Origin of the sequence: Cronobacter sp. EKM101R (assembly GCF_963888145.1) — a bacterium.
Classification (GTDB): Bacteria; Pseudomonadota; Gammaproteobacteria; order Enterobacterales; family Enterobacteriaceae; genus Cronobacter; species Cronobacter turicensis.
In genome coordinates, this window is record NZ_CAWPHW010000023.1 from 171,534 (window position 1) to 213,731 (window position 42,198).

Consider the following 42,198-nt stretch of genomic DNA (forward strand, 5'->3'; position numbering starts at 1 on the left):
CCGCCGCCAGTGCCTGGTGTGCCATGAACGTTTCACAACCTTTGAAGTGGCGGAACTGGTCATGCCGCGCGTGGTGAAAAGCAACGATGTGCGCGAGCCTTTCAATGAAGACAAACTGCGCAGCGGCATGCAGAAAGCGCTGGAAAAACGCCCGGTCAGCTCCGATGACGTGGAGATGGCTATCAACCATATCAAGTCTCATCTGCGTGCGACCGGCGAGCGTGAAGTGCCGAGCAAACTTATCGGCAACCTGGTGATGGAGCAGCTCAAAAAGCTCGATAAAGTCGCCTACATCCGTTTTGCGTCGGTCTACCGCAGCTTCGAAGATATCCGCGAATTCGGCGAAGAAATCGCCCGCTTACAGGATTAACTGATGTCTGACGAATTTTACATGGCGCGCGCGCTTAAGCTCGCGAGCCAGGGACGCTTTACCACGCATCCGAACCCGCGCGTGGGCTGTGTGATTGTGAAAGACGGCGTTATCGTCGGCGAAGGCTTTCACCTGCGCGCCGGCGAGCCGCATGCCGAAGTCCATGCGTTGCGTATGGCGGGCGATAAGTCGCGCGGCGCGACCGCCTATGTCACGCTTGAGCCCTGCAGCCACCACGGGCGCACGCCGCCGTGCTGCGATGCGTTGATTAACGCCGGTGTCGCGCGCGTCGTCGCAGCGATGCAGGATCCGAATCCGCAAGTCGCGGGCCGCGGTCTGTACCGCCTTCAGCAGGCGGGTATTGAGGTCAGCCACGGCCTGATGATGAGCGAGGCCGAAGCGCTCAATAAAGGCTTTCTCAAGCGTATGCGCACCGGTTTCCCGTTTATTCAGCTCAAGCTTGGGGCGTCCCTTGACGGACGCACGGCGATGGCGAGCGGCGAAAGCCAGTGGATAACCTCTCCGCAGGCGCGGCGCGACGTGCAGCGTCTGCGCGCGGAAAGCCATGCTATCCTCACTACCAGCGCCACGGTGCTGGCCGATGATCCATCGATGACGGTGCGCTGGGACGAACTCGGCGAAGCGACGCAGGCGATTTACCCTCGTGAAACCCTGCGCCAGCCGCTGCGGATCGTACTCGATCGCCAGAATCAGGTGACGCCTGCGCACAAGATTGTTAATCAGCCCGGCGAAACCTGGCTTGCGCGCGCCTGCCCGGACGACGCCGTCTGGCCCGAGGGCGTGGAACAACTGCCGACGCCCGTGCACAACGGCAAGCTCGATGTAGTGTTGCTGATGATGCAGCTTGGCAAACGCCAGGTGAACAGCCTGTGGGTGGAGGCGGGGCCGCAGCTCGCCGGCGCGCTGCTCCAGGCGGGGCTGGTGGATGAACTGATCGTTTATATGGCGCCGAAGCTGCTCGGCAGCGAGGCCCGCGGGCTTTTCGCGCTGCCAGGACTTGAGCGGCTCGCCGATGCGCCGCGTCTGGAATTTCGCGATGCCGTGCAGGTCGGCCCCGATTTGCGCCTGCGCCTGACGCTCGCCTGACGGCGGGACGTAAAACGTAAGCAGTGCGCGAAAGAGTATGATAAAATCCGCCCCCCTGCGGGGGCTACATAACCCTAAGGTAAGAGTATGAACATTATTGAAGCTACCGTTGCTGCCCCGGACGCTCGCGTCGCCATCGCCATTGCGCGTTTCAACAACTTCATCAACGACAGTCTGCTGGAAGGCGCGATCGACGCCCTGAAACGCATTGGTCAGGTAAAAGATGAAAATATCACCGTCGTGTGGGTGCCGGGCGCTTACGAGCTGCCGCTGGCGGCTCAGGCGCTGGCGAAAACCGCAAAATATGACGCGGTGATTGCGCTCGGTACGGTGATTCGCGGCGGCACCGCGCATTTCGAATACGTTGCCGGCGGCGCCAGCAACGGTCTGGCCCACGTGGCGCAGCAGAGCGAAATCCCGGTAGCTTTTGGCGTACTCACCACTGAAAGTATTGAACAAGCCATCGAACGCGCTGGCACTAAAGCCGGGAACAAGGGCGCCGAAGCGGCGCTGACCGCGCTTGAAATGATTAACGTCCTGAAGGCTATCCAGGCCTGATTTTTTTGTAAGGGGAATTCCGTGAAACCTGCTGCTCGTCGCCGCGCCCGTGAGTGTGCCGTCCAGGCGCTTTACTCCTGGCAGTTGTCCCACAATGACATCGCCGATGTTGAATACCAGTTCCTGGCGGAACAGGATGTCAAAGATGTGGACGTGATGTATTTCCGCGAACTGCTCTCCGGGGTGGCGACCAACAGCGGCTATCTCGACGGCCTGATGAAGCCGTACCTGTCCCGTCAGCTCGAAGAGCTGGGCCAGGTAGAGAAAGCGGTGCTGCGCATTGCGCTGTTCGAACTCTCAAAACGTGACGATGTGCCGTACAAAGTGGCTATCAACGAAGCGATTGAGCTGGCGAAAGTCTTCGGCGCTGAAGACAGCCACAAGTTCGTGAACGGCGTGCTTGATAAAGCAGCGCCGCATATCCGCCCCAACAAAAAGTAATCGCCGCCTGCCATCGGCAGGCGAGACCTGATGCTCGTTTTCTTTTACCGTTCTGTGCTCAGAGCAGGCGAAAAGCTGGCGATTGTCTACTATGGTCATCAACACGAAGAAACCTGCTGTTCTTCGTCTGCTGTCTGAGGCCGGGATCCCGGCCTTTTCTTCTTCTCATCTGTTGAGGCTTAACCTTATGTCATGCGGCGAGTTTTCCCTGATTGCACGTTATTTCGATCGGGTCAGAAGCTCTCGTCTTGATGTCGAGACCGGCATTGGCGACGACTGCGCGCTGTTGACCGTGCCGGAGAAGCAAACTCTGGCGATCAGCACCGACACGCTGGTGTCGGGCATTCACTTTTTACCGGATATCGATCCGCGCGATCTCGGTTACAAGGCGCTGGCGGTGAATGTGAGCGATCTGGCGGCCATGGGCGCCGATCCGGCGTGGCTGACGCTGGCGCTGACGCTGCCGGAGGTTAACGAACCCTGGCTTGAAGCCTTCAGCGACAGCCTGTTTGAACAACTCAACTACTACGATATGCAGCTTATCGGCGGCGACACCACGCGCGGTCCGCTCTCCATGACGCTCGGCATTCACGGCTTTGTTCCCGCCGGACGGGCGCTGAAGCGCTCCGGCGCGCGCCCTGGCGACTGGGTCTTTATCACCGGCACGCCGGGCGACAGCGCGGCCGGGCTTGCGATTTTGCAAAAGCGTCTTGACGTCGATAATGAAAGCGACGCCGAGTATCTGGTGAAACGCCATCTGCGCCCCACGCCGCGCGTGCTGCATGGGCAGGCGCTGCGCGGGCTCGCCAGCGCCGCTATCGATCTCTCCGACGGGCTGATTTCCGATCTCGGGCACATCCTGAAGGCGAGCGACTGCGGCGCGCGCATTGAGCTGAACGATCTGCCGTATTCTGAGGCGCTTTCCCGCCATGTTGAGCCGGAGCAGGCGCTGCGCTGGGCGCTGTCGGGCGGTGAAGATTATGAGCTCTGTTTTACGGTGTCGGAAATCAATCGCGGTGCGCTGGAAGTCGCGGTAAACCATCTTGGCGTGCCCGTTACCTGCATCGGCCAGCTGACCACGGCGTCGGAAGGCATGGTATTTTTACGCGATGGCGCGCCGGTAACGCTCGACTGGAAAGGATATGACCACTTCGAAACGCACGTTTAATAAGGATGTCGCCAAAAGCCGGCTGAATTTACGCAACCCCTGGCATCTGCTCGCCACCGGCTTTGGCAGCGGCTTAAGCCCGTGGGTGCCGGGTACGATGGGGTCGCTTGCGGCCATCCCGTTCTGGTATCTGATGACCTTTTTGCCCTGGCAGCTTTACTCGCTGGTGGTGATGTTTGGGATCAGCCTTGGCGTCTATCTCTGTCACCAGACCGCCAAAGATATGGGCGTGCATGACCACGGCAGCATCGTCTGGGATGAGTTTATCGGCATGTGGATAACGCTGATGGCGCTGCCGACGCACGACTGGCAGTGGGTCGCCGCCGGGTTTGTGATTTTCCGCATTTTGGATATGTGGAAACCCTGGCCTATCCGCTGGTTTGACCGCAACGTTCACGGCGGCATGGGGATCATGGTGGATGATATCGTGGCGGGGATTATCTCGGCGGGGCTTCTCTACTGGATTGGCCATCACTGGCCCATCGGCCTGATTTAAACAAAACAGCCCTCGTCGCAGAGGGCTGTTTTTTTATCTTCGTTTATTTAAAGCCCACCACCGGGTGCGCTTTGTAAGGCGTCTCCAGCTCGGCCATCTCTTCACTGGTGAGCGTCACATCGACCGCGTCAATCAGCTCCTGCAACTGCTCCTCGCGCGAGGCGCCGATAATCGGCGCGACAACGCCCGGCTTGCTTAAAAGCCAGGCCAGCGCCACCTGCGCGCGGCTCACGCCTTTATCCTGCGCGATAAACGCCAGGCGTTCAGCGATTTTCGCGTCGTTCTCTTCGGTTTCGCTGTAGAGCGTCTTGCCGAATTCGTCGGAGACCAGGCGCGCCGTGGTTTCGCCCCACGGGCGGGTCAGACGTCCGCGCGCCAGCGGGCTCCACGGAATAACGGCCACGCCCTCGCGATAGCAGAGCGGCAGCATCTCTTGCTCTTCTTCGCGATAAATCAGGTTGTAGTGGTTCTGCATGGTGACGAACGGCGCCCAGCCGTTCTCTTTTTGCAGCCGCAGCGCCTGTTCAAACTGGTGCGGATGCATGGACGACGCGCCGATGTAGCGCGCTTTACCCGCTTTCACCACGTCGTTCAGCGCTTCCAGCGTCTCTTCTATCGGCGTGTCGTAGTCCCAGCGATGGATTTGCAGCAGATCGACATAGTCCATGCCGAGGCGGCGCAGGCTGTCGTCAATGGAGCGCAGGATCAGCGGGCGGGAGAGCCCCTGCGGCAGGTCGCCGACCTGGTGATAAACTTTAGTGGCGACGACGACATCTTCACGACGCGCGAAATCGCGCAGCGCGCGGCCGACAATCTCTTCGCTGCTGCCGTCGGAATAGCTGTTGGCGGTGTCGAAAAAGTTAATGCCGCCGTCGATGGCGTGTTTGATGATAAGGCGGCTGCTTTCTTCGGGAAGCGTCCAGGCGTGGTTACCGCGATCCGGCTCGCCAAAGGTCATACAGCCCAGGCACAGACGGGAAACCTGAAGGTCGGTTTTTCCTAATTGTTTGTATTGCATGGTTCCGCTCCTGCTTTAGGGTTACAAAGGTCACCGTTAAGCATAGCAGGAGCGGAAGCGGAGCAGGGGTCAGGCGAGCCAGTCTCGCACGCGTTGTTCGATACCCGCAGCGGTCAGGCCGATATCCGCGCGGGCTTCATCCTGGGTGCCCTGAGGAATAAATTGATCCGGCAGGCCGATATTCAGCACCGGCACCGGTTTGCGCTTCGCCATCAGCACTTCGTTTACGCCGCTACCGGCGCCGCCCATCACGGCGTTTTCTTCGATAGTGACCAGCGAGCCATGGCGCTCGGCGAGCTCCATGATCAGCGCTTCATCGAGCGGTTTTACAAAGCGCATATCCACAAGCGTGGCGTTAAGGGCTTCGGCGGCCTGCGTGGCTTCCGGCAGCAGCGTACCAAAGTTAAGCAGCGCCACTTTTTCGCCGTGGCGTTTCACCACGCCTTTACCGATCGGCAGCTTCTGGAGCGGCTCCAGCGTCACGCCCAGCGCGTTGCCGCGCGGGTAGCGAACGGCGCTCGGGCCGTCGTTGTAGTGATAGCCGGTGAACAGCATCTGGCGACACTCGTTTTCATCGCTCGGGGTCATGATGACCATATCCGGGATGCAGCGCAGGAATGAGAGATCGAACGCGCCCTGATGCGTCTGGCCGTCGGCGCCGACGATGCCCGCGCGATCGATAGCGAACAGCACCGGCAGCTTCTGGATGGCGACGTCGTGGATAACCTGGTCATAGGCGCGTTGCAGGAACGTAGAGTAAATCGCGACCACCGGCTTATAGCCGCCAATAGCGAGCCCTGCTGCGAAGGTCACCGCGTGCTGCTCGGCGATCGCCACATCGAAATATTGCCCCGGATACTGACGCGAGAACTCGACCATGCCGGAGCCTTCGCGCATGGCGGGGGTGATCGCCATCAGCTTGTCATCTTTCGCCGCGGTTTCGCACAGCCAGTCGCCGAAGATTTTCGAATAGCTCGGCTGGCCGCCGCTACTTTTCGGCAGCGTGCCGCTTTCCGGATCGAATTTCGGCACCGCGTGGAAGGTGATCGGATCTTTTTCCGCCGGCTCATAACCACGGCCTTTCTTGGTCATGATATGCAGGAACTGTGGGCCTTTCAGGTCACGCATGTTTTTGAGCGTATGCACCAGGCCCAGCACGTCGTGGCCATCCACCGGGCCGATATAGTTAAAGCCCAGCTCTTCAAACAGCGTGCCCGGCACGACCATGCCTTTGATGTGCTCCTCGGTACGCTTGAGCAGCTCTTTGATGGGCGGAACGTTAGAGAACACGCGTTTGCCGCCTTCGCGAAGCGTTGAATAGAGCTTGCCGGAAAGCAGCTGCGCCAGATGGTTATTGAGCGCGCCAACGTTCTCGGAAATCGACATTTCGTTGTCGTTCAGGATAACCAGCATATCCGGGCGAATATCGCCCGCGTGGTTCATCGCCTCAAACGCCATGCCCGCGGTAATCGCGCCATCGCCAATCACGCAGACGGTGCGGCGGTTTTTCTCTTCACGCGCCGCCGCGACGGCAATACCGATGCCAGCGCTTATCGACGTGGACGAGTGGCCGACGCTTAATACGTCATATTCGCTCTCGCCGCGCCACGGAAATGGGTGCAGGCCGCCTTTCTGGCGGATGGTGCCGATGCGGTCACGGCGTCCGGTGAGGATTTTGTGCGGGTAGGCCTGGTGGCCGACGTCCCAGACAAGCTGGTCGAACGGCGTGTTGTAGACGTAATGCAACGCCACGGTAAGCTCGACCGTGCCAAGCCCGGAGGCGAAGTGTCCGCTGGAGCGGCTCACGCTGTCGAGCAGGTAACGACGCAGTTCGTCGCACAGCTTCGGCAAACTCTCTTTTGGCAACAGGCGCAGCTCCGCTGTGGAGTCCACCAGCGCCAGGGTCGGGTATTTGGCAGTATCAAAACTCATCAGAGACTCATCGTGGTGTTATACGTTTATTTATCACGTTGGATTATGAAATTCGCTAACGCTTCCAGTGTCGCGGTATCCAGCGCTTGTGCTTTCAGCGGCGCCAGCGCCGCCAGAGCGTCGTCGCACAGACTGCGCGCTTTCGCCTGGGCTTGCTCAAGACCCAGCAGGGCGGGGTAGGTGCTTTTGCCAAGTTGCTGATCGGCCCCCTGACGTTTTCCAAGGGTTGCAGTATCACCCACCACATCCAGAATGTCATCCTGTACCTGGAAGGCGAGGCCGATGCTTTCTGCATAGCTATCAAGGTAAACCAGCGCGTCGCGGCCTTTATCGCCCGCGCACAACGCGCCCATACGCACCGCGGCGCGGATAAGCGCGCCCGTCTTGTGACGATGGATACGCTCCAGCGCGTCGAGATCCACCTGCTGGCCTTCGGCCTCGAGATCGAGCGCCTGGCCGCCGCACATGCCCGCCACACCGCTGGCTTTCGCGAGTTCTGAGACCATCGCGAGCCGGTCGCGCAGCGCCACGTTTTCCATCGGCGCGTCGCTTAAAATAGAGAACGCCAGCGTTTGCAGGGCGTCGCCCGCAAGAATGGCGCTCGCTTCGCCAAAGCGAATATGGCAGGTCGGCTGTCCGCGGCGCAGATCGTCATCGTCCATAGCGGGCAGATCGTCATGCATCAGTGAATAGGCGTGAATGCACTCGATGGCCGCCGCCGGGGCGTCGAGCGCCGTCGGGTTGACCCCAAACATCTCGCCGGTGGCGTACACCAGAAACGGCCGCAGGCGTTTACCGCCTAATAATGTGCCGTAGAGCATCGCCTCAACCAGTGGACTCTTCTGAAACGGCAGAGCGCCGATAAAATGCTGTAACGCGCTGTTGGCCCGCTCGGCCTGCGACTGAAGCTGTTGACTGAAATCCATGTTTACTCGGCGTCCGGCGTGAAGGGGGTAAGAGGCGCGTCCTCATTCTGAGACAACAGGATCTGAACGCGCTGCTCAGCCTGCTGCAGTTTTACCTGGCCCTGACGCGCGAGCTGCACGCCGCGCTCAAATTCATTCAGCGCCTCTTCCAGCGGCAGGTCGCCGCTTTCCAGACGGGTGACTATCTGCTCAAGCTCCGACAGGGCCGTTTCGAAACTGGCCGGCTGTTCATTTTTCTTCGGCATAGTAAGTATCTGACTCTAAGGGTTAACGGTCATGTTAGCGACACTGCATGGTAGCGGAGACGCAAAGATTAGCAAATAACGCCTTGTGGGTTGGTAATAGGCGCAGTGACACCGCGATGGTGATATACTGCCGGGCTCACGATGCAGGCGCGGTTCTGCCTGCTGTACCATTTTCTAAGCCCCGGTGGGCTTGCCAACGAATCATAGCCACCATGAAGTTTATCATTAAATTATTCCCGGAAATCACCATTAAAAGCCAGTCTGTGCGGTTGCGCTTTATAAAAATCCTGACCGGGAATATTCGTAACGTCCTGAAACACTACGATGAAAATCTTGCCGTGGTTCGCCACTGGGACCATATCGTGGTGCGTATTAAAGATGAAACCATGCACGATACCGTGCTTGACGCCCTGACACGTATTCCCGGTATTCACCATGTCCTTGAGGTGGACGATGTCCCGTTCACGGACATGCATGACATTTTCGAAAAGGCGCTCGCCAACTGGCGTGAGCAGCTCGAAGGGAAAACGTTCTGCGTGCGCGTTAAGCGACGCGGTCAACATGAGTTTAGCTCTATTGAAGTGGAGCGCTACGTCGGCGGCGGTTTAAATCAGCATATTGAATCCGCCCGCGTAAAACTGAAGCAGCCTGACGTCACCGTCAATCTTGAGATTGAAGACGATCGCCTGCTGCTGGTGAAAGGCCGGTATGAAGGCATTGGCGGTTTCCCGATAGGCACTCAGGAAGATGTGCTGTCGCTGATTTCCGGCGGTTTCGATTCCGGCGTCTCCAGCTATATGCTGATGCGTCGCGGCTGCCGCGTGCATTACTGCTTCTTCAACCTGGGCGGCGCGGCGCACGAAATCGGCGTACGCCAGGTGGCGCATTATCTGTGGAGCCGCTTTGGCAGCTCGCACCGCGTGCGTTTTGTGGCGATCAACTTTGAGCCTGTCGTCGGCGAAATCCTTGAGAAAGTGGACGACGGCCAGATGGGCGTGGTGCTCAAGCGTATGATGGTGCGTGCGGCCTCGAAAGTGGCGGAACGCTACGGCGTGCAGGCGCTGGTCACCGGCGAAGCGCTGGGCCAGGTTTCCAGCCAGACGCTGACCAACCTGCGCCTTATCGATAATGTCTCCGATACGCTGGTGCTGCGCCCGCTTATCTCTTATGACAAAGAGCACATCATCGATATCGCCCGTAAAATCGGCACCGAAGATTTTGCCCGCACCATGCCGGAATATTGCGGCGTGATTTCGAAAAGCCCGACCGTGAAGGCCGTGAAAGCGAAAATCGAAGCCGAAGAGGCGAATTTCGATTTCACTATCCTTGATCGCGTCGTTGCTGAAGCCACCAATGTGGATATCCGTGAAATCGCCGAGCAGACTGAACAGCAGGTAGTGGAGGTGGAAACCGTTAACGGTTTCGGCCCAAACGACGCCATTCTGGATATCCGCTCTGTCGATGAACAGGATGAGAAACCGCTGGTGGTTGAAGGCGTTGAGGTCGTTTCTCTGCCGTTCTACAAGCTCAGCACGAAGTTTGGCGATCTCGACCAGAGCAAAACGTACTTGCTGTGGTGCGAGCGCGGCGTGATGAGCCGCCTGCAGGCGCTTTACCTGCTGGAGCAGGGCTTTAAAAACGTGAAAGTCTATCGCCCGTAACGCACACGCGTTTCGCAGAGACAAAAATCCCCTCAACCGAGGGGATTTTTTTATGGGCACGGCTTAACGGGATGACGCTTAATAGTCGCGGTAGCTGTAGATGCCTGCGGCCAGCACCAGTTGGCCTGCCACCTCATGGGCTTTTTCACGCCCGACCAAGAGATCGATAATCTTGAGCGCGAAATCAATCGCCGTGCCCGGCCCCTGGCTGGTCAGCAGGTTGACGCGCGGATCCCAGACCACGCGTTTATCCTGCCACTGATCGTCAGGGATCGTCTCTTTCAGCGCCGGGAAGCCGGTCATGTTGCCGAGCGGGAAGAGTTCGTGCGGGACCAGTACCGTGCCCGCCGCCGCGCAAATGGCCGCCACAATCCGCCCTGAGAGATGAAACTGGCGCACCGTTTCGACCAGCAGCGGGCTGTCGCGAAACGCTTCGGCGCCCTTCAGGCCGCCCGGCAGCACAATCACATCGAAATCGCCGTCCGCCACTTCCACCAGCGGCGCATCCGCCAGCAGCCGGACGCCGCGCGAGCAGGTGATTGTCAGATTGCCGTCGCCAGCGACGCTCGCGGTGGTGACACTAATGCCGCCGCGCACCAGCAGATCGATGGTGGTGACCGCTTCGGTCTCTTCAGTGCCAGGGGCGAGGCATACCAGTGCCGATGCGCTCATACTCATTCTCCTTGCGTTTGATCTGTTCATACAGACGGCTGTTGACCGGCAGCGTCAGGCCATGCGCTCTGGCGCGGCGCAGCAGATAGCCGGTGATGTAATCTATCTCGGTGTGACGCTGCTGGCGAACGTCCTGCAGCATCGATGAAATATTGGCGGCGGTGCTGTCGATAACCTGATTGATGTAGTAAAGCAGGCTTTCCGGCGACGTGTGATGCCCTTCGCGCTGCATCACCAGGGCGACCTCGGCGCAGATGTCGCGCACCTCGTCCTGTCGCGCGCGCAGCTCGCCGTTCGGGCAGTTATAAAGCGCCGTCAGCGGGTTAATCACGCAGTTGGCGGCGAGCTTGATCCAGCGGGAAACATTGACGTTATCGTGCCAGGCGACATCCGGCAGCGCCTGTTGAAGCAGTTCCGCCAGCCGGGAGTAATCCTGCGCGCCAGGCGTGACCGGGCCAATGTGAGTAGTGCCGCAGGCGACGTGGATCACCAGATTGCCTTCGCGCCGCGCCGCATGGGTTGTTACGCCCGCCAGCAGCGGCTGTGTTACGGCGCGCAGCTCATCGAGCGTGCCCATGCCGTTATGCAGCAGGAGAATCGGGCTGGCGGCAGGCAGCCGGGTGGCCAGCGTGCTCACCGCATCAGAAACCTGCCAGGCTTTCAGCGACACCAGCAACAGCTCGCTCTGTGCAAGAAACTCGCTGTCATTGGTGGTAAAGGTGTGGTTAAACGCGCTGTTGTCGGTTTCCACCAGACTGACGTTATATGACGATTGCGGCACCCGCAGCCATCCCTGCACCTCGTGACCTTGTTTGTGCAGCGCGCTCATCCAGAGCTGGCCTAACGCGCCGCAGCCAAGCACGGTAATTTTCATTATTCCTCCTCGCCCGCAACAGCGCCGGGCGTTGTGTCATACGTCTATTATAACGTGAGCGCTTAGGCTTTCGCCTGCCGCCGGTTTCCGGGTTGTGTTATGCGCCTTTGCGGGTATTATGCAACGCACATACTGTGAGGGAGATAGAAAACATGCCATCTTTTGACATTGTGTCTGAGGTCGATATGCGCGAAGTGCAGAACGCGGTTGAGAACGCCACGCGCGAACTGGAAACCCGTTTCGACTTTCGCAACGTGACCGCAAGCTTCGAGCTGAACGAAAAAAATCAGACCATCAAAGTGACGAGCGAATCCGATTTCCAGGTGAATCAGCTACTGGACATCCTGCGTGCGAAGCTGCTGAAACGCGGCATCGAAGGCAGCTCCATTGAGGTGCCGGAAGAGTTCGAGCACAGCGGGAAAAACTGGAGCGTGGAAGCGAAGCTCAAACAGGGCATCGATTCCGCGATGGCGAAGAAAATCGTGAAGCTGATTAAAGACAGCAAGCTGAAAGTCCAGGCGCAGATCCAGGGCGAGCAGGTGCGTGTCACCGGTAAAGCCCGCGACGATCTCCAGCAGACGATCGCGCTGGTGCGCGGCGGTAACCTCGGCCAGCCGTTCCAGTTCAACAACTTCCGTGACTAAACGCTAAACGAACAAACGACACAAAAAAGGGCGGATTTTCCGCCCTTTTTCTTGGCTGCGCAGGTTAAGCGCCGAGCATTCGCTGCTCTATCTCAACGCGGTTGGTCACTTTGGTGTCGATTTTGAGATAAGCGCTACGCTCATCCGCCACCACAATCGCCTCGCTCACACCCGCTGTTTCACGTAAACGCTGCGCCAGTGTTTCATCGGCCGTCACTTCAGGCGGAATTTCTACGCGAATGCTGCTGACATACGGCGGCTCTTTCATGGTCGTACTCACCAGCAGCCAGACGGTCGCCAGCAGCGCGCCTACCAGGAACACGGTTTGCGAATCAAACAGGCCATCGACCCAGCCGCCCAGCGATCCGCCGATCGCCACGCCCAAAAACTGACTGGTGGAGTAGACGCCCATCGCGGTGCCTTTATAGCCCGCCGGCGACTCTTTACTGATAAGCGACGGGAGCAGCGCTTCCATCAGGTTAAACGCCACGAAGAACAGCTGAACGCCGACGATAAGCTCCCAGAAGTGCGGGCCTGCGCCCCATAACACGATTTCCGCAATCAGCAGCAGCGCCACGCAGAAGAGAAATACGCGCTTCATTTTGCGCTTTGCTTCGGCGTAAATGATAAACGGCACTACCGAGACAAACGAAATCAGCATCGTACAGAGATAGACTTTCCAGTGCGCCGCCGCCGGGTAACCCGCCGCTTCAAGCTGGCCGGGCAGGGCGACGAACGTCGACATCAGCAAAATATGCAGGCACATGATGCCGAAGTTGAGCTTGAGCAGCGTCGGCTCCGCCAGCACTTTGCGAAAACAGCCTTTGACCATGCCGGAATCGCGGTTCAGCACGTGGTTGCCGCTGTCCGGCACCACCCAGAGCGTAATGATAATGCCCGCGGTCGCCAGCACCGCAATCATCCAGAACAGCGCGTGCAGGCCAAGCGCGTGAGTGATAATCGGCCCCAGCACCATCGCGATGGCGAACGTCACGCCAAAGCTGACGCCGATAAACGCCATCGCTTTGGTGCGGTTCTGTTCGCGGGTAAGATCGGAAAGGAGCGCCATCACGGCGGCGGCAATCGCGCCGGCGCCCTGGAGCGCGCGTCCGAGAATAATGCCCCAGATGGAATCGGTCAGCGCCGCGACCAGGCTGCCGATAACAAAAATCACAAGCCCGCCGACAATCAGCGGCTTACGGCCGATGCGGTCGGAAAGCAGACCAAACGGCACCTGGAAAATCGCCTGCGCGAGGCCGTAAATACCAATAGCGAGGCCAATCAATGCTTCGCTTGCGCCCTGAAGCGCCATTCCGTAAGTAGTAATGACCGGCAGTACCATAAACATACCGAGCATGCGCAAAGAAAAGACCGTCCCTAAACCCCATGTCGCGCGCAACTCGACTGGCGTCATTTTGTTATCGTTCATTACCACCTCAGATAAAAAGCAGGTCTTAGTGTAGTGCGAGGGCAGAGGAGGGTAAATGCCGGGTTATTTAGAAAATATTTCAAGGGTTAACTATTAATGCTGTCAATAAATCGCCCGTCGGATCGCAGCAATAAAAAAGGGTGCCGCAGCACCCTTTTTCGCCTTGCTGACTTACCAGACGTAAGTCAGCAGATTATGTGAATCCGGCACCATGAAATCCACGGACATCATCACGCTCAGCGAGGTGATGGCGACAATCGAGAACACAAACAGCTTACGCGCCCAGACTTTGTCGTTTTCAGCCTTGTAGCCGCGCAGGGCCATGCCAAGCCACCAGACGCTGACCGCTGCCGCCACCACCAGGTATTTATACCCGGCATAACCGCCCAGCGAGAGCATCAGGGTCGCCACGGCGAAGGCGATGATATAAAGGGTAATGTGGTTTTTCGCCACAGAGATCCCTTTTACCACCGGCAGCACCGGAATATTGGCGGCCTGATAATCCTTGAAGCGGAAGATAGCAATCGCATAGGAGTGCGGCATCTGCCACAGGCTGAAAATCGCAAGCAGGATCAACGCGCCGGTATCGAACTCGTTGGTCACCGCGCAGTAACCGATAACCGGCGGCGCGGCGCCCGACAGCGAGCCAATCAGCGTGCCGTAGACCGAGTGGCGTTTCATGTAGAGGCTATAGACCCCGACGTACACCACAAAGCCCATGACCGCCAGCCACATCGCCAGCGGGTTCGCGCCGAACCAGAGCAGCATAAAGCCAGCAATACCCAGCAAGGTGGCGTACACCAGCGACATTTTCGGCGAAATCAGTCCCTTCACCAGCACACGGTTTTTCGTGCGCTCCATTTTGCGGTCAATATCACGGTCGATGTAGTTGTTGAACACACAACCGGACGCCACGACCAGCGACACCCCCACGAGGGTGAAAAGGAACAGGGGATAATCGATGCTGCCTTTGGAAGCCAGCAGGAATCCCCCGATAACCGATATCAGGTTGCCGAAGATGATGCCTGGTTTCGTTACTTGCAGGTATTGCTTAATCATACTCGCCGCTCTTAGTGAACCATCATGTTGTAATTCAGGTTCCACATAATCCAGATAGAGCCTACCACTACTATCGCGATAATCAGCAACGTAAAGATAAAGGCTACCAGGTTCCAGCGCTCCTCAGAGGAGGCGTTCATGTGCAGGAAGCACACCAGGTGAACCAGAATCTGTACGACTGCGGTTGCCACGACCACACCCAGCAGGGTGCCGTGAGACGCGGAGCCGTTCATGACCATCCAGAACGGGATTACTGTCAGAATAACCGACAGGATAAACCCGATCAGGTACGTCTTAACGCCACCGTGGTGGGCGCCGTTGTGATCGGTTGAATGACTCATTACATCGCCCCCATCAGATAGACTACAGAGAACACACAGATCCACACTACGTCCAGGAAGTGCCAGAACATACTCAGGCACATCAGGCGCGCGCGGTTATTGTGGGTCAGACCGCGGCGGGAGACGTGAATCATCATCACGACCATCCAGATAAGGCCAGAGGTCACGTGGATACCGTGGGTGCCGACCAGCGTAAAGAACGCTGACAGGAAGCCGCTCTTATCCGGACCAAAGCCTTCCGCGATCAGATGATGGAATTCATAGATTTCCATCGCCACGAACCCTGCGCCGAACAGGAAGGTCAGGGCGAGCCAGGACATCACCTGGCTCTGTTTGTCTTTATTCATGGCGATCATCGCCATGCCATACGTGATGGAGGAGAACAACAGCAGGAAAGTTTCAACCAGCACAAACGGCAGTTCGAAAATGTCTTTCCCGGTCGGGCCCCCCGCCGTGCCGTTCACAAGAACGGCATAGGTAGCAAACAGACATGCAAAGAGAATGCAGTCGCTCATCAGGTAGATCCAGAAGCCAAAGACTTTATTGGCTCCTGCATCGTGGTGCCCATGCTCATGGCTGCCATGGGCAAGTTCGTGATTAATGCTCTCAGTTGACATTTTTCAGCCCTGCTTTGGTGATTTCTTCGAAGTGCTGGTTTTCCAGTTTCTCAACGGTGGCTACTGGTACGTAGTAATCCACGTCTTCATCGAAGCTCTTCGCAATCCAGGTAATAACGATACCTGCGAAGCCCAGAATAGCCAGCCACCAGATGTGCCAGATCATCGCGAAGCCAAAGATGGTGCTGAACGCGCCGATGAAAATGCCTGCTGCGCTGTTCTTCGGCATATGAATTTCTTCATAGTGCGCCGGCTGCTTGTAAGCTTCACCTTTGTCTTTCATTTCCCAGAACGCGTCGCGCTCGTGGATTTCCGGTACAACCGCGAAGTTATAGAACGGCGGCGGAGAAGAGGTTGCCCACTCCAGCGTACGGCCGCCCCACGGGTCGCCAGTCAGGTCACGGTTCAGGTGACGGTCACGGACGCTCACGTAGATCTGCAGGATGATGCACAGGATACCGCACGCAATCAGCAGCGCGCCGATTTCCGCAACGATCATCAGCGGCTGGAACATCGGGTCGATGTTCTGGCTCACACGACGCGTCATACCCATGAAGCCCATGGCGTACAGCGGCATAAAGGTCACGAAGAAGCCGATGATCCAGAACCAGAAAGCACGGATGCCCCAGCTCTCGTTCATCTTGTAGCCAAAGGCTTTCGGCCACCAGTAGCTCATACCCGCGAAGCAACCAAATACCACGCCGCCGATGATGACGTTATGGAAGTGCGCAATCAGGAACAGGCTGTTGTGCAGAACGAAGTCTGCGCCCGGTACCGCCAGCAGCACGCCGGTCATACCACCGATGGAGAAGGTGATGATGAAGCCGATGGTCCACAGCATGGAGGAGTGGAACTGAATGCGGCCCTGATACATGGTAAACAGCCAGTTGAAGATCTTCACCCCGGTCGGGATGGCGATAATCATCGTGGTGATACCAAAGAAGGCGTTAACGTTCGCGCCACTACCCATGGTGAAGAAGTGGTGCAGCCACACGATGAACGACAGCACGGTAATCGCGATGGTCGCCCAAACGAGGGAGGTGTAACCAAACAGACGTTTCTTCGAGAAGGTGGAGGTGATTTCAGAGAACACACCAAACACCGGCAGAACCAGGATGTACACTTCCGGATGGCCCCAGGCCCAAATCAGGTTCACGTACATCATCATGTTGCCACCCATATCATTGGTAAAGAAATGGGTGCCCAGATAGCGGTCCAGGGTTAGCAACGCAATAGTGACGGTCAGGATCGGGAAGGAGACGATAATCAGGACGTTAGTACACAGCGACGCCCAGGTGAATACCGGCATTTTGAACATGGTCATGCCCGGCGCACGCATCTTCAGAATGGTCACGAAGAAGTTGATACCGGTCAGTGTCGTACCAATACCGGAGAGCTGGAGACTCCAGATCCAGTAGTCCACCCCAACGCCCGGACTGTACTCAATGCCCGAGAGCGGCGGATAAGCCACCCAACCGGTCTGAGCAAACTCGCCCACGCCCAGAGAGACGTTCACCAGGATTACCCCGACAACCGTGAACCAGAAGCTCAGGTTGTTCAGGAACGGATAAGCCACGTCGCGCGCGCCGATCTGCAGCGGAACCACCAGGTTCATCAGACCGATAACGAACGGCATCGCCACGAAGAAGATCATGATAACGCCGTGGGCGGTAAAGATCTGATCGTAGTGATGCGGCGGCAGGAACCCGGCTTCGCCGGAGGCCGCCAGCAATTGCTGGGTACGCATCATGATGGCGTCCGCGAAGCCGCGAACCAGCATCACGATAGCCACGAGGATATACATCACCCCGAGACGTTTGTGGTCCACTGACGTGAGCCACTCGTTCCACAGATAAGACCACTTACCGAAGTAAGTGATAGCTGCTACTAACGCCAGACCCCCGACGATAATGGCAGCCACCGTAACCATGATAATCGGCTCATGGTACGGGATTGCATCCAGTGTAAGTTTTCCGAACATCGTATTATTCCTCGGCCCCTTAGTGAGAGGTTTCCGCGTGATTCATGTCCATGCCTTCCATGCCTTCGTGGGCGTTATGCTCCCCTTCAGACTGAGTCATATCCATGCTCTTCCCAGGTCCCATAAATTTGTTAATGACATCTTTAAACAAATCCGGTTTTACGCTGGAGAAGTATTCGACTTTGTTGTATTCGCTCGGGGCCGCCAGCTTGTCGTAGGTCGCCATATCGTTAATGGTTTTGCCAGACTGCTTCGCTTTAGCCACCCACTGGTTGAAGGTCTCGTTATCCGGCGTGGCGATTGCCTTGAACTTCATGCCGGAGAAACCTGCACCACTGTAGTTAGCAGAAATACCGTCGTAGGTGCCGGCTTCGTTCGCAATCAGGTGCAGTTTGGTCTGCATACCTGCCATTGCGTAGATCTGGCTACCCAGTCGCGGAATAAAGAAGGAGTTCATCACCGAGTTGGAGGTGATTTTGAATTCCACAGGCGTATTCGCCGGGAACGCGATTTCATTGACCGTAGCGATACCCTGCTCCGGATAAATGAAGAACCACTTCCAGTCCATTGCGATAACTTCGATGGTCACCGGCTTCGCATCGTGCGCCAGCGGACGGCTGGGTTCGAGCGAGTGCGTGGTTTTCCATGTCAGTACTGCAAGGAAAATGATGATAAGGATCGGGATGGTCCAGACAACAGCTTCAACTTTGTTGGAGTGTGACCAGTTGGGGCTGTATTTTGCGTCCTTATTGGTTGCCCGATATTTCCAGGCGAAGCCAATAGCCATCAAGATGGCTGGAATCACGACAATCAACATCAGCCCGAGGGCGGTCAGTATCAGTGAACGTTGCTCCAGTCCAATCTGTCCTTTGGGGTTGAGAAGCGCAGCATCGCAGCCACTGAGTAATACAGTGCCTGCGAATAATGACAGCAGTCCCAAACTTTTATTGTATTTCCTGAGTCTCATTTAACGACCTCAATTCAGGGGGATCTGGTGGCGGTTAAAGTGTGCCGGGCATTTTACGGGAAGGTTACATTACTGTAAACACGAATGGCGCAGTGTCTGCGGCGTGTAACCGGGTTCTGTCGCAACCGTCACAGCCAATGCAACAAAATGTAAAATGTAAGTCATGACAGCCACATGGCAAGGGTTATAACAAAATCCTATGTAAAGTAAGGTCAAGACGGGAATTGAGTATATAGGGGAGAAAATAACATACAATAAATTAACAAGGCGGTTTCAAATGCGAAACAATAACGCCACGGAAATAATTCTTCACCGTGCTGAATCGTTAAAAATAATGTCGCACAGAATGATAAACGAAATTATTTAAAGTCTCTGCTACCAAATTTCGATAAATATATCTAAGCAAATCAGATGCTATTTTATTGACCAGAAAAATGAAACACTTTCTTCGTTGTGCTTTTTTTCTGGCGATAAAAGCAACAAAAAAACAACAAATACTCAGGGTAAAGGGTTGATACGCATGGAAACAGCAACGCCTCTGGTAGGCATCGATCTGGGCACGTCCAACAGCGCGGTGGCCTGGTTTAATGACGGACGCGCCGCGCTGATCGCCGATGGCCAACAGCGTTTACTGACGCCATCTGTCGTCGGGCTGGACGATGAGGGCCATTTAATTGTGGGTGAGGCGGCGAAAGCGCGGCTGGTGAGCCACCCGACCCTCACACATGCCAGCTTCAAGCGCTACATGGGCACCGATAAAATTTTTGCGCTCGGCGAACATCGCTTCCGGGCTGAGGAGCTTTCTGCCCTGGTGCTGCGCAAGCTGAAAGCCGATGCGGAAGTGGCGCTTGGCTGCGCCATCACTCGCGCGGTCATCACCGTCCCGGCCTGGTTTAACGATATCCAGCGTAAAGCGGTTAAAACCGCAGGCCATCTGGCGGGGCTTTCGGTTGAACGGCTGGTGAATGAACCGACGGCGGCCTCGCTCGCCTACGGCCTTGCCGATAACCGCGAGCAAAAGTTTCTGGTTTTCGATCTCGGCGGCGGCACGTTTGACGTTTCCATCGTCGATATGTTTGAAGGCGTGATTGAAGTGCGCGCCAGCAGCGGCGACGCGCGCCTTGGCGGCGATGACTTCACCGATATCATCCGCCAGTGGATGCTCTCGTGTTATCCGCACTATCAGCCGTCGGGCGCGCAGGACGAAGCGCAACTGGTGGCAGAGGCTGAAAATCTCAAACGACAACTGACGCACCAGGCGCAGGCGACCGCCACGCTCAATGTGGGCGGCCATGACATGATGTGGACGCTAGACAGCGACACTTTAACGGAGATCTGTCAGCCGCTGCTGGCGCGCCTCAAACAGCCGGTCATCCAGGCGCTGCGCGACGCCCGCTTTGATATCAGCGATCTGGATGATGTGATTCTGGTGGGCGGCGCCACGCGTATGCCGGTGGTGCGTCAGCTGGCCGCGCGTATGTTTGGCCGCTTCCCGCGCGCTGAACTCAACCCGGATGAAGTCGTCGCGCTCGGCGCGGGTATCCAGGCGGGGCTCGCCAGCCTCGACGCCGCGCTGGATGACATCGTGCTGACCGACGTCATGCCGTATTCGCTTGGCATCGAAACGGCGCGTCGTAACGGCGAGCGCTATGACAGCGGCTATTTCCTGCCCATCATTGAACGCAACAGCTTTGTGCCGGTCAGCATGTTCCGTTCTATTTCTACCGTTTACGATAACCAGCGCCAGCTGGAGATCGCTGTGTTCCAGGGCGAAGCGCGCCGGGTCGCGGAAAATATTCTGCTCGATAAATTTACGCTCGATGTTCCCGCGCGCCCGGCGGGCGAGGTGACGGTGGATGTGCGTTTCACCTATACCCTCGACGGCATTCTGGAAGTGGAGTGCAAAATAGACGGACAGGAGAGCGCGGCGTCGCTGGTGATTGAGCGCGCGCCCGGCAGCCTTAGCCCGGAAGAGATTAAGCAGCGGCTGGCGCAGCTTGACGCCCTGAAAATTCACCCGCGCGATCGCACGGAGAACCGGCAACTGCTGTCGCAGGCGAGCCTGCGCTATGAGCAAACGCTCGGCGAAAGACGCCATCTTATCGATCACTACAGCGCGCAGTTCGAGCAGGCGCTGGAGAGTCAGGATCTGCGTGAGATCGCGCTCGCGCGCCAGGCGCTGGAGCAGATCCTCGCGCAGTTTGACGACGGATTGCGCTAATGGACGCCTGGACGCAACTCGGCCTTGAGCCGACTAAAGATAAAGCCGCACTGCGCCGCGCGTGGGCGAAAATCGTCAAACAGCACCGCCCGGATCAGGATCCGCAAAAGTATCAGCAGTTGCGGGAAGCCTATGAGGCGGCGCAGCGCTATCAGGATTATGACGACGAAGAAGAGGATGAAGAGGCGGATGATGAAAACGTCATCACGTACCGCTTTACGCCGCAACCGCCGGTAACGCCACAGGACACGCCGCTGCCGCAGGCGGAAACCGTGGCCCTCGCAGACTGGGAGCCGCAGACGCTTAACGAACAAGCGCAGGCGCTCGCAATCACCATTGTGGCTGACGAGATGTCGGGCTGTCAGCAGTTAGAGGCGTTTCTGGCTGACGGACTGCCGGATGCGCTGGCGGCACGTCGGTATTTCAGCGAGAGGCTTGCCGATGCGCTCTCTGAAGAGCAGTGGCTGACGCGCGGCATGCTGGAGCATGTGGGCAGAATCATGGGCTGGGAGCTTGATCACTACCGCAGCACGGCCCTACCTGACGTCCTGATCTGGGCGCTTGAGGCGCGTATCACCACGACGGAAGAAGATTACCGGATGGTCGTGGAGCGCGGGCAGCATCAGGCGAGCTGGCTGTCGAAAGCCCGCTGGAAGCTGATAAGCGAGCCGCAGGCGCCGCTACCCTGGTGGGGGCGTCTGTGGCCCGGCTTTCTTGATGAGGCTCGCCAGCGTGTACACATAATGTGCAGCGAGCAACCAGGGTTATGGCAGCGGCTTAATCCGGTCATTATTGCGCTTTTATCTACGCCTGGCTGGGCGCTGTCACTCCATACCTTCATTTCTGTGATCTTCTGGGGCGGCGTGCTGGGGTTCCTGGCTCTCGACCCGCAGGTGACGGCGCTGGATGTCGGGATTGTCGGCGCGATAGTGGTCGTTTACCTGTTCGGCATACCTCATTTCTGGAACCGCTATCCAGAACGCAGCCGCCCGCGGATCGGCATTCGTGTGGGCTACGTGCTGTTATCGGTCGCGTTACTTGCCCTGCCGGTGGGAGAGTTTGCGCGCTATACCGTCGGGTTTTACCAGAAAAATCATGACATCTCGCCGCTGGTGTATATGGCGGTCATTATCGTGGCGGTGCTGGTGGTGTGTTTAAGACCGCATGCGCGGTCCTGGTGGCGCTGGCCCATTGATATTATCTCCGGGCCGGTGGGGTTTCCTGTCAAGCTTATCAGTCAGCTTCCGTGGATCATTAACCTGTTTTTGATTCCATTCGGCACTAAAGTGTACAGCGCGATGATAAGCAATATGATCGTATTACTACGCCTTGGGCTCTGAACGCGCCGTACTGCGGCGCAGCGCCAGGTAATCGAGCAGACAACCCAGCGCGATACCGGCAACCGCCAGCAGCATGCCTGCTTCAAGCAGGGTGACGCCGAAGGTCAACGCGCTCAGGCCGAGCGCGTTGCTGATGATAACCAGCAGCCAGACGCCAAGAACCGCGCAGCCGAGCAGCAGCAGGCGCAGCGCGAAGCGATAACCCGCCGGGTACGTCTGACGGCGCAGAAACTCGCCGGTGTCGCGCGTATATTCCAGCGTTCCCCGGCACAGCTGTAACAGCAGAATGCCCGGCACGGCAGCGACGACCGAAAAGAGATAAAACGTCGGCCAGCCGTAAGCTTCCACAAACCAGCCCGCGACCGGACCGACATAAACGCGGCCCACGGCTGAGAGCGCGGAAAGCAGAGCGAACTGTGTGGCGGAGAACGACTTATTACAGAGCGTCATCAGCAGCGCCACAAACGCGGCGGTGCCCATGCCGCCGCACAGGTTTTCAAAGAAGACCGCCGCGGCCATGCTCAGCAGATCTTTATCAGTTACCGACAGCAGCCAGTAACCGGCGTTCGAGACCGCCTGCAGAATGCCGAAAAGCATCAGCGCGCGGAACAGCGAGAGGCGCTGCATCAGCACGCCGCCGTACAGCGCGCCGAAAATCGTGGCGAGCAGCCCCAGCGTTTTATTCACCATCCCCACCTGGCCTGCGTCAAAGCCGACGCCGCGAATTAAAAAGGTGGTGGTCAGGCTCATGGCGAACGCATCGCCAAGCTTATAAAGCACAATCAGCAGGAGGATAAGCCAGGCGTTGTTGCGTCCGAAGAAATCGCGCAGCGGTGCGACCACCGCCTGCTCCAGCGTGCGCGGCGCGGGAATGGCCTCGTCGGGTTCAGGCGCAAGCCAGGTGGCGATAATGCAGGGAATAAGCAGCGCGGCCATCAGCCAGTAGGTGGCCTGCCAGCCGAGCCAGCGGTCGGCCATCCACAGCGCGAGACCGCCTGACACCAGCATCGCCAGCCGGTAGCCCAGCACGCTTATCGCGGCGCCTGTTCCGCGTTCGTCTGCGGGCAGCACATCCGTTTTCCAGGCATCGAACACGATATCCTGAGACGCCGAGCAGAACGCAATCAGCACCGCCAGCGCGGCCATCCAGCGCAGATGCGTTGAGGGTTCCAGAAAGCCCATGGCGGCGATGGCGATCAGCAATAATACCTGCGTGATAAACAGCCAGCCGCGACGCCTGCCGAGCAACGGCGGCGTGTAGCGGTCCATTACCGGAGACCAGAGAAATTTAAAGACGTAAGCCTGACCGACTAAAGAGAAGAAACCAATAGTTTTCAGATCGATATTCTCGACCGTCATCCAGGCCTGGAGCGTGCCGGACGTGAGCGCCAGCGGGAGACCGGAAGCGAAGCCGAGGATCAGTAAAATGGCGGTTTTCGGCTGCTGGAAAAGACGTAAATAATGACTGTGCATGGGCGGCCGTAAAAAAAGCGGCCCGGCGAACCGGGCCAGGAAAAACAAAGATGATTAACGCGCGTTCTGTTTGATGAACTCGTGGATGCTGGTGTCCTGCGCCATATCGGCGATGGTGTCGCTCAGCACGGAGTTAACGGCGTTGGCGATATTTTTATTGCTCGCCTGGAAAGCGCCTTCAACAGAATAGCTGGCGCGGTAGTTTTTGGTCATCTTATTGCCGGTTTTCGCGGTAGCGATGATAGAGATATCCGCTTTGGTGGCGATGTTGTAACGCACGTTGCCCTGCGACACGTCAGCATAGAGCTGGTTGACGATAATCTGCAGATCCACCGCGCCGCTTGGGCCAATCATATAACCGCGAGAGGTCATCTGTTTTTCCAGCACTTCCTGGAGCAGGAAACGCAGATCGCGGGACGCGGTCAGGGTTACCAGCTGGTTGTCGCGGGTGACTTTCGCCAGCGCCTGATCCTGACGCTGATCGGCGCCGTTGATGCTGACGGTCACACCCATCAGGCTCGGATCCTGCTGCGGCAGGGTCATTTTCGGGGAGACTTCAATGGTTGTCGGCGGCGTCGCGCAACCGGCCAGCATAAAAAGGGCGACGAGCGGGAAGAGTACTTTTTTTAACATGTTCAGGCTCTCAACGGTCCATGGGCAATAAAGAAGAAAATTCCCGCCATCATAGCATCGCCATGCGTGAGGGGAAGAGGCCAGGCGACTGAAAATAACGCAATGTCTTTTTTATGACCGTCGTCTGGCTTAGCGCTGTTACCGATTACCGTAAAACCGCGCTATAGGGCGCAAAGCCTGCCATAAAGCGAGGCGGCTGCAAAAGTTAAAATTGTGTTGTTTTTTGACAATGGAAACGGTAAAAGCGGCTAACCTTTAAAGTGATGGCTGCCATCGCAGCGTTGTCGAGGAGAGTCTTATGATGATACGCGAGCAGATCGAAGAAAAACTGAAGGCAGCCCTTGAGCCTGTCTTTCTGGATGTAGTGGATGAAAGCTATCGTCATAACGTGCCCGCGGGCTCTGAAAGCCATTTCAAAGTCGTGCTGGTCAGCGATCGCTTTGTCGGCGAGCGTTTTTTAAATCGGCATCGCCTCATCTACAGCATTCTTAGCGAAGAACTGGCCTCGACGGTCCATGCGCTGGCGCTGCACACCTACACCCTCAAAGAGTGGGAAGGGCTTCAGGATACGGTCCTGCCTTCTCCTGCCTGTCGGGGAGCCGGCACGCTGGCCTGATCGATCACAGTTGCAACGTCGGGAGCTTTTCCAGTATGTTGCGCCAGCGGTAATAAAACGAAACGGCCTGCGTGGCCGTTTTTGTTTTGCCTGAATTTTGCGCGCTATGTGCACTTTTCAGTCGTAATTTTGCCGGGAAGTGTGAAAAGTGCCGCAATGCCTCGGCTGGCTTTTCTCGACTCCCCAAGGGGATGCCGCTATAATGCTGCGTCTTATTTTTCGGAATGTCTTCGGGACGATTCTGGCGACAGGGATAGTGTTTCTGCTAAAGAAGACGTCCCGGTTCTGCGAAGCGAATACCATAGGGCTTCCAGAGTTGACCGAGCACTGTGATTTTTTGAGGTAACAAGATGCAAGTTTCAGTTGAAACCACTCAGGGCCTTGGGCGCCGTGTAACGATTACTATCGCTGCTGACAGCATCGAGAACGCTGTAAAAAGCGAGCTGGTCAACGTGGCAAAGAAAGTGCGTATCGACGGCTTTCGCAAAGGCAAAGTACCGATGAATGTTGTTGCTCAGCGTTATGGCGCGTCCGTGCGTCAGGATGTGCTGGGCGATCTGATGAGCCGTCACTTTGTTGACGCTATCATCAAAGAAAAAATCAATCCGGCTGGCGCACCGAACTATGTTCCGGGCGAATACAAACTGGGCGAAGACTTCACCTACGCCGTAGAGTTCGAAGTGTACCCGGAAGTTGAGCTGCAGGGTCTGGAATCTATCGAAGTGGAAAAACCGGTTGTTGAAGTGACCGACGCTGACGTAGACACCATGCTGGACACCCTGCGCAAGCAGCAGGCGACCTGGAAAGACAAAGACGGCGCCGCTGATGCGGAAGACCGCGTCACCATCGACTTCACCGGCTCTGTAGATGGCGAAGAGTTCGAAGGCGGCAAAGCGACCGACTTCGTCCTGGCGATGGGCCAGGGCCGCATGATCCCGGGCTTTGAAGAAGGCGTTAAAGGCCACAAAGCGGGCGAAGAGTTCACCATCGACGTGACCTTCCCGGAAGAGTACCACGCCGAAAACCTGAAAGGTAAAGCCGCGAAGTTCGTCATCAACCTGAAGAAAGTTGAAGAGCGCGAACTGCCGGAACTGACCGAAGAATTCATCAAACGTTTCGGCGTTGAAGATGGTTCTGTTGCCGGTCTGCGCGCTGAAGTGCGTAAAAACATGGACCGCGAGCTGAAAGGCGCCGTGCGTAACCGCATCAAGTCTCAGGCTATCGAAGGTCTGGTGAACGCGAATAACATCGACGTTCCGGCTGCGCTGATCGACGGCGAAATCGACGTGCTGCGCCGCCAGGCTGCACAGCGTTTCGGCGGTAACGAGAAACAGGCTCTGGAACTGCCGCGCGAACTGTTCGAAGAACAGGCTAAACGTCGCGTCGTTGTTGGTCTGCTGCTGGGCGAAGTCATTCGTACCCATGAGCTGAAAGCTGACGAAGATCGCGTGAAAGCGCTGATCGAAGAGATGGCTTCCGCTTACGAAGATCCGTCAGAAGTTATCGAGTTCTACAGCAAGAACAATGAGCTGATGGACAACATGCGCAACGTGGCGCTGGAAGAGCAGGCGGTTGAAGCGGTACTGGCGAAAGCGAAAGTGACCGAAAAACCGACCTCTTTCAACGAACTGATGAACCAGCAGGCGTAAGCCCTTTCATCGTTTCACGACGAGGCACATGGGGCCCGTCACCGCAGGGTGACGGGCTTTTTTGTCACTTTTCCTACCCAAAAATGGCGGGTAAGGGGTGTTTCGGTGTTAGCGTAACAGCAAAAGATTGTTATGCTTGAAACAGGGCATCATTATCCCCATTAATGAAACAGTAAAAAGTGTACGACTGGCTGATAATCCGTCCGTAAGGTGTTTACCGGCAGGAGCATAGTCATCCTGTACGGTCTCAAGTAGAATCAGTGCAGCAGGTTACTCAGAATATTTATCCAGGAGACGGATATGTCATACAGTGACGAACGTGATCAATTTGCACCCCATATGGCTCTGGTGCCGATGGTTGTTGAACAGACCTCGCGCGGCGAGCGTTCTTACGATATTTTCTCCCGTCTGCTCAAGGAACGTATCATTTTTCTGACCGGCCAGGTCGAAGACCAGATGGCTAACCTGATTGTTGCGCAGATGCTGTTTCTGGAAGCGGAAAACCCAGAGAAAGACATCTATCTTTACATTAACTCGCCGGGTGGGGTAATCACCGCCGGGATGTCAATCTACGACACCATGCAGTTTATTCAGCCGGACGTCAGCACCATTTGTATGGGCCAGGCCGCGTCAATGGGCGCCTTCCTGCTGACAGCGGGCACGAAAGGGAAACGTTTCTGCCTGCCCAACTCGCGCGTAATGATCCACCAGCCGCTGGGCGGCTACCAGGGGCAGGCGACGGATATCGAAATCCACGCCCGCGAAATCCTGAAAGTGAAAGCACGCATGAACGAACTGATGGCGCAACATACGGGCCAGCCTCTTGAACAAATCGAGAGAGACACTGAGCGCGACCGTTTCCTCTCTGCAGGTGAAGCAGTAGAGTATGGTCTGGTTGACTCCATCATGACCCATCGTAACTGACGCCCGCCACGCGAGGGCCGCTATACTCATTAAGAGGTGGCCCTCGGTATCCTGGCGGCAGGCGCTGGTATTGGCATGGCGTTGTCGCGTGCGGCACTAAGAACAGAAAAGAGGTTTTGACTCATGACAGATAAGCGCAAAGACAGCTCAGGCAAACTGTTGTACTGCTCTTTTTGCGGCAAAAGCCAGCATGAAGTGCGCAAGCTGATTGCCGGGCCGTCCGTGTATATCTGCGACGAGTGTGTCGATCTGTGTAACGACATTATTCGCGAAGAGATTAAAGAAGTGGCTCCGCACCGTGAACGCAGCGCTCTGCCGACGCCACATGAAATTCGTAGCCATCTTGACGATTACGTCATCGGTCAGGAAAAGGCGAAAAAGGTGCTGGCGGTAGCGGTCTACAACCACTACAAGCGTCTGCGTAACGGCGATACCTCCAACGGCGTGGAGCTTGGCAAAAGTAACATCCTGCTGATTGGCCCGACCGGTAGCGGTAAAACGCTGCTCGCCGAAACCCTGGCGCGCCTGCTGGATGTGCCGTTTACCATGGCCGACGCCACGACGCTGACCGAAGCCGGTTACGTGGGCGAGGATGTGGAAAATATCATCCAGAAACTGCTCCAGAAGTGCGACTACGACGTACAGAAAGCGCAGCGCGGCATCGTGTATATCGATGAGATCGATAAAATCTCCCGTAAATCCGATAACCCGTCCATCACGCGCGACGTGTCCGGCGAAGGCGTTCAGCAGGCGCTGCTGAAGCTTATCGAAGGCACCGTGGCTGCCGTACCGCCGCAGGGCGGTCGCAAGCATCCGCAGCAGGAGTTCTTGCAGGTTGATACCTCCAAGATCCTCTTTATCTGCGGCGGCGCATTCGCAGGCCTCGATAAAGTTATCGCTAACCGCGTTGAAACCGGCTCCGGCATTGGTTTTGGCGCAACGGTGAAAGGTAAATCGCAGAAAGCGACCGAAGGCGAACTGCTGTCTCAGGTTGAGCCGGAAGATCTGATCAAGTTTGGTCTGATCCCGGAATTCATCGGTCGTCTGCCGGTAGTGGCTACGCTTAACGAGCTGAGCGAAGACGCGCTGATTCAGATCCTGAAAGAGCCGAAAAACGCCCTGACCAAACAGTATCAGGCGCTGTTCAATCTTGAAGGCGTGGAACTTGAGTTCCGCGACGAAGCGCTGGAAGCCATCGCGAAGAAAGCGATGTCCCGCAAAACCGGTGCGCGTGGCCTGCGCTCTATCGTAGAAGCGGCGCTGCTTGAGACCATGTACGATCTGCCGTCCATGGACGAAGTGGAAAAAGTGGTCATCGACGAGTCGGTGATTGCCGGCCAGAGCGAACCGCTGCTGATTTATGGCAAGCCGGAAGCCCAGCAGGCATCCGGCGAATAATCCGCCAGTTCCGACAATCAGTTAACATTCAATGGGGGAAATATTCCCCCATTTATTTTTCCTGCTTCCGTGCCGTTGAATGTCCGGGAAACATCCCCATATACTGAATTACTTAATTGGTGATGCCGTGAAGTGCGTTCACATGCGCCCCATCACCAGGCGGAAACTAAACTAAGAGAGAGCTCTATGAATCCTGAGCGTTCTGAACGCATTGAAATCCCCGTATTGCCATTGCGCGATGTGGTGGTTTATCCGCACATGGTTATCCCTTTGTTTGTGGGACGGGAAAAGTCTATTCGTTGTCTTGAAGCCGCCATGGATAATGACAAAAAAGTCATGCTGGTGGCGCAGAAAGAAGCCTCAACGGATGAGCCGGGCGTGAACGATCTGTTTACCGTCGGTACCGTGGCGTCTATTTTGCAAATGCTGAAACTGCCGGACGGCACCGTCAAAGTGCTGGTCGAAGGTTTGCAGCGCGCGCGTATCACCACGCTTTCCGATAATGGCGACCATTTTGCGGCGAAAGCGGAATACCTCGAATCTCCGGCTATCGACGAGCGCGAGCAGGAAGTGCTGGTGCGCACCGCCATTAGCCAGTTCGAAGGCTACATCAAGCTGAACAAAAAAATCCCGCCAGAAGTGCTGACGTCGCTTAACAGCATCGACGATCCGGCGCGTCTTGCGGATACCATCGCCGCGCACATGCCGCTGAAACTCAGCGACAAGCAGTCGGTGCTGGAGATGTCCGACATCAACGAGCGTCTGGAATACCTGATGGCGATGATGGAATCGGAAATCGACCTGCTGCAGGTTGAAAAACGCATTCGTAATCGCGTCAAAAAACAGATGGAAAAAAGCCAGCGCGAGTACTATCTGAACGAGCAAATGAAAGCCATTCAGAAAGAGCTCGGCGAAATGGACGACGCGCCGGACGAAAACGAAGCGCTGAAGCGTAAAATCGACGCGGCCAAAATGCCGAAAGAGGCGAAAGAGAAAGCCGAAGCCGAGCTTCAGAAGCTGAAAATGATGTCGCCGATGTCCGCCGAAGCGACCGTGGTGCGCGGTTATATCGACTGGATGGTGCAGGTGCCGTGGAATGCGCGCAGCAAAGTCAAAAAAGACCTGCGTCAGGCCCAGGAAATCCTGGATACCGACCACTACGGCCTTGAGCGCGTCAAAGACCGCATCCTGGAATACCTCGCGGTCCAGAGCCGTGTTAATAAAATCAAAGGGCCGATCCTCTGCCTGGTCGGGCCGCCGGGGGTAGGTAAAACCTCGCTCGGTCAGTCCATCGCTAAAGCCACCGGTCGTAAATATGTCCGTATGGCGCTGGGCGGCGTGCGTGACGAAGCGGAAATTCGCGGTCACCGCCGTACTTACATCGGCTCCATGCCGGGTAAACTGATTCAGAAAATGGCTAAAGTGGGCGTGAAAAACCCGCTGTTCCTGCTCGATGAGATCGACAAAATGTCCTCGGACATGCGTGGCGATCCGGCGTCCGCACTGCTGGAAGTGCTCGATCCGGAACAGAACGTGGCCTTTAACGATCACTACCTGGAAGTGGATTACGACTTAAGCGACGTCATGTTTGTCGCGACGTCCAACTCCATGAACATTCCGGCGCCGCTGCTGGATCGTATGGAAGTGATCCGTCTGTCCGGTTACACCGAAGATGAAAAACTCAACATCGCGAAGCGCCACCTGCTGCCGAAGCAGATTGAGCGTAACGCGCTGAAAGAGAACGAGATTGACGTGGATGACAGCGCCATCATCGGCATCATCCGCTACTACACTCGCGAAGCGGGCGTGCGTAGCCTTGAACGTGAAATCTCTAAACTGTGCCGTAAAGCGGTGAAACAGTTACTGCTGGATAAATCGCTCAAACGCATCGAAATCACCGGTGAAAACCTGAAGGATTTCCTGGGCGTTCAGCGCTTCGACTATGGCCGCGCCGACAGCGAAAACCGCGTAGGGCAGGTGACGGGGCTGGCGTGGACGGAAGTGGGCGGCGATCTGCTCACCATCGAAACCGCGTGCGTGCCGGGCAAAGGCAAACTGACCTACACCGGTTCTCTTGGCGAAGTGATGCAAGAGTCCATCCAGGCGGCGTTAACCGTGGTGCGCGCCCGTGCTGAGAAGCTTGGCATCAACAGCGACTTCTACGAAAAACGTGATATTCACGTTCACGTGCCGGAAGGCGCCACGCCGAAAGATGGCCCGAGCGCCGGTATCGCCATGTGCACCGCGCTGGTCTCCTGCCTGACCGGCAACCCGGTTCGCGCCGATGTGGCGATGACCGGTGAAATCACGCTGCGTGGTCAGGTACTGCCGATTGGCGGCCTGAAAGAGAAACTGCTGGCAGCCCACCGTGGCGGCATCAAAACCGTGCTGATCCCGGATGAAAACAAGCGCGATCTGGAAGAAATCCCGGAGAACGTGATTGCCGATCTGGATATCCACCCGGTCAAGCGCATCGAAGAAGTGCTGACGCTGGCGCTGCAAAACGCGCCGTACGGCATGCAGGTCGCCACCGCAAAATAGTGACCTGACGCAAGCGCACTGAGAAAAACAGGGCTGGTGAGTGCTTTCGCACTTGCCAGCCTTTTTTTGTATAGCTAATTTAGATTGCCGGTCCGGGGTGCCATCAACAACTCCTGTTGTAAGGGCATGTGAGGACTGTTATAACTGCTGCGCGGTCGCGTCGCGAAGGATTCCGGTGCGATATAAAATATAAAGAGAGGAAGAGAAGAGTGAATAAATCTCAACTGATAGACAAAATTGCCGCAGGTGCCGATATTTCTAAAGCAGCGGCTGGACGTGCGTTAGATGCTTTGATTGATTCCGTGACTGAATCTCTGCAGTCCGGGGATGAAGTAGCGCTGGTTGGCTTTGGTACTTTTGCTGTTCGTGAACGTGCTGCCCGCACCGGCCGCAACCCACAGACGGGCAAGGAAATCACCATCGCGGCTGCGAAAGTTCCGGGTTTCCGTGCTGGTAAAGCCCTGAAAGACGCGGTTAACTGATCCTGTGGCTGGCGTTATCGCAGCCAGGGGATAAAAAACAAGGCGCATCGTCAGATGTGCCTTTTTTCTTTCTGGATGAGTAATCTGCCGATATGGGCTGACAACCGCCCCGGTTTCTTGTCACAATACGCCTTTGCGCGCAGCGGCCCAGCGGATGTCGCCACGTTTCTGTGCGAGTTCTACCTGTCATTCTACAGCGGAGTGTTGTTACACCATGATGGACAATTTACGCGCGGCGGCGAATCACGTCGTGCTCAAGATCATTCTGGGTTTGATTATCCTGTCATTCATACTGACTGGCGTGAGTAACTACCTGATTGGCGGTAACAGCAACTATGCCGCAAAAGTTAACGACCAGGAGATCAGCCGGGCCCAGCTTGAAAATGCGGTCAACATCGAGCGCAACAACCTCGAGAGAAGAATGGGCGACCGCTTCTCTGAGCTCGCTTCCAATGAACAATATATGGCCGAGCTGCGCCAGCGTGCGCTGCAGGGGCTGATTGACGAAGCCCTGATCGACCAGTATGCGCGCTCGCTTCATCTGGAGATCAGCGACGAGCAAGTGCGTCAGTCCATCTTCAAAAACCCGGCATTCCAGAGCGACGGAAAATTTGATAATGCGCGCTACAACGCCATTATCACCAGCATGGGCATGAGCGCCGATCAATACGCGCAGGCGCTGCGTAACCAGCTCACCACCGATCAACTGGTCAGCGCCGTCATGGGCAGCGATTTCATTCTGCCAGGCGAAAGCGATCAGTTCGCCGCCTTGTTCGCCCAGCAGCGTCAGGCACGCACCGCGACTATTGCCGTCGATGCCCTGGCCCAGAAGCAGCAGGTTTCCGAGCAGGAAATCAAAGACTACTACCAGCAGCACGCCAACAGCTTCCAGTCGCCTGAGCAGTTCCGCGTAAGCTACATCAAGCTTGACGCCGCCGCGCTTGCAGAGAACGCCAGCGAAGACGAAATCCAGGCGTACTATGACAAACATCAGGATGAATTCGGCCAGCCAGAGCGCAACCGCTACAGCCTGATCCAGACCAAAACTGAAGCCGACGCGAAAGCCATTCTCGCGCAGCTCAAGCAGGGCGCGGATTTCGCAACGCTTGCGAAAGAGAAATCGGTGGATGTCATCACCGCCCGCAACGGCGGCGATATGGGGTGGCTGGAGCCAGGCACCACGCCGGACGAGTTCAAAAATGCCGGTCTGAAAGACAAAGGCCAGCTTTCTGACGTGATCAAATCCTCTGTTGGCTTCCTGATTGTGCGTCTTGACGACACCACGCCTGCCAAAGTGAAGCCGCTTTCTGAAGTACATGACGACATCAGCGCGAAAGTGAAGCAGGAGAAAGCGCTGGACGCGTTCTTCGCACTGCAGCGTAAAGTGAGCGATGCGGCGAACAACGACAACGAATCGCTGGTCAGCGCGGAAAAAGCCGCTGGCGTGAAAGCGGTGGACACCGACTGGTTCAGCCGCGATGCAGTGCCGGCAGAGCTGAACTTTAAACCGGTTACCGACGCGGTGTTTGGCGGCAACCTGCTGGGCGCGAACGGTACGCCGGGCAGCAACTCCGACATCATCACCGTTGATGGCGACCGCGCCTTCGTGCTGCGCATTACCGATCACAAACCGCAGGCGGAAAAACCGCTCGCCGACGTCAAAGAGCAGGTCACCGCGCTGGTGAAACACCAGAAGGCGCTCAAGGCTGCGAATGAAGAAGCTCAAAAACTGCTGGGCGCGCTGAAAGCGGGCAAAGGGGACGAGGCGCTGAAAGCGGCAGGTATTGCTTTCAGCCCGGCGAAAACCTTCGAGCGCACTACTCAGGACACCCTGACGCAGCCCGTGTTCGCACTGCCGCTGCCGGCGAAAGATAAGCCGAGCTACGGCATTGGCAACGACATGCAGGGCAACGTCGTGCTGCTGGCGCTGGATGACGTGCGCAGCGGCACCATGCCGGACGCGCAGAAGAAAGCCATGGGCCAACGCCTTATCCAGAATAATGCGGAAATCGCCTTTGACGCGCTGCTGAAGGGCCTGCGTAAAGACGCCAAAATCAAACTTGGCGATACGGGCACGGCACCACAGCAATAACGAGACGTCTCGCACAATTTTTGCAATTCACTGCAAACCCCAAAGGCCGCTTTCGCGGCCTTTTCCATTTCTGAAATCTGGCGTTTGAGCCCGTTTCTCTCTCCGCTTAAGGTGGCGGTGCTGTTAACAAACAAGGAGATCACAGCATGAAACGTGGAATCAACGCTTTTTGTCTCGCCGTCGCGCTCGCGGGCGGCATCTTTTGCACCACAGCAACCGCGGCGCCATCAGCAGGCAAAGCGCAGGTGGAGCAGGTAAAAGAAAAACCGGCTGCCGCTGCGCCGCAGGCGAAGCCGGAAACGGCGCCTGAAACCCTCGAAGAAACCGTGAGTATTAATACCGCCACGGCGGATGAACTTGCGCAGGCGATGAACGGCGTTGGTAAAAAGAAAGCGCAGTCTATCGTCAGCTATCGCGAAGAGTATGGCCCGTTTAAGTCCATAGAGGATTTAAAACAGGTGCCGGGAATGGGCAATTCGCTCGTTGAACGCAACCTTTCCCGGATCCGTCTCTAATCGTTAATCATCCGTGCTTGCAGAGTTGAAAAACTTTGCCAGACTAAAGAGGTCATACCAGTGGTGTGGCCTCTGTTTTTTATATGACCCTGTATCCCCTACAAAAAAGAAAAGGTTTAAGCGCTATGCAGACTCAAATCAAAGTGCGTGGGTATCACATCGATGTTTATCAGCATGTGAACAACGCGCGTTATCTGGAGTTTCTGGAAGAAGCCCGCTGGGATGGGCTGGAAAACGATGAAAGCTTCAAATGGATGATGGCGAACAACATCGCGTTTATCGTCGTTAACATCAATATCAACTACCGGCGGCCCGCCGTGCTTGGCGATCTGCTGACCGTCACAAGTCAGGTGAAACAGCTTAACGGTAAAAGCGGGATACTAAGCCAGGTCATCACGTTGGAGCCTGAAGGCGAGGTAGTCGCCGATGCGCTCATCACCTTTGTGTGTATCGATCTGAAAACCCAGAAAGCGCTGCCGATTGACGGCGAGCTGCGTGAAAAACTGGAAAAACTCACAGGGTAAATTCTGCAATAGCGGTGCGTGTGCCCGCCATCGTGGATTTATCGCCGCTGAAGATAAACAATCCGGTAGATGTTAACGGCCCACGAGCGTTGCTGAAAAAGGCGTTCAAAATCAACAGGGCAGCCGTTCTTTAACAAGATGGGTTGTTGTAAAAATGTTGGTAGGATGTGGAAGGCGAAAAAATCCTAAGCAGTACAAAGCGTTACTTTTAGTTTGTTCCCCGCGCGAGCGGGGATAAACCGGGCTTGATCAACACTCTGAACAGGGGCGTTCCTTGTTCCCCGCGCGAGCGGGGATAAACCGTCCGCTCGGTCGTTTCTCTCTGCGGATCTTGCTTGTTCCCCGCGCGAGCGGGGATAAACCGATGAAATTTAACCACACGATACAGATTTATTATTGTTCCCCGCGCGAGCGGGGATAAACCGCCAGCGGCCGACATTCCGACACGTTCAGCCAGTTGTTCCCCGCGCGAGCGGGGATAAACCGCTGCTTTTTTGCGTTTCAGTTACGAACCTGACTTGTTCCCCGCGCGAGCGGGGATAAACCTGGACGCCGCGTAACCGTGAACGTCAGGTTTCCTTGTTCCCCGCGCGAGCGGGGATAAACCGAATTTAGTGTGTATATAATAAACCCCATGAAGTTGTTCCCCGCGCGAGCGGGGATAAACCGATTCCGCGCCGATATAGTCAGCCACCAGTTCATTGTTCCCCGCGCGAGCGGGGATAAACCGGAGGTGACACCATCTTTTGTGTCGCGGGCAGACTGTTCCCCGCGCGAGCGGGGATAAACCGTAAAGCCATATTAGGGGGTGAGTGTGAGCTTTCTGTTCCCCGCGCGAGCGGGGATAAACCGTCGCCGTCTGGCGAAAGGTGAAGCATGTGCCCCTGTTCCCCGCGCGAGCGGGGATAAACCGCAGATCGGGGAGGGAATTACCCACGTTATCGTCTGTTCCCCGCGCGAGCGGGGATAAACCGCTCATGGCTATGACGCTCCATTCGCAGCAAAGCTGTTCCCCACGCGAGCGGGGATAAACCGGCGTGACGCGGGTCACATCACACACGCCAGACCTGTTCCCCGCGCGAGCGGGGATAAACCGCGGTGAGCTCGCTGTTCGCGCTGTCGAGTATCCTGTTCCCCGCGCGAGCGGGGATAAACCGACGACTCGCTCGTTGTTCGCAGTATCGATGTACTGTTCCCCGCGCGAGCGGGGATAAACCGTTCATACCAGACTCAGTGTTTTGCGGTCAGACCTGTTCCCCGCGCGAGCGGGGATAAACCGGCGTCCTGTATCTCGCTAAACGTGACGGTCGGCTGTTCCCCGCGCGAGCGGGGATAAAACAAACTTTGTTGGCTGTACGAACAGCGCGACGCTGTCAGCCCCATATCCCGTCACATTCTTCAGCACCGTTTATACTTCAAAGCCATTGTTAAATTCTCAAGACTGCGCAACAAAGGAGAGGCTATGCGAGTACACCATCTCAACTGCGGTTGTATGTGTCCTTTGGGCGGCGCGCTGTACGATGGCTTCAGTAAAGGGTTGCACGCGCATCTCATCTGCCATTGCCTGCTTATTGAAACTGAACATCACGGGCTGGTGCTGGTGGATACCGGTTTTGGTTGTGATGATATGCGCCATCCTGGCCGCCGTTTGCCGCTCTTTTTCCGGGCGCTGAACAATATTCAGTACCAGGAATCATTAACGGCGCTACATCATATTCAGGCGCTGGGCTTTAAGGCGGAAGATGTCCGCCACATTGTGCTGACGCATCTGGATTTCGACCACGCGGGCGGCATCAGCGATTTTCCGCACGCGCAGGTGCATTTGATGCAACGGGAAATGACGGCCGCAGACGGGCGCGACACGTGGCTTGACAGCGCGCGCTATCGTCCGGGGCAGTGGGGCAACCGTTCTGGCTGGCATGGGTATCAGACGCATGGCGAGCCGTGGTTTGGTTTCAGCGCCGTGCGCTCGCTTGATGGCCTGCCGCCGGAAATTTTATTGATCCCGCTGCCGGGACATACGGAAGGGCATGCGGGCGTAGCGATTGATACGCCGCAGGGCTGGTTGCTGCACGGCGGCGACGCCTGGTTTTATCGCGATGAAATGGCGGCAGATCCGCACTGTACGCCGGGCCTGCGTTTTTATCAGTGGATGATGCAAAAAGACAAAGCCGCGCGACTGGCAAACCAGAAACGTCTACGGCTTCTGGCCGCAGACGCCAGCGCGGGCGTGCGACTGTTTTGCAGCCACGACGCCCGCGAATTTGAACGTATCAGCGGGAAAAACCTGGCTATTTAAGCCCGGTTTTCTGCTTCATCGCGGCCATGACAGCAGGCTTAGCGGCCTGATACTGACTGAGCCCGTTGGCGCGCAGATGGCAGGCGGCGCATTCGCCGCAGCCATCGCCCTGAATGCCGTTATAGCAGGTCAGGGTTTGCTGGCGGATGACATCAAGCTTGCCCCAGTAATCCGCGAGCGCCCAGGTTTCGGCTTTATTCAGCCACATCAGCGGTGTTTCAAAGCGTACGTCGCGCGCCATTCCGAGCGCGACGGCGTGATTCAGCGCTTTGACAAATTCGTCGCGGCAATCCGGGTAGCCGGAAAAATCGGTCTCGCAGACGCCGGTAATCACCGCTTCCGCCTGCACCTGATACGCGTAAATCGAGGCCAGCGTCAGGAAGAGAATATTGCGGCCAGGCACGAAGGTGCTCGGCAACCCTTCGGCGTCGGGATCGTAATCCGGCACCGGGATGCTGTCGCGCGTCAGGCTGCTGACCGCGAGTTCATTAAGCAGCGTCACATCCAGCACTTTATGCGCTCGCGCGCCCAGCGATGCGGCAAGGGCGCTGGCGACATCAATTTCCGCACGATGGCGCTGTCCATAGTCAAACGTTACGCAATGCACTTCATCGTATTGGTGTAACGCCTGAATCAGGCAGGTGGTGGAGTCCTGGCCTCCGCTGAAGACCACAACGGCACGTTTCATAAAGCCCCTGTCATTGAATAGCAAAACCGTTATGGTAGCGCCGCACTGGCGCGTCCACCAGCTTCTTGAGGCGGCGGCAGCCACGCGCGGCTGAAATCAAACCAGCCGAGCGCGTTAAGTTCGATGCCGTTTACGCCTGGCGGCGCGCTTATCTGGTAGCGATAGTTAAAGAGCGGGGTGATAACGGCGTCATGCATCAGCGTTTGATATACCTGGCGCAGCGCCGCGTGACGGCTCTGGTCATCCGGATGGCTTTGCACCGCGTCAAGGGTGGCTTCCAGATGCGCCCGCTGCGGGCCCGTTAACAGGTGTCGCCAGAGCGGATCGCAGCGTAACCACTGCTCCAGCGTATATTCCGGCGCTTCGCCAATCAGCCGATCGCCCATGACGATATCCGCCTGCGCCAGGTGCGTGCAGCCGTCCCAGTTTTTCGCCTGATGAAAATGCAGCGTCAGGGCGCATCCGCGCGCCGCCAGGTAGTGTTGAAGCTGACGGGCCATCACCGGCAATTCGACCGGCAGGTGATAGACCAGCGTCAGCGACGGCGGCAGTGGCGGAGGAGGCTCGTCGGACCATTGCGGAAGATGCCAGCCGGGCAACAGTTCATGACTGGGCGTGATCAGATGCTCGTCGAGCGGCAGACTATCTATCATGCCGCTGCGATGAATGAGTTGCATCAGCCAGCGCGCCTGCGCGCGCGACAGCCGCCCGTTTTGCCGGATACCGAGATAGCAGAACCCGAGGCTGACGCTGTTGCTGACGGGGCGCAGATGCACGAGTTCTTCCTGTTGCCCGATGGCTATCTGCACCGGGTGGCGACAGCTGGTGCCCAGCGCGCTGTCGAAGAGATCCGGCGTTATCCAGTATTCAACCGCATTCAGCAAAGGGTGCCCGAGATGACAGCGGTCGTGGCTTTCAATGCGCACCAGCTCAGGCGAAAACGTGGCGAGCCGGAACGGCCCGCTGCCGATCGCGGCGTCCTCCGGGTGGGCCAGATAACAGCCATGGCTGGCAAGCCGCCACGCCAGCCAGTGATCCGGGCGCGTGAGTTCAAAGCGCAGGCAGTGTTTGTGATCCACTGCGATCTCTTTAACGCTTGCGAACAGCTGGCGCAGCGTCTCAAGTGACAACAGCTGTTGCAGCCGCAGCTGGAGTTGCCAGGCGTCGATGGGCTCATGATTGTGCCAGTGCAGGGTAGGGCGCAGATAAAACCGCCAGCTCAGTCCGTCCGGCGAGACGCTCCAGTGGTGCGCCATATCGCCTTCCGGACGCGCGGTGTGGGGGTTAAAGCGCGTCAGTCCGCTGAAGATTTGCCGGGCCAGATGCTGTTCGGCGCGACCTGGCAAAAAGCCGGGCCTCAGCGGCTCCAGCGGGCGGTAATAAGGAATGCGCAGCGTGGGCGTATCGTTGTGCCACTGGCCGCCCAGAAACGGGTGCAGCAACTGGCGCAGTTGCCCCGACGCGAGCTGGGCCAGCGCCAGGGCATGATGAGGCTGCCCCTGGCGTAACACGGTTTCCATCATGCTGGCGCGCACGGTATGGGGCGACACCAGAAAAGTGAGCTCGCCCCGTTTGCCGCGGCCTGACTGCGCGCGCCAGCGCAACCAGCCCTGTTGCTGGAGCTGGCCCAGCAGCGTGCGGACATGACGCTCGCTGCAAAAGCAGCGCGCGGCAAGCTCTGCGATGGTCACGGCCTGCGGCGCGCCCTCCGAGGGCTGCCACAGCCGCTGAAACTGATTGAGGCGGTTCAGAAGGCGCATATCAAAACCCGGAACAACTTTTCGTAACTATTCACTATTAGTTCCGTATATGCCAGGCAATACTGCAAGTCAACCGAAAGAGGGGGACAAACCATGGCGCGACTGGCCGCTTTTGATATGGATGGCACGCTGCTGATGCCTGACCATCAGCTTGGCGAAACTACACAGATGGCGTTGCGCCGTCTGCATCAACGCGGCGTAACGCTGGCGTTCGCGACCGGTCGTCACCTGCTGGAAATGCGGCAGATGCTGCAAAAAATCGCGCTGGAGGCGTTCCTCATTACCGGCAACGGCACGCGTATTCATGCGCCGTCGGGCAAACTGTTGTTCGCCGAGGATTTATCGCCGCAGGTAGCGGAAGCCGTGCTGCATGGTCACTGGAATACCCCGGCCAGTCTGCACGTGTTTAATGACAGCGGCTGGCTGACGGAGACCGACGACCTGGCGTTACTTGAGGCGCACGCGTGGAGCGGTTTTCGCTATCAGCTGACTGACCTGAAGCGTTTGCCCGCGCACCAGGTGACGAAAATCTGCTTTGTCGCCGATCACGACGCGCTGTGTAAGCTGCGCGTTCAGCTTTGCGAGGCGCTCGGTTCGCAGGCGCATATTTGCTTTTCGGCGCTCGACTGTCTGGAAGTGCTGCCGCCCGGGTGCAACAAAGGCGCGGCGTTGCAGGCGCTGAGCCTGCATCTTGGCATTACGATGGCGGATTGTATGGCGTTTGGCGATGCGATGAACGATCGCGAAATGTTATCGCTGGCAGGGAAGGGGCTGATTATGGGTAACGCTATGCCGCAGCTCATTGCGGAACTTCCCCACCTGCCGGTTATCGGGCACTGCAGCAAACAGGCGGTCGCCCACTATTTGACACATTGGCTGGACCATCCGCATCAAGAATACTCCCCCGAGTGATGTGGCCTTCCGGCAAGCCGGGGTTACCCCCGGCTTTTTTTATTTGCCAGCGCTTATCGTGACGGTCAGCTTCATTAACGAGTAGTTGAAAAGATCCGGCGGCATGGTGTCCGGGTTATAGAGATCGCCTGCGAAGCAGTAAACCTCCATGATGCCGCCCCGTTTACCCAGTTCCAGCGCCTGCTGGAAAATATACGGCAGGTTTTCGTCATAAAGCACCGGCACATTCGCGTTATTGTTCAGCACGCGGCCTTCTAAGGTTTCCTCTTTGAAGGTGACGTTAATCGTCTCGCCCGGCGCAATAGCTTTTTTGCCTGCTTTCGTCTGCACAAAGAACAGCGATTTATTACGTTTCAGCAGCTTTTTCTGAGCGGTGACTTTCTCAAGCTTGTCGATACCCGTCTGATACTTCTTCTCTTCGCGGCTGGAAAGCTCTTTCAGCATCGATTCATGCAATGACAGCAATGCTTTTGGCTCAACAGCGACCTTTTGCGCGAGGCCATCTTTGATCCCCGCCAGCAGGATTGGAAGATTGGTTTTGATACCCAGATCCGCCATCTGGTCCATGCTTTTTTGCACCAGCCTTGAGAACATAACGCCATTCGCGTAGGACTGTTTATTCGCCTTATCTTTAAGCGTCGCGGCGCTCACTTCCGGTGCGGTTTTACTGGCGGTCTGCGCCTGCGCCTGCGCTGCCGCGTCGGCTTTCAGTTTCTCTGTCTGCGCCAGTAAGTCGGCTTTCTCTTTTTCGGCCTGCGCTTTTTGCGCTGCCGCGTCGGCGTTCAGGCTTGCCAGTTTACCGTTAAGCTCCTCATTCGCGCGCTTAAGCGCCTCAAGCTCAGCCTGCGCTTTTTGCTGGCTGGTAGCGGAAGCCGTCGACAGCGCTTTTACGGATTGTGATTCTTCTTTCAGCGAGGCCAGCGCGTTATCCGACTGCTGCAAACGGCTCTCTTTGTCCGCCAGCGCTTGTTTCAGCGTGGCGATATCCGTTTGTGCGGCGGTAAGCTGCTTATTGAGCGTTTCTTTCGCTGCGGCTAACTGCGCCGCCTGCTGTAGCTGGCTCTGCAGCGCTTTTTCTTTGTCGCTCTGACTGCCTTTCACGCTGGCAAGCTCCGTCGCAAGGGACGTGGCTTTTTCCTGCGTGCTGGCGGCAAGCATGGTCGAGGCGTTAAGTTTTTCCGTAAGCGTAGCTATTTGCGCTTTGAGTGCGGCTTCTGCCGCCTGGTTTTTTTGCAGCAACGCGGTTTGCTCCGCCTGCGCTTTTTGTAATTTTTCTTTCTCTTCTTTGCTAAGCGTGCTGGTTTTAAGCAGCATGTTGTTCTGCGCTGCGAGCGCTGCTTTGTCCTGCTCCAGCTGCGCGAGCTGTTTATTCAGCGCACTGACGTTCTTCTCGTTCTGCGCGGTAAGCGTCGCTTTCTCTTCTTCCAGCTGCGCGAGTTGCTTTTCCAGCGCGCTCTGGCTCTGGGTGTGCTCTGCGCCCGCCTTTTTGAGCGCGGCGAGTTCGGCGGCGCGTTTATCGAGTTCCGCCTGAAGCGTATGTGCTTTGTTATTCAGCGCACTGACGTTCTTCTCGTTCTGCGCGGTAAGCGTCGCTTTCTCTTCTTCCAGCTGCGCGAGTTGCTTTT

37 protein-coding genes, 1 pseudogene and 1 CRISPR repeat array (1 of these 39 cut by a window edge) are annotated in these 42,198 nt (G+C 56.9%); of the genes and pseudogenes, 21 read left to right on the plus strand and 17 right to left on the minus strand.

What is annotated here, in order from left to right; genetic code table 11:
- The 6 genes from nrdR to pgpA form a co-directional block, all read left to right on the plus strand.
- Positions 1 to 370, plus strand: partial view of a transcriptional regulator NrdR gene (gene nrdR / locus AACV31_RS13405; RefSeq protein ID WP_007673903.1) — the 3' portion only. It extends 80 nt beyond the left edge of the window; only the last 370 of its 450 coding nucleotides appear in the window; its start codon lies off the left edge, out of view; its stop codon occupies positions 368 to 370.
- Between the two features lie 3 nt (positions 371 to 373).
- A complete protein-coding gene (ribD, locus tag AACV31_RS13410) occupies positions 374 to 1,477 on the plus strand; it encodes a bifunctional diaminohydroxyphosphoribosylaminopyrimidine deaminase/5-amino-6-(5-phosphoribosylamino)uracil reductase RibD (RefSeq protein WP_165153155.1) in 1,104 nt (367 codons plus the stop codon).
- 87 nt (positions 1,478 to 1,564) lie between these two features.
- Positions 1,565 to 2,035, plus strand: a complete 471-nt coding sequence (gene ribH / locus AACV31_RS13415) for a 6,7-dimethyl-8-ribityllumazine synthase (protein WP_007766000.1) — start codon at positions 1,565 to 1,567, stop codon at positions 2,033 to 2,035.
- Positions 2,036 to 2,056: 21 nt separating this feature from the next.
- The gene (gene nusB / locus AACV31_RS13420; protein WP_004387753.1) at positions 2,057 to 2,476 is read left to right on the plus strand and encodes a transcription antitermination factor NusB; all 420 of its coding nucleotides are present in this window, start codon (positions 2,057 to 2,059) and stop codon (positions 2,474 to 2,476) included.
- Positions 2,477 to 2,663: 187 nt separating this feature from the next.
- Positions 2,664 to 3,644, plus strand: coding sequence for a thiamine-phosphate kinase (thiL, locus tag AACV31_RS13425; RefSeq protein WP_165153157.1), 981 nt, complete (start codon positions 2,664 to 2,666; stop codon positions 3,642 to 3,644).
- Positions 3,619 to 4,140 (plus strand): phosphatidylglycerophosphatase A, encoded by a 522-nt coding sequence (pgpA, locus tag AACV31_RS13430; RefSeq protein ID WP_007766027.1) that lies wholly within the window; start codon positions 3,619 to 3,621, stop codon positions 4,138 to 4,140. The genes thiL and pgpA overlap by 26 nt, the downstream gene beginning before the upstream one ends.
- Positions 4,141 to 4,183: 43 nt before the next feature.
- Here the strand turns inward: pgpA and AACV31_RS13435 are convergent, their stop codons facing one another.
- From AACV31_RS13435 to xseB, 4 genes are all read right to left on the minus strand, one after another.
- Positions 4,184 to 5,158: an aldo/keto reductase gene (locus tag AACV31_RS13435; RefSeq protein ID WP_075197568.1), complete on the minus strand. Its 975-nt coding sequence runs from the start codon at positions 5,156 to 5,158 to the stop codon at positions 4,184 to 4,186.
- A gap of 69 nt (positions 5,159 to 5,227) precedes the next feature.
- Positions 5,228 to 7,090 (minus strand): 1-deoxy-D-xylulose-5-phosphate synthase, encoded by a 1,863-nt coding sequence (dxs, locus tag AACV31_RS13440; RefSeq protein WP_165153159.1) that lies wholly within the window; start codon positions 7,088 to 7,090, stop codon positions 5,228 to 5,230.
- A 26-nt stretch (positions 7,091 to 7,116) separates the two neighbouring features.
- Positions 7,117 to 8,016, minus strand: a complete 900-nt coding sequence (ispA, locus tag AACV31_RS13445; RefSeq protein ID WP_012815525.1) for a (2E,6E)-farnesyl diphosphate synthase — start codon at positions 8,014 to 8,016, stop codon at positions 7,117 to 7,119.
- Positions 8,017 to 8,018: 2 nt separating this feature from the next.
- Entirely contained in the window at positions 8,019 to 8,261 is a 243-nt protein-coding gene (gene xseB, locus AACV31_RS13450) for an exodeoxyribonuclease VII small subunit (RefSeq protein WP_007766130.1), read from the minus strand.
- A 212-nt stretch (positions 8,262 to 8,473) separates the two neighbouring features.
- Here xseB and thiI point away from each other — a divergent pair, with 212 nt between their 5' ends.
- Positions 8,474 to 9,922 (plus strand): tRNA uracil 4-sulfurtransferase ThiI, encoded by a 1,449-nt coding sequence (gene thiI, locus AACV31_RS13455; RefSeq protein WP_012815526.1) that lies wholly within the window; start codon positions 8,474 to 8,476, stop codon positions 9,920 to 9,922.
- Between the two features lie 78 nt (positions 9,923 to 10,000).
- Here thiI and yajL read toward each other — a convergent pair whose 3' ends face one another.
- Together yajL and panE are read right to left on the minus strand one after the other, a co-directional pair.
- Complete coding sequence (gene yajL, locus AACV31_RS13460; RefSeq protein ID WP_007766173.1) at positions 10,001 to 10,594, minus strand: protein deglycase YajL; 594 nt, start codon at positions 10,592 to 10,594, stop codon at positions 10,001 to 10,003.
- Complete coding sequence (gene panE / locus AACV31_RS13465; protein ID WP_165153161.1) at positions 10,554 to 11,468, minus strand: 2-dehydropantoate 2-reductase; 915 nt, start codon at positions 11,466 to 11,468, stop codon at positions 10,554 to 10,556. The genes yajL and panE overlap by 41 nt, the downstream gene beginning before the upstream one ends.
- A gap of 152 nt (positions 11,469 to 11,620) precedes the next feature.
- Here panE and AACV31_RS13470 point away from each other — a divergent pair, with 152 nt between their 5' ends.
- On the plus strand, positions 11,621 to 12,112 hold the full coding sequence (locus AACV31_RS13470) for a YajQ family cyclic di-GMP-binding protein (RefSeq protein ID WP_007766179.1): 492 nt from the start codon (positions 11,621 to 11,623) through the stop codon (positions 12,110 to 12,112).
- A gap of 64 nt (positions 12,113 to 12,176) precedes the next feature.
- Here AACV31_RS13470 and AACV31_RS13475 read toward each other — a convergent pair whose 3' ends face one another.
- The 6 genes from AACV31_RS13475 to cyoA form a co-directional block, all read right to left on the minus strand.
- The gene (locus AACV31_RS13475; protein ID WP_165153163.1) at positions 12,177 to 13,541 is read right to left on the minus strand and encodes an MFS transporter; all 1,365 of its coding nucleotides are present in this window, start codon (positions 13,539 to 13,541) and stop codon (positions 12,177 to 12,179) included.
- Positions 13,542 to 13,712: 171 nt separating this feature from the next.
- Positions 13,713 to 14,600, minus strand: coding sequence for a heme o synthase (gene cyoE / locus AACV31_RS13480; protein WP_007705361.1), 888 nt, complete (start codon positions 14,598 to 14,600; stop codon positions 13,713 to 13,715).
- Between the two features lie 11 nt (positions 14,601 to 14,611).
- Positions 14,612 to 14,941: a cytochrome o ubiquinol oxidase subunit IV gene (locus AACV31_RS13485; protein WP_007766233.1), complete on the minus strand. Its 330-nt coding sequence runs from the start codon at positions 14,939 to 14,941 to the stop codon at positions 14,612 to 14,614.
- Positions 14,941 to 15,558, minus strand: a complete 618-nt coding sequence (locus AACV31_RS13490; protein WP_007705363.1) for a cytochrome o ubiquinol oxidase subunit III — start codon at positions 15,556 to 15,558, stop codon at positions 14,941 to 14,943. The genes AACV31_RS13485 and AACV31_RS13490 overlap by 1 nt, the downstream gene beginning before the upstream one ends.
- Positions 15,548 to 17,539: a cytochrome o ubiquinol oxidase subunit I gene (gene cyoB, locus AACV31_RS13495; RefSeq protein WP_012815532.1), complete on the minus strand. Its 1,992-nt coding sequence runs from the start codon at positions 17,537 to 17,539 to the stop codon at positions 15,548 to 15,550. Before cyoB ends, AACV31_RS13490 begins: the two co-directional genes overlap by 11 nt.
- A 19-nt stretch (positions 17,540 to 17,558) precedes the next feature.
- Positions 17,559 to 18,506, minus strand: a complete 948-nt coding sequence (cyoA, locus tag AACV31_RS13500) for a cytochrome o ubiquinol oxidase subunit II (RefSeq protein WP_032806255.1) — start codon at positions 18,504 to 18,506, stop codon at positions 17,559 to 17,561.
- 520 nt (positions 18,507 to 19,026) lie between these two features.
- On the opposite strand from cyoA, the gene AACV31_RS13505 reads away from it, so the two are divergent.
- Both AACV31_RS13505 and AACV31_RS13510 read left to right on the plus strand, forming a co-directional pair.
- Positions 19,027 to 20,727, plus strand: coding sequence for a molecular chaperone HscC (locus AACV31_RS13505; RefSeq protein WP_165153165.1), 1,701 nt, complete (start codon positions 19,027 to 19,029; stop codon positions 20,725 to 20,727).
- Positions 20,727 to 22,067 (plus strand): J domain-containing protein, encoded by a 1,341-nt coding sequence (locus tag AACV31_RS13510; protein ID WP_165153167.1) that lies wholly within the window; start codon positions 20,727 to 20,729, stop codon positions 22,065 to 22,067. Before AACV31_RS13505 ends, AACV31_RS13510 begins: the two co-directional genes overlap by 1 nt.
- On the opposite strand, the gene ampG is transcribed toward AACV31_RS13510, so the two are convergent.
- Positions 22,050 to 23,540, minus strand: coding sequence for a muropeptide MFS transporter AmpG (ampG, locus tag AACV31_RS13515; protein WP_165153169.1), 1,491 nt, complete (start codon positions 23,538 to 23,540; stop codon positions 22,050 to 22,052). The two genes, AACV31_RS13510 and ampG, sit on opposite strands and share 18 nt — an antisense overlap.
- Before the next feature lie 54 nt (positions 23,541 to 23,594).
- Complete coding sequence (locus AACV31_RS13520; RefSeq protein ID WP_007766381.1) at positions 23,595 to 24,173, minus strand: lipoprotein; 579 nt, start codon at positions 24,171 to 24,173, stop codon at positions 23,595 to 23,597.
- A 298-nt stretch (positions 24,174 to 24,471) separates the two neighbouring features.
- Between AACV31_RS13520 and bolA the strand changes: the two genes are divergently transcribed.
- The 10 genes from bolA to AACV31_RS13570 all read left to right on the plus strand — a co-directional run bounded on the left by bolA (position 24,472) and on the right by AACV31_RS13570 (position 37,213).
- The gene (gene bolA / locus AACV31_RS13525) at positions 24,472 to 24,789 is read left to right on the plus strand and encodes a transcriptional regulator BolA (protein WP_007766384.1); all 318 of its coding nucleotides are present in this window, start codon (positions 24,472 to 24,474) and stop codon (positions 24,787 to 24,789) included.
- 350 nt (positions 24,790 to 25,139) lie between these two features.
- Entirely contained in the window at positions 25,140 to 26,438 is a 1,299-nt protein-coding gene (tig, locus tag AACV31_RS13530) for a trigger factor (protein ID WP_007766391.1), read from the plus strand.
- 300 nt (positions 26,439 to 26,738) lie between these two features.
- Positions 26,739 to 27,362: an ATP-dependent Clp endopeptidase proteolytic subunit ClpP gene (gene clpP, locus AACV31_RS13535; RefSeq protein WP_004387730.1), complete on the plus strand. Its 624-nt coding sequence runs from the start codon at positions 26,739 to 26,741 to the stop codon at positions 27,360 to 27,362.
- A gap of 123 nt (positions 27,363 to 27,485) precedes the next feature.
- Positions 27,486 to 28,760: an ATP-dependent protease ATP-binding subunit ClpX gene (gene clpX, locus AACV31_RS13540; protein WP_007766392.1), complete on the plus strand. Its 1,275-nt coding sequence runs from the start codon at positions 27,486 to 27,488 to the stop codon at positions 28,758 to 28,760.
- Positions 28,761 to 28,946: 186 nt separating this feature from the next.
- Positions 28,947 to 31,301 carry an endopeptidase La gene (gene lon / locus AACV31_RS13545; RefSeq protein ID WP_007766396.1) on the plus strand — a complete coding sequence of 785 codons (2,355 nt, stop codon included), beginning with the start codon at positions 28,947 to 28,949 and terminating at the stop codon, positions 31,299 to 31,301.
- A gap of 209 nt (positions 31,302 to 31,510) precedes the next feature.
- Positions 31,511 to 31,783 (plus strand): nucleoid-associated protein HU-beta, encoded by a 273-nt coding sequence (hupB, locus tag AACV31_RS13550; RefSeq protein WP_007766399.1) that lies wholly within the window; start codon positions 31,511 to 31,513, stop codon positions 31,781 to 31,783.
- A gap of 214 nt (positions 31,784 to 31,997) precedes the next feature.
- Positions 31,998 to 33,875, plus strand: a complete 1,878-nt coding sequence (gene ppiD, locus AACV31_RS13555) for a peptidylprolyl isomerase (protein ID WP_165153171.1) — start codon at positions 31,998 to 32,000, stop codon at positions 33,873 to 33,875.
- A 146-nt stretch (positions 33,876 to 34,021) separates the two neighbouring features.
- Positions 34,022 to 34,390 (plus strand): helix-hairpin-helix domain-containing protein, encoded by a 369-nt coding sequence (locus AACV31_RS13560; RefSeq protein ID WP_161578109.1) that lies wholly within the window; start codon positions 34,022 to 34,024, stop codon positions 34,388 to 34,390.
- Between the two features lie 125 nt (positions 34,391 to 34,515).
- Complete coding sequence (locus tag AACV31_RS13565) at positions 34,516 to 34,914, plus strand: YbgC/FadM family acyl-CoA thioesterase (RefSeq protein ID WP_075197578.1); 399 nt, start codon at positions 34,516 to 34,518, stop codon at positions 34,912 to 34,914.
- A gap of 213 nt (positions 34,915 to 35,127) precedes the next feature.
- A CRISPR array of direct repeats spans positions 35,128 to 36,254; the repeat unit is 29 nt; unit sequence CTGTTCCCCGCGCGAGCGGGGATAAACCG.
- A 122-nt stretch (positions 36,255 to 36,376) separates the two neighbouring features.
- The gene (locus tag AACV31_RS13570; protein ID WP_165153173.1) at positions 36,377 to 37,213 is read left to right on the plus strand and encodes an MBL fold metallo-hydrolase; all 837 of its coding nucleotides are present in this window, start codon (positions 36,377 to 36,379) and stop codon (positions 37,211 to 37,213) included.
- Here the strand turns inward: AACV31_RS13570 and queC are convergent.
- Positions 37,206 to 37,901: a 7-cyano-7-deazaguanine synthase QueC gene (gene queC / locus AACV31_RS13575; RefSeq protein WP_075198221.1), complete on the minus strand. Its 696-nt coding sequence runs from the start codon at positions 37,899 to 37,901 to the stop codon at positions 37,206 to 37,208. The two genes, AACV31_RS13570 and queC, sit on opposite strands and share 8 nt — an antisense overlap.
- A gap of 29 nt (positions 37,902 to 37,930) precedes the next feature.
- Complete coding sequence (locus AACV31_RS13580; protein WP_165153175.1) at positions 37,931 to 39,661, minus strand: SgrR family transcriptional regulator; 1,731 nt, start codon at positions 39,659 to 39,661, stop codon at positions 37,931 to 37,933.
- Between the two features lie 93 nt (positions 39,662 to 39,754).
- On the opposite strand from AACV31_RS13580, the gene cof reads away from it, so the two are divergent.
- Positions 39,755 to 40,573 carry an HMP-PP phosphatase gene (gene cof / locus AACV31_RS13585; protein ID WP_075198219.1) on the plus strand — a complete coding sequence of 273 codons (819 nt, stop codon included), beginning with the start codon at positions 39,755 to 39,757 and terminating at the stop codon, positions 40,571 to 40,573.
- Between the two features lie 39 nt (positions 40,574 to 40,612).
- On the opposite strand, the pseudogene AACV31_RS13590 reads toward cof, so the two are convergent.
- Positions 40,613 to 42,198 (minus strand): annotated as a pseudogene (locus AACV31_RS13590) (hypothetical protein); the annotation flags it as partial.

Excerpts from the sequence above, each read along its gene's own strand:
- ribD (WP_165153155.1), top strand. The coding sequence starts at position 374 with ATGTCTGACGAATTTTACATGGCGCGCGCGCTTAAGCTCGCGAGCCAG.
- AACV31_RS13580 (WP_165153175.1), bottom strand. The coding sequence starts at position 39,661 with ATGCGCCTTCTGAACCGCCTCAATCAGTTTCAGCGGCTGTGGCAGCCC.
- AACV31_RS13520 (WP_007766381.1), bottom strand. The coding sequence starts at position 24,173 with ATGTTAAAAAAAGTACTCTTCCCGCTCGTCGCCCTTTTTATGCTGGCC.
- ampG (WP_165153169.1), bottom strand. The coding sequence starts at position 23,540 with ATGCACAGTCATTATTTACGTCTTTTCCAGCAGCCGAAAACCGCCATT.
- clpP (WP_004387730.1), top strand. The coding sequence starts at position 26,739 with ATGTCATACAGTGACGAACGTGATCAATTTGCACCCCATATGGCTCTG.
- thiI (WP_012815526.1), top strand. The coding sequence starts at position 8,474 with ATGAAGTTTATCATTAAATTATTCCCGGAAATCACCATTAAAAGCCAG.
- tig (WP_007766391.1), top strand. The coding sequence starts at position 25,140 with ATGCAAGTTTCAGTTGAAACCACTCAGGGCCTTGGGCGCCGTGTAACG.
- AACV31_RS13510 (WP_165153167.1), top strand. The coding sequence starts at position 20,727 with ATGGACGCCTGGACGCAACTCGGCCTTGAGCCGACTAAAGATAAAGCC.
- clpX (WP_007766392.1), top strand. The coding sequence starts at position 27,486 with ATGACAGATAAGCGCAAAGACAGCTCAGGCAAACTGTTGTACTGCTCT.
- cyoA (WP_032806255.1), bottom strand. The coding sequence starts at position 18,506 with ATGAGACTCAGGAAATACAATAAAAGTTTGGGACTGCTGTCATTATTC.
- pgpA (WP_007766027.1), top strand. The coding sequence starts at position 3,619 with ATGACCACTTCGAAACGCACGTTTAATAAGGATGTCGCCAAAAGCCGG.
- AACV31_RS13490 (WP_007705363.1), bottom strand. The coding sequence starts at position 15,558 with ATGTCAACTGAGAGCATTAATCACGAACTTGCCCATGGCAGCCATGAG.
- ppiD (WP_165153171.1), top strand. The coding sequence starts at position 31,998 with ATGATGGACAATTTACGCGCGGCGGCGAATCACGTCGTGCTCAAGATC.
- dxs (WP_165153159.1), bottom strand. The coding sequence starts at position 7,090 with ATGAGTTTTGATACTGCCAAATACCCGACCCTGGCGCTGGTGGACTCC.
- ribH (WP_007766000.1), top strand. The coding sequence starts at position 1,565 with ATGAACATTATTGAAGCTACCGTTGCTGCCCCGGACGCTCGCGTCGCC.
- AACV31_RS13435 (WP_075197568.1), bottom strand. The coding sequence starts at position 5,158 with ATGCAATACAAACAATTAGGAAAAACCGACCTTCAGGTTTCCCGTCTG.
- cof (WP_075198219.1), top strand. The coding sequence starts at position 39,755 with ATGGCGCGACTGGCCGCTTTTGATATGGATGGCACGCTGCTGATGCCT.
- AACV31_RS13470 (WP_007766179.1), top strand. The coding sequence starts at position 11,621 with ATGCCATCTTTTGACATTGTGTCTGAGGTCGATATGCGCGAAGTGCAG.
- panE (WP_165153161.1), bottom strand. The coding sequence starts at position 11,468 with ATGAAAATTACCGTGCTTGGCTGCGGCGCGTTAGGCCAGCTCTGGATG.
- cyoE (WP_007705361.1), bottom strand. The coding sequence starts at position 14,600 with ATGATTAAGCAATACCTGCAAGTAACGAAACCAGGCATCATCTTCGGC.
- bolA (WP_007766384.1), top strand. The coding sequence starts at position 24,472 with ATGATGATACGCGAGCAGATCGAAGAAAAACTGAAGGCAGCCCTTGAG.
- AACV31_RS13570 (WP_165153173.1), top strand. The coding sequence starts at position 36,377 with ATGCGAGTACACCATCTCAACTGCGGTTGTATGTGTCCTTTGGGCGGC.
- AACV31_RS13485 (WP_007766233.1), bottom strand. The coding sequence starts at position 14,941 with ATGAGTCATTCAACCGATCACAACGGCGCCCACCACGGTGGCGTTAAG.
- AACV31_RS13505 (WP_165153165.1), top strand. The coding sequence starts at position 19,027 with ATGGAAACAGCAACGCCTCTGGTAGGCATCGATCTGGGCACGTCCAAC.
- lon (WP_007766396.1), top strand. The coding sequence starts at position 28,947 with ATGAATCCTGAGCGTTCTGAACGCATTGAAATCCCCGTATTGCCATTG.
- AACV31_RS13475 (WP_165153163.1), bottom strand. The coding sequence starts at position 13,541 with ATGAACGATAACAAAATGACGCCAGTCGAGTTGCGCGCGACATGGGGT.
- yajL (WP_007766173.1), bottom strand. The coding sequence starts at position 10,594 with ATGAGCGCATCGGCACTGGTATGCCTCGCCCCTGGCACTGAAGAGACC.
- queC (WP_075198221.1), bottom strand. The coding sequence starts at position 37,901 with ATGAAACGTGCCGTTGTGGTCTTCAGCGGAGGCCAGGACTCCACCACC.
- cyoB (WP_012815532.1), bottom strand. The coding sequence starts at position 17,539 with ATGTTCGGAAAACTTACACTGGATGCAATCCCGTACCATGAGCCGATT.
- AACV31_RS13565 (WP_075197578.1), top strand. The coding sequence starts at position 34,516 with ATGCAGACTCAAATCAAAGTGCGTGGGTATCACATCGATGTTTATCAG.
- AACV31_RS13560 (WP_161578109.1), top strand. The coding sequence starts at position 34,022 with ATGAAACGTGGAATCAACGCTTTTTGTCTCGCCGTCGCGCTCGCGGGC.
- ispA (WP_012815525.1), bottom strand. The coding sequence starts at position 8,016 with ATGGATTTCAGTCAACAGCTTCAGTCGCAGGCCGAGCGGGCCAACAGC.
- thiL (WP_165153157.1), top strand. The coding sequence starts at position 2,664 with ATGTCATGCGGCGAGTTTTCCCTGATTGCACGTTATTTCGATCGGGTC.
- xseB (WP_007766130.1), bottom strand. The coding sequence starts at position 8,261 with ATGCCGAAGAAAAATGAACAGCCGGCCAGTTTCGAAACGGCCCTGTCG.